Consider the following 57671-nt stretch of genomic DNA (forward strand, 5'->3'; position numbering starts at 1 on the left):
GCCGAGATAGGACTCCGTCGCCGGGTCGCCGAGGAACAGCGCCGACGAATCGAAGGGGTCGTCGTCCGCGTCGGTCGCCAGCGTCGCCGCGTCCACGCGGACGCGATCCCAACTGTGATCGACGGCGAACTCGCCGACCGCAAGTTCGGCCTCGACGGTCCGCCACCGGGTGCCGTTCCCCGCGGGCCGCTTCCGGCGGACCCGCCATGCCCAGAGCGCGGCCGGTTCGTTCCCGTCCGAATCAGGACCGGTCCGCGTCGGCGTCGCCGGGTCGGAGACGCGGACCCGGCCGCTGATCGTCGTCTCCTCGCCCGGTTCGATCCGTTCGTCCGTCGCCGACGCGAGCTCGCCGATCGTCTCCTCGCGATCGTCGAGGTCGCCGGCTCGAGACAGTACGATGCCCCCGAACAGGAGAAACGCCCCGGCGACGACGAGTGCAAACACTTGGACCATGACCGGACAGTTATCATCCGAACACAATACCCGAACGATCTCCGGCACGGTTCCACATCGGCGCGGGCTCGCGGCCGTCGGTCCGACACCGCACTCGAGCAGCGACCCGTCCGGCCGCTTCGCGACCGCGACGGAAGTCACCCCGGACCGGGCTCGAGCGGCGGGACGCGACGGCTACTCGATATCGATCCGCTTCGAGTCCTCGCCGCCCGCGACTTTCGGCAGCCGTACCGTCAGCACGCCGTTTTCGAATCCGGCGGCCACCGACTCCTCGTCGACCGGCTCCGGCAGTCGAATCCGACGACTCGCCGACGTTTTGGTCCGCTCGCGCCGGAGATACGTCCCGTCGGCGGCGATGTCGTCGTCCATCCGATCGGCCTCGAGTCGGAGCGTGCCGTCCGAGAGGGTCAACTCGATATCGTCGGTCTCGTAGCCGGGCAGGTCGGCCGTAACGACGTACTCTTCGTCCATGTCGGCGACGTTGACCGGCACCGAGCCCGGTACCTGCAGCCCGCCGGCGGTCATTCCCTCTTCGACCTGGCGGCTGACGCGGTCGAGCATTGCTTCGATTTCGTCGAACGGATTGCCTCGCATGCGTCGCAGTAGGTGCCCGACGGGGATAAATTCTGCCCGCGGGACGACGACAGAAGGAGCGGCTACTCGGGCAGGGTCACGAGCCCGTCGTCGAGCGCGTCGAGCAGGACATCGCGAGCGTGTCCGTCCGGATCGACGCCCTCGTACACGGCCGTGACCTCGCCGTCCGCCAGCAAAAACGTGGTCCGCGCGGTCACGCCGTCACGCAGCTCGACATCGAAGGCCTCGGCGATCTCCGCGTCGGGGTCCGCGAGCAGATCGAACTCGAGGCCTTCGGCGTCACAGAACGACCGGTGGGACTCCACGTCGTCGGTCGAGACGCCGTAGACATCGACGCCGGCGTCTCGATAGGTTTCGCGCTCGCGCTGGAACTGGGTCGCTTCGATCGTACAGCCGGGAGTATCGTCCTTCGGGTAGAAGTACAGCACTGTCGGCTCCTCGAACGCGAGGGTGACCGCCTCGCCGTCCTGATTCGGTGCGGTCACGGCCGGGGCGTCGTCGCCTGCAGCGAGTGGCATACTCGTGGTACCGGGTGACGCGACAAAACCGTTTGTGGTCCGGGAGCGAGCCACTCGACACCCGATCGCGCGCCGTCGATCGGAGCCCCGTTTCGGTCCGCGTCAAGTATTTCGCCGTGATTCACAGCTCGTGAGGACTCTCCCAGTACATTAGGGGTCGGCCGTGGTCGCTTCGAGTGCGCCGTGTCCGTGTCCGGGTTGGGGTAGTGGTCATCCTTCAGCCTGTGCAGGCTGAGACGCGTAGTTCGATTCTCGCACCCGGACTGCCGCGCCGTTGAGGCCGGTGCCAGGCCGTGGTTCGCGGGCCGTCCCGTCGCTCGTCGCGACGCCGTCCCGAAGCACCACGCTTACTCGACGACGTGTTCGGTATCGTACGATCCCAGCCGCCGGACCCACCCGTTGTCGGCGAGGGCCTCGAGATCCGCGATCGCGTCGCTCGTTCGGGTCTCGTAGAGGCCGGCTTCGAAGTCGACGTGGAAGACGTAGTCGCCCAGTCGCTGGCCGCTCGGCCGCGACTCGACGCGGGTCAGGTTGATGTCGCGATCCGCGAACGGTTCGAGCAACTCGAGCAACAGGCCGGGATAGTTCGCGTTCGGGTAGACCACCAGCGAGGTCTTGCCGCCGCCGTTCGAGCGCTGCTCGGCCGGCGCGAGCGCGAAGAACCGCGTCGCGTTCGAGTCCTGATCCTGAATGTCCTCGGCCAATACCTCGATCCCGTCTCCCGCGTTAGCCGGATGGCCGATGCCCGCCACCGACGGATCGTCACGGGCGAACTCGACGCCCTGTGCCGTGCTCGCGACGGCCTCCAGGGTGGCAGCGGGATACTCGCGCTCGAGGTAGGTCCGACACTGGGCAAGGGCCTGGGAGTGGCTGGCGACGGTGTCGAACGTCGGCCCCTGGGCGAGCAAGGCGTGTCTGATCGGGGTGACGATTTCGCGGACGACGGCGACGTCGTAGTCGGCGACGGCATCTAAACTCTCCGTCACGGAGCCCTCGATACTGTTTTCGATCGGAATCACGCCGCGGTCGTACTCCCCGCTCGCGACGGCGTCGACGATCGTCGTGACCGACTGTCGGAAGTCGATCTCGTCGTCGTCGGCGATCGCGCTCGCGGCTCTGTGTGAGTAGGTCCCTTCGGGGCCGAGCGTAACTGCAGCCATTACCCACCGATAGGGACGAACGGGTCAAAAGACCCTCGGGTACCGCGAAATTTCGCTCGCGTGGCCGGTCGCGCGCAAGCGGCGTCAGTCGTCGCTCGGTGTGTGCGGCGGCGTCTCGCTCGCCGCGACGAAGCCGTCGTCGGTCGCTCGAGCGGCGACGTGGGGTTGGAAGACCCACGCACACAGCGCGACGATGGGGAGCATCGTGGCCGCGACGATGGCATAGCCGGTATGGAGGGTCGGCAGCACCGGCGCGGCGTACACCAGCGGGTAGACGATTCCGCCGACGGTCCCGACGCCGCCGACGACGCCGGCGACGCTGCCCGAACTGTCGGGGAACATGGCCGGTACCTGAGCAAAGATGGCCCCCTCGGCGAACGCACAGCCCATCCCGACGACGAAGCCGGCGGCGACGGCCAGCAGCACTCGCCCGGTCAGTCCGGCCAGCGTCATCCCGACCATCGCGACGACGATGAAACACAGCGAAACGAACGTCCATTGCTCGCGGTACCGACCCGTAAAGATCGGCAGGATGTTCGTTTCCCTGCGAGCGAGCAGGTCGCTGACGTAGCCGCCGATCGGCCGCAACAGGCCGGCGGCGACGGAGAACGTCGCGGCGAACGTGCTCGCGAGCACGAGATCGTCCGTGTTGAACCCCTCGCGGTAGTAGGTCGCCAGCCAGCCGTTCATCGATAGCTCGAGGCCGAAACTCATCACATATGCCAGCGCGAGCACCACGGTTCCGTACCGGGTCGCGGTGTGAAGCCATTGCCTGAGCGTCGCGCTCTCGGCGGTCGCCCGACGACGTTGCTCGGTCTTGGCCGCCTCGCCGACGGTGTAGTAGACGATCGCCAGTAGGATCGAGACGATCCCGGTGTAGAAGAAGGCGGCCCGCCAGTTGCTCTCGAAGAGGGGGCCGTTCCACCCGTCGGTGAACACCCGGGGGAGGATGAGCGCTCCGCCAGCGGCACCGGCGTTGCCGACGCCGGCGTAGATCCCTTCCGCGGTGCCCAGTTCCTCCTCGCCGAACCACTCCGAGACGTGCTGGATGCCGATAACGAAGGTGATCCCCGCCGTCGCGACGATCAGGCGCTCGACGAAGAAGACCGCATACGATCGGGCGAACGCCGACGCGATCGAGAACACGCCGACGTAGGCCAAGACGATTGCGAACACCGTCGGCGCGCCCCAGCGATCGGAGAGCCAACCGGTCAGAACCCGGCCGAACGGCGCGAGCCAGATCGCTGCGCTCGCCAGGATTCCGATTTCGGTCACCGAGAGGCCGAATTCCTCGGCCATCGGCCCCGTGAAGGGTGCGAAGGAAAACCAGATCAGAAACGAGAAATTGAACCCGATCGTCGCCAGTCCGAGCGTCCGCCACTTGGTCATCGGAATCATGGCACCTCACCCACGAGGATACGGGGACGCTCCAGTTGATCAGATCGTACTCTTCTCGACGTTAGTGGCCCACATGTTCGGACTATGGCCGAACTAGTTTCATTAACTGGTCCTGAGTCCCGGATTCTCTCGACGCTCATCCACATACGTACCGACTCGACCGCCGACTGTCGTATAAATCTGATTATTAGCGTCTTTCCACTTCTTGGGCAGTATCCCACCAAACCCATCCCGTATTATGCCGTCTAGTCATCGAACAAACGTGCTATTATCGGGCACTGAACGAGATGGAATCCCTTTTCGACGCTCTCACCGTCGACCGTCCGATTTCGACACTCGAGACGGGCGATGGCACCGCTCTCGGACGGGCTCGTGCTGGAGAAATCTGTCGAGTTGACGACTTACTCGTCGAGGTGCTCGATGCCTTTCTTCGAGACGTTCGCCTCCGTGATCTCGCCGGGCATCCAGTCGGGCTTGTCGTCGGGGGCCGTCTCCTCCCACGCCCAGCCATCGTAGATGTGAACCTTGTCGGTTCCTTTCTCGCGGAGTTTCAGTTCGACCCGTTCCGCCTCGTCCTCGCTCGAGCCGGGCTCGAGCCGTCGGGCTGCCTTGAGCGCCGCCTGTCGGGGCGTGTTACCCGAGAAGACGCTCGACTCGTCACCGCCCGATTCGCGCAGTGCAAAGTTTCGTTTCCCGTCTTCGCGTACCATGATTTTCGCCTCCGTGTCAAGTCAGCACACGACCAGTGATAAAGATATCCCCGCAAATCGACCGACTGCGGCGGTATATTTAAGTGTATCGCCAACGCGAGTTTCCTGCACTATTCGCGTCGCTCGCTCGCCGCCGTCCCGTGATTGTCGCGCCACCGAGTCCGTCGCGCGGTCAGTCGTTCGGTCGTCGAAAACACTTAAGTATATCCTACGGCGAAGTTCGGAATAGAATCCCGCGATGGTACGGAAAAAGAAGCTGAGTCCAAGCGGTGCGAAAGACGACGACGGGAATTACCACAACGTCCACCTCAACCTCCACGAGGACGAACTCGAGGTCGCGGGCATGGATATCGGCGATGAGGTCTTCGTCCGGGTCCGGGACGGGAAAATAATCATTCAGAAGGCCGACGAAGACGACGTCGAACACGAGTTCTAACCGTCCGGGCGTCTGCCCTCGCGTCTCGACCGGCCGCTTACTATCTCGCTACCGTCAGGGAGGGTCTTCCGGACGTTTCCGACGGCTGTGAGCCAGCAGTCCCCGTTCCGTTGGTTCGAATAGCGGCCGCCGATGGCTCGTCCACTCCACCCTCGAGCACATAAATCTACGTCTCTCAGAGACATTCTCTCGTTCGATATGTTATTTATTTCGTACTATTGTGGTCCGTGTCCGGGGACCTCCCCCACGATCGGTAATGTCAAACGGCCCGTACCAAGCACAACCACGACAACCCGCTGACCGTCCGACCGATGATGCTGCCGACCGCGGTTCCGGCGACGCGTTCGCCGACAGCCCTATCGACCGACGGACGTTCCTTTCGCTCTCCGCGACGACGGGTGCCGCGCTCGCACTTCCCGGTTCCGCCACCGCGGATGTCCGCGGCGAACCGATGACCGACGAGTTCGAGTTCGTCGTCAATCACACCCCCGAGGGGTACGAGGCGGCGACCGTCATCGAATTCGCCGACCGAGCCGCACTCGAGGCGTTCGCGGCCGACTACGAGGAAACCCCCGATCCCGACCTGTCCCGGCCACCGAAGGCAGTTACTCGAGAGTCACCGACGCCAGCGGCGCATGCGCATCTCACCGCCGACGAAGTGGCGGCCGTCCTCGAAATCGATGGCGTCGAGCGACTGGACGTCTCACCCGGGGCGAACCCGTGGTGGAAACTCGAGGCCCCGTACGCCGACGGCGTCTTTCCGCCGGTCGAGGAGGCCCGATCGTTCGTCTCCTACCCCGAGGTCTGTCAGGGGATCGCCCATCTCGAGGCGGCCTGCCCCGACCGCGTGCGCGTCCATACCCTCGAAGAATCGCCGGGCTGGCCGAACCGGTACACCGGAACGGACCCCGACCCACAGGACATCTATGTCGTCGATGTCACGAACGACGTCCGGGACGCGGCGTCGTTCGCCGACAAGGAGACGGTGGTCTACTCCCTCTCGATCCACGGCGACGAGCGCGCGGGCGTCGAGACCGGTGCCCGACTCCTCGAGGATCTCGCTCGGGGCGAGGCCGACGGGTTCGAGGACCTGCTCGACGATATCGCGTTCGTCTTCGTGTTCACGAACCCCGACGGGTGGGTGGCGCGCGAGCCCGAGTTCGACATTCCGCGAGGGGAAACCCGGCTTAACTTCCGACGCGGGAACGCGGCCGATGTCGACACCAACCGGCAGTACCCGACGATGGGCTGGGTCGATCCGGCGTTCCGGCCCGCCGAACCCGACGGCGCACCCGACGACTACTACGACGTCGTCCCGGATTCGCTCGCGGTCGTCGATCACCTCCGGGAGTACGAGAACGTGACGTACCTCTGTGATTATCACGGGATGTACGCCGCCGATCACATGGTGTTCAACCTCGAGACGAACGCCCCGCTCGGTCACGACGGAACCCACGACCTCGACGAGGTCAACATCCGCATCGGCGAAGGGATGGAGGCCCACTGGGGCGACATCGAGGCGATCGCGGATGATATCGAACGCGCCGGCGAGGAGCAGTACGGTGCCTCGGACTACGTTCCCGCTGGCTTGTTCGATTACGGCACGGTGTACGATTCACTCGCCTATCAGGTGACCGGCTCGCTTCTGGGGTGGGCCGGCCAACCGGAAGCGTTCGGCGGGCTCGGAGCGATCACGGTCGTTCCCGAAATCATCTTCGCGAACCACACTCCTGATGCCCGGATCGAGTGGAAACCCTACATCGAACGCCATCTGGTCACCGCCTACCGGATCTCGATGCGCGAGTACGCCGAGATGGCCGCAGCGGAGACCGATACCACCGTCGCGACCGGCGGTCAGGACACCGCATACGTGACGACGGACGCGCTCACGCGGTCGTCCGCCGATCTGCCGTACACCGATCAACACCCGGGCAAGGGTCGCGGGCCCGGCCGGGACCGCGCGACCGAGGTCCACAGCCGTCACGAGGTCGTCCGATCCGGATCGGCCGACCGCGGGACCGTCGGTACCGAAACGACCGGCTCGTCCCACTCGCTGTCGGTCCGGTTTACCGGCCTCGGGGCCGCCAGCGACGGTCACATCCGTATCACCGATCCCGACGGCACGATCGTTCACGAAATCGACCTCGCGGCGAAGGCCGACCCTGACGACCCGACGCCCCGGCCCCACGACTTCGAGGGCTGGTTCCGCCATCGACCCGACGCCGGCCAGTGGGACGTCGAAGTCGAAAGCGACGCCGACATCGAAGTGGAGCTGACCGTTCTGGACACCGACGACGAGTATCCCGATCCGCGAGCGGTACTCGGGTACGAACAACGCGAGTACACGGTCAACCCGATGCAGTTCTTCGCCGATCTCTCCGATCACATCGAGGACGGCGACATGGACGCGTTCAGGGTTCGCGACGTCTGTAACGGTCGATTGCTTCGCGGAAACTCCGGCAAGCGCCACTACGACAAACTGGTCGTCTCTCACGACGAGGGTCTCGACAACCCGCGGTACATCGCGGCGATCGAGTCGTTCGTCGCGGCCGGCGGCGACCTCGTCCTGACCGATACGGGCGTCCACCTCCTCGGTGCGCTCGACGTCGGGGACGCGGCGGCGATCGATCCCGCCGACCTCGAGACCGTCACGGTCCGGTACGCGACCCTCGAGGACAGGGAGTTCGAACACCCGCTGCTCGATGGCATCCGCCCGCGACAACAGGAGCTGTGGAAAGGGCCACAACTCGGGTACACCACCGGTGCCGACCAGCCGGCGACGGTCGTCGACGGCGACGCGTTCGACGCTGCCGGCGGTCGCGCCGCCGGAACGACCGATGATGACGTCAGCGTCGGGACGCTCACTGCGGGTGACGCCGAGATCAACGTCCTCGGCTCGATCCTGCCGCCCGCACAGCAGACGGTCCTACATCCGTTCGGCATGGCCGACTACTCCCTCTCGTTTATGGGCCATACGCTCCTGTGTAACGCCCTCGGGTTCGAGCAGCGGCGCTATCTCGATGGCGACCTCGTCCGGACCTACGGCGAGATCCGGTAACCCCCGAAGAATCGCGTTCGCTTCCCTCGCGGCCCTATCTGAGCGCCTCGAGATCGAACTCGAAGGCCGACACCGGTACTTCGAGGTCGTGTTCGATGAGCACTTTCGGATGGAGCTCGCCGATCACGCCGACTTCCTCGCCATCGATGACGATCGCTGCGGTTCGACCCGGAATGAAGGTCGGGTGGTCGGTCGGCGGCGTCTCGAGGTCGACGTCGAAGTTACGGGCCAGCGCCTGGAGCCGTGCCTTGGCGTCCTCGTAGCCGGCCTCGTGGTGTGCGAGGACGGCTCCGACGTGGCGGCTCTCGGCGACGCCGGTGTTTTCGCTCTCGTCGACCGCGGCCGCGAAGCCGATCTCGGCGAGGTGCTGCGGGTACGAGCGGTGGGTGTTCCGCTCGAGAACCATCAACAGCGAGGGCATCACCCACGTCCGCAGCATGGTGAAGTCCTCGCTGTACGGTTCCTTGATCGTCGCCGGCTCGCCGGCCCCGTAGATATCGTCGCCGGGCGAGATATCGAGCCGGTCGTAGTTCTCTTCCTCGCTGATCATGTGGAAGTTCAGCAGGTCCTCGAAGCCCTGTCCGACGAGCTGGGTACGGGCGGCGTTCTCGAGGCGGGAGCGCTCGTGGCGGCCGCCGACGGTCCCGACGTCAGGGTAGCGAGGGTCGAGCTCGTTGAAGCCGTAGGCCCGCCCGAGGTCGTCGATGACGTCCAGGGGGTGGAGGATGTCGACGCGGTAGGGCGGGATCGTCACCTCGTAGACGAGATCGCCGTCCTCGCTCTCTTCTGTTTCGGCCTCGAGTCCGGACCGCTCGGCCAGGTCGAGCACCTCGTCGGGATCGAGCCCGATGCCGAGGATGGTCTCGATGCGGTCGTGTGCGACCGTCTTCGTCTTCATCGAGAGATCCGGGCGGACGAGTTCGTGGTCAGGGTACTCGACCGTCACCTCCTCCAGCGTGGCTCCCCGAGCAGACAGCGCGTAGCAGACGATGGCCAGCATCTTGTCGATCGTCCACTGGTCGGTGCCCGTCATCTCGACGAACAGGTCTCTCGAGTCCGTCGAGACCTCCGTCCGCCGGCCGTTGATCACCGGCGGGAACGAGAACAGCCCGAGATCGTCGTAGATCGCCGGATAGCGCTCGTACTCACTGACAAGGTCGGCGTAGGTCCGTCCCGTCTCGTGGTCCTCGAGCACGTCGGCGGGCGTCATCTCCCGATCGGAGTCGAGGGGGACGAACCGGTCCCCGTCGGGTTCGACGCCGACGTACTGGATGGTCGGATTGCCGTCCGCCGTGGGGCTCGCTCGCGGCTCGTCGCCGCTGTCTCGCGGCTCTGCCGCTCGACTGTTCGCGGAACTTCGTTCCGCGCTACTCTCGTTTTCCGATGCGCGTAGTGCATCGCGCCCCTTCAGCATCGTCAGGTCGTGAATCCCGATCGCGCCCTTCGCCCGCTTGCGCCCCATCGTGGCGTGGAGTTTCTCCTGGAGTTGAATGAGCGACTCGAGGCCCTCCTCGTCTAGATCGACGTCGCGGACGACCGCGCCGGTGACGTACGGGCGCTCGTCGGGGACCGAGTCGTCCACTTCGATGGTCCACTCCGGCGAGTTCGGCGAGGGAACGTGAACGCCCCGCGCGTCGCCGTACTGGTACCGCAGCGAGCGAGCGACGCCCTCGACGGAGAGGCGATCGAGCCGATCCGGTGCGAACTCGAGTTCGAACGCGCCGTCCTCGGTGCGCCCCTCGAACTCGAGGCCGAGCCCGAACAGGTCTTCCTGTAGCTCTTCGTCGCTCTTCTCGTCGTGACCGGTCAGGTCGCGCAGTTCGTCGGGATCGATATCGACCGTGGGCATCAGTAGGTCACCTCCGTGTTGCGCAGCAGTTCCAGGTCACACAGCGTCCCGTGGATGTCCCGGATGTCCTCGAAGCCGTACATCAGCATGAGCAGTCGCTCGAGCGCCAGTCCCCAGGCCATCACGTCACAGTCGACCCCCAGCGGCTCGAGCATCTCCTCGCGGAAGATGCCGGAGTTCCCGATCTCGACGAGTTCGCCCGTCGTCGGGTGGGTGCCGAACAGCTCGAAACTGGGCTCGGTATAGGGGTTGTAGTGGGGTTTGAACTGGATGTCCTCGATCCCGAACTGGGCGTAGAACTCCTCGAAGGTCCCCATCAGATCGCGCACCGAGAGGTCCTCGGCCATCACCCAGCCTTCGATCTGGAAGAACTCGAGCAAGTGGGTCGGATCGAGCGTATCGTTGCGGTAGACCTTCTCGACGCTGAAATAGCGCTGTGGCGGCTCGAGGTCGCCCACCGCCTCGCCCGAGAGGTAGCGCGTCGACAGCGAGGTGGTGTGGCCACGAAGCGCGAGCGCGCGGGCGAAGTCCTCGTCCCACGGCGAGTGGTACCCCTCGCCGTCCTCGCCCACGCCCTCCTTGTGTGCCCGCTCGACGCGGGCGACGAGATCCGCGGGGAGCTCGTCGATGTGGGTCGGCTGCTCGAGGGCGAACCGGTCCCAGTGCGTGCGCGCAGGATGGTCCTGGGGCATGAACAGGCAGTCGTTGATCCAGAAGTCCGCGTCGACGTGGGGTCCGTCCATCTCCTGGAAGCCCATCCCGACGAGCGTGTCCTTGACGCGCTCGGCGGTCTGGCGCAGGATGTGGACGTTGCCACCCTCGAACTGCTCGGCGTCGGCCTCGACGTTGTAGTCGGCGAACTCGACGTCCTCCCACTCGCCGCTCGTCAGCAGTTCGGGGGTGACCTGACCGACCGTCTCGGCGGTTTCGATCCCCGCCATCAATTCCGTGACGGCGCGCTCGGTGAGCGTCGCCTCGCGGACCGTCGACTCGTGTCGGTCGAGCAGGCCGCGGCGCTCGAGTGACTCGAGGGTGTCCGAATCCACGTCGATACTGTCGATCGGCGCGTCCTCGACGTCGGCCAGCGCCGCGAGCGCGTTCGCCTCCGCGTCGGCGTCCGGGTCCGCGTCGGGGTCGGCCGTGATCTCGCCGCTGTCGATCGCGCCGTACCCCTTGCGCGCGTAGTTCGAGAGCGCGATGTCGACCGCGCCGCCTTCGAGCCCCGATGCGCCGATGACCCGCCCCATCGAAACGGGGTCGGCGTCGGCACCGGCCTCGAGCGCGGCCTCGTAGAGCCGAACCTCGGGTAGTCCCTCGGTGACGTAGTCGCGCCCCTCGTCGGTGAGCGCGACCGTTTCGTCGACGCGTTCGCTGACGGCGACCAGGCCCTCCGTCTCGAGTTCGAAGACCGCCCCGGTGACGGTTTCGGGCGGGAGGTCTGTCGCCGCGGCGAGGGCGTCGACGGACATTGCCTCGTCCGCACTTGCGGCCTCCAAGACCGCGACCTGTTGTGATGGAAGTTGCATTCGCTTACCTGCATTGCCGTGGGTCGGTCAGTTAGCGGTTCCGACTCCGTTCGACGCCGACGCTCGAGTCGACGACGGTTCGCGGACGGTTTCACCGCGGGCGACCGATCGGGTCGGCCCCGGGTCCACCGGCCCGAGTCACCGGGCGAAGAAGAAGCCGAATCCCGATCGGCGGTGCTGTGGCTGGGTCTCGAGACTGGCACGGACGTGGGATTCGGGTGCCATACGCGTTCGATATCGTGGCGGGAGCAAAAGTATTGCGGGACGGTAACACTGCGGTCTCGACCGGTGTCGGTCGAGCGGGTGACATACCGATCGAATCGGTAGTGTGCAGTCGGCCATGGGACCGTTCGGTGGTCGGTCTCCCCTACGAGTTCGACACGCGCGTCGTGTCGAGCGAGCCGGAATCGACCCACTCGAACCCTGACTCCTCCGCAGTCGCTTTCGCCTCCGGGACCGCGGCGGGATCGAAGTCCGCGGCGAACTCGATACGAGTCTCCGTGGACTCGGCGGCCGGCAGTTCGGGCAGGAAGTCGTCGTCCTCGAGCAGCCCGCGAACGGAGACGGTCCCGCCCGCGTCCAGCGCCGCACCGAGCGCGCGGTAGCGCTCGTCGTCGGCCTGCGGGGCGAGGTCCGTGCCGAACGATTCGTTGCTGACTCGTGCCGTGTCACTGGGCCCCGAGAGCGTCCCGAACCCGTCCGTATCCGTCGGTTCCTCGTCCGCGGCCGTCGATCGACCCCCGTGACTCGAGCCTACGGACCCCGATCGATCGGACGCGGTCTCAGCGCCACGCTCCGTTTCCCGGTCGGTGTCGCCGTCGTGTCGCCGCGATACGTCGGGCGAGCCACGGAGTTCGAAGCCGTCGTGCTCGCCGGCGGGCGCTGCCGCGGTCGATCGCGCCGCACCGGACATCGCCGACGCGTCGGCCGTCGCATCGCTCGCCCGGTCCGCGGACGGCTCCGTCGCGTCCGCGGTTGCGTCCACATGAGCGGACGGTTCGGCTTCGTCGATGAGCGAGTCGACGGTCGATGTCGACTCCCTCGAGCGACGCGTCCCGCGCTCGAGCGCCCACGGTGGCCACGGCTCGTCGCCGTCGGTGCCGGTGTCGGTTTCGATCGACCCGGTCACGTCGTCGGCGGGAACGTACGCCGCGAGTCCGTGCGCCGGCAGCAGCGGTCGATCGACGGCCTCGAGTCGCTGGCCGTAGCGTTCGCGGAGCGCGTCGAGCTCGCTTCGCTCGATCAGCGCGGCCCGCCAGCGGTCGACGCCCGACGAGAGGAGGACGAATCGCGCGTCGGTCCCCGCGAGAATCGCGTCGTTGATCGTCCGGAGGACGGCAGGAAGGTTGTCGCTCCCGAGCGGCGTCTCCGGATAGGTGATCGTCGCCGTCCGCGCCCGGCCGCTGGGGTCCGACGCGGTCAGCGTCAGCCCGTTGCGGGTGGCCGATCGCTCGAGCGACCAGCCGATCGCGTCGAAGACGGCCGCGAGTTCGGCTGCCAGGTCGGCCCGCGAGTACCGGGCCGCACACGCGAGGCCGCGGTCGCTCCGTGCGATCGTCCGGCGAAGCACCGTCGTCCGATCGACGCCCGTCGCGAGTGCGTCGGCCAGCGCCGCCTCGAGATCGTCGTCGCCGACTGCGTCCCGTCGAACGTCCGCCGCCGTGACGCCGAACGAGCCGAGGACGTCCGCACAGACCAGGCGGTCGTCGGGCGCGCCACGGCGGGCCGGTACCATCGTGGCTCACGGTTCCACGACTGCCCGTATATATGTTCGTCAGACGCTACCATATCCGCCGAACCCATTCGGTCCGCTTCTCGACGGCCCGTTGATGGCCAACGCGCCGCCGGGGCGGTCCGCAGCGGCTCCGCGTTAACGACGCCGCGGCGACTCGAGTTCGATGTCCGCTTCCTCAAGCAGGTCTTCGACTTCCGCCCGCTTTTCCTGGTGTTCCGCGAGGAACTCTTTCATGAGTTGTGCGGCCTGTTCCTTGCAGTCGCCACAGAGGCGTTCGCCGCCGACGCACTCGTCGTAGACGCGCTTGGCGAACTCGTCGTCGTCGCCGGTCAGCAGGTAGGCGTAGAGTTCGTAGACGGGACACTCGTCGGCTTTTCCACCCTTCTCGCGCTGTTCCTCGGCGGTCTCGCGGCCGCCGGTCGTGGCCGCTTTCACCTTGTCGTAGCCGTCCTCGGGATCGTCCAGCAACGAGATGTGACTCGCCGGGATCGAGGAGGACATCTTGCCGCCGGTCAGCCCGGTCATGAACCGGTGGTAGATCGACGAGGGCGGCTGGAAGCCGTAGCCGCCGGTCTCGACCTCGACCTCGCGGGCGAGTTCCTCCGCCGCGGCGCGGTCGATCTCGAACGCGTCGATGTGGCTCTCGTAGACCCGTTTTTCGCCGTCGATGGCGTCGATCAGCGCATCGAAGGCCTCGTCGGTTGCCCGCCGATCGAAAAAGCGGGTTCGCGGCCGGACCGGTTCCATGCCGGCCTCTTCGAGCTTCGTCAGTACCGAACGCAGCGTGTCCGCATCGGCTTCGATCTCCGACAGTGGCGTCTCCTCGAGCGCCTCGGCGACGTGGACACAGCGAAGTTGCTCGTCGTCGAACGCTTCGGGCTCGAGTCGCTCGTAGAACGCGGCGACCAGCGCGCGCTCGTCGGGCTCGAGTTCGAAACTGGCGTAGGCCTCGCTGACCTTGAAGAAGCGCATCCGCTCGGCGAGGTCACGCGCCAGCCGGACGTGGGGGTCCTGGTCCGGGCCCACGGGAATAACGGTCGGCTTGGGCTCCTCGAGTTGCGGGTAGAGGATGTCGGCCATCTGGGTGACGACCGACTGCATGTGGGAGACGTCGGTCTCGCCGTCGAACCCGTAGATCGCCTGAAACTCCGAGAAGTTGGCCTCGGCACCGAGTTCGAAGGCGAGGTCCTGTAGCTCGCGGTTGGTCGACTGTCGGTAGAGTTCACCCTCTTCGGGATCGAAGCCGAGCGCGAGCAGGGAGAGCAGGTAGTCCCGGGCGTGCTCGTCGATCTCCGCCCAGCTCATCCCTCGGGCGGCGTTGGCTTCGAGGTCGGCGATCAGGCCGTAGGCGTCGGCCCCCTGCTGTTGATGCCAGATGATCTCGTCGAAGACCAGCTTGTGGCCGATATGGGGATCGCCGGTGGGCATAAAGCCCGAAAGGACGGCCGCCGGCTCGTCGTTCTGCAGGGCCTCCGCCACCGGCCGGTAGTCACGGTGGCCGAAGATGACGCCTCGCCGCATCAGGTAGTGTGGGTTCGGGACCTCCTCAAGGACCTCGTCGAACTCCTCGATGCCGAACTCCTCGAACAGGTTCCGATAGTCGGAGACGCTCGAGGAACCCCAGGGGTCCAGCGCGACATCGTCTGCACCTGCAGCGCCGCCGTCGGTCAGCGGTTCCCCGGTCGTCGGTTCCCCTGACGCGGACTCCTCGCGTGGGTCGTCTCCGGTCATTAGGTGCGTTTTGGCTCGCCAGCGCGCAAAAGCCTTCGGCTTCGGCGACGCCGAAATATTCGGGCACCGAGACGACGATCGGCAGGGTTGCGATCGCCCGTCCCGCGCACGAAGACGGCGACACGCTCGAGGCCGGCTCCGACCGGAGACGGGACCGCCGTCAATCGGCCGTCTCGGCCCGGTCGGCCGCCGCTCGTAACGCCTCGATCCGCTCCGATTCGACGCCGGCGAGGACGACCGCCGCGAAGACCCGGTCGCTGTCGGGCCGGGGTGCGTCGCCGCCGAGAATGCCCGAGCCGCCGATCGCCGACTCGAGGGTTCGCCGGCCCTCGGCGATCGCCCGTCGGTTGAGCCACGCCGGCGGCCCGCCGACGATCAGCAGTCCGCGCTCGGCCGTTTCGGGGTCGCACTCGAGGGAGCGCTTCCCGTGAATCCCCTTCCTGACCACGGTCTCGATGGCGCTGACCGCGTCGCTCGTGTCGACGTCCGGCTCGGCCGACAGGAGTCCGAGCCCGAACCGCGAGCCGTTCGTCTCGACCGTCTGATCGCCGTAGCCGAGTGCGACGACCGCCGACTGATCGCCAACGATCCGTCGGATGTCGCTCGCGTCGACGACGGTTTGGGCGACTGCCCCATCCGAATCGCCGCCGCCGGCGAAGACGGCCGCGATGCGCGTCGCCAGCTCTCGGTTACAGCGGTCGCGACCGTCACCGAGCGCCTCGCCGGGACGGAGCCAGTCCTCGTTATCGAACGTGATGATCGCGCTCGCGACCCCATCGAGTCGCTCGAGCGTGGCCACGGCGTTCGCCGCTGCGTTCGGCCGCGGCGCGTCGGCGGCGGAACCGCGAGGCCCGCTTCTCGCGCGGTCGGCCGCCGCGTCGAACTCGCGGTCGGCCGGCAGCGTCGCCAGGACGTAGACCGGTGTGTCGGTCCGCTGTTGGAGCGCGGCGACGAGCGCGGGCACCGTCCCCCCGCCGGTCGCCCCGCCGAGGCCGACCGCGACGAGAATCGCGTCGGCCGCCGCAGCCGTGGTGCGGGTCACGCGCTCGAGGAGGTCGTCGGCGCATGCCCGGCCGACGGTCCGCCCACGCTCGAGATCGCCCCCGAGACCGCCGTCGATGTCGTCGGGGCCGTACCGGAATCGATGCGATTCGGGGATGACGGTCCCGCTCAGGCTGCTCTCGTCGGTATCGAACGCGAAGACATCGGTGAGAAACGAGTGGTCGGTCGGCTCCGCGGCCCGGATCGCGTCGGCGATCCGACAGCCCGCGCCGCCGACGCCGAGTACCTCGAGTTGCATGGTGTGGTCCTCGTCCGTCGGGGGTTTCAGGATTCCGCTCGCGCGGACCGGCGTTCGGTTGGGCCTCGAGATGCGGGGCCGACCGATCGTCGACCGGGTGGTCGGCGACCGGTTCAGGGCGTCAGCCGCTCGAGCGACCACCACTCGATTCCGTTCGTCCCCTCGGCCCCGTCGGCCACCAGCGCGAACACCATCGTTTTCCGGACGCCGTGGGCGAGCCGCACGTCAAGCGCCAGATCCCGCGGTTCGAAGACGTAGTCGGCCGGATGGACGCGAACGAGCAATTCGGAGTGGCCGAGGTTCTCGACGGATTCCACGTCCGCATAGGTCCGGAAGTCCGCACCGAACTTGTACCCCGTCTTGGGGACCACGCCACGCTCCCGAAGCGCCGTGTAGACGCTCAGCCGCCGGTCGAACCGCTCACCCTCGACCTCGCGGCCGCGCTCGCGGACCGTCCCCGGCTCGAGATCGATCGCACCCCGTTCGGCGAGGTAGGCCGCCTCGAGCAGGGAGCACTGTAGCGTCGGCTCGTCGTACTCCCGGCCCTCGAGCGGCTGGCCGTAGAACGTTCGCTCGTAGAGGCCGAGCGGCGGCTCCCAGACCACGACCCGGTCGGCGAGCAGGTCGGCCGCACAGCCCTCCGGCAGCGACGCGTCGGCGTCCGACGTACCGGTCGGGTCACGACTGTCGACCTCGAAGTAGGTTATCTCGCTCTCCTCGTCGACGACGGCCAGCACGCCTTCCCGGAGTTCGGCGGCGGGAATATCCGTTCGCTCGCCGATGATCCGCAAGGCGTAGGCGATTTCGCCGTCACCGGGTCCCTTCCCTCGCGGGAACACCGCGAAATCGGCTTCGCCGCCGGGCGGATCGGACACCCACGGCTCCGACGCGGGGGAAAGATAGAAGCCGCGCGATCGCAGGTCCGCGTAGACGAGAAACCGAACGCCGAAATCGTCGCCGGGCTCGCGGGCGATGAACGCTCTGAATCCGAGTCGGTCGCCGCTCGCGGTATTCACGACCGTCTCGAGGTCCCCCCGATAGAGCAGGTGGGCCGCTTCCACGGGTGCAAGCGCGATTTCGTTCCCCTCGAGCGGATAGCCGTATCCCCGCGAGTCGTGATATCGCTGGCGTGCGTCGCCGCCGACGCGGACGACTCCGTCGTCCACGTCGAACCGTCCCTCGAGTGACATAGCCGGGGTTTGGCCGGCCGACACTAAGTGGCTGCGGATCGATCGCCCGGGGACCGCGTCACTATATCGCAGTGTGCTGTCGTACGGGTGCCTGCCGCCGTTGCGTTCGGCCATGTCGTTCAGTCGTTGGCGACGGCGTCGTCCGCGAGCGGGGTCTCGAGGGCACGGTCGCAGGTCGCGTCGAGACATCGGATACCGCTGGCGGTCTCGAAGGTCGGGAGTCCGCAGGCGCACTCGCCGTCGACGACGCCAGCGGGGACGGCGAAGCCGGTGTCGCAGTCGGGGTAGTGCTCGCAGCCGGCGATGAGTCCGCCGCGCCGGAGGATGCGGAGGTCGCCGTCGCAGTCCGCTTTCGGACACGCCCACTCGCGGTCGAACGCTTTTTTGACCGCCGCGTCGAGGGATTCACACCCTCGGTCGAGGCAGACGTTGAACGCGAGACCGCGCTCGACGCGCATCTTGGGCAGGCCACAGTCACAATCACAGTGCTCGTCGCGGACCGTCGCGTCCGCCGGCACGCCGTAGCGGTCGCCGCAGCCGACGCAGTGGACGCCGCTCGAGCGCACCAACGCCGCGCCGCAGTCGGGACACTTCCCGACGGGCGTTCCGGCCGCCGAAACCGGATAGTGGGCGAACCCGTCCCGCTCGTGGGCGGCGATCCGCAGCGTCTGGGTCCCCTTCTTCGCGACGAGGGAAAAGCCGTCCCGACGGTCGCTCGAGACGCTGTCGGCGCGGGTCAACCAGGCGACGGGCTGATAGCCGTCGATGTCGTGGACGAGGACGGTGTTGTCCGGTTTGACGATCGTCGTCACTCGGCCGCGGTACTCCTCCCGGTCGGCATCCTCGGCGATGACGGTACAGTCACCCGCGAGCACGCGGATCGCATCGTCGATCATAGGGTGGGTGGCCGCGGTTTCGTACTTAAACTCGCGGACGGCGCGCTCCGCTCCGAGCGGGATGGTCGCTGCGATCAGTCGAGACAGACGTACGTTCGCATCGCCCCGATGTCCTCGAGCGGTCGGACGACGGTCGTCATCGTCTCGAGCAAGTCGCGCTGGTCGTCGCCCGTCAACTCGACTAGGACGTCGAAATCACCCGTGATGACGTGAGCCTCGACGACGCCATCGGCGTCGCGTAGGCGGTGACACACCTCGCCGGCGGTGCCGGTCGCGACATCGATCGCTATGAACGCGCGGGTCATTCCGTCGACCTACGGCACCGAGGATCAAAAACGGACGTGGCGTGGCCGCTATCGCTCAGTTCCCGTTCGTCTCGTTGTCGGTACGCGGAGGTCGGTCGTCTCGGGGTTCGGCGGGACCGGCCTCCGGACGCTCGGAATCGTGTGCGGTCCCGGCCGAGCCGCCGACATCGTCGCCGGCGATCGAGCGGGCGACCGCCGCGGTTTCGGGTCCGCCGAGATCGCCGGCTCGTTCCCGGAGCGTTCGAATCGCCTCCTCGTCGAGACCGTGTGCCGCGAGCGCTTCGGGGGGTAACTCGGCTGCGGCGGTCTCAGCCGTTGCGGCCCGCCGCTCGAGGCTCCGCAGTTCGGCGACGACCGTCGCGACGGCGGCGCGATAGCGTCCCTCGCTGATCGCGCCGGTTTCGCGGGACTCGTTGAGGTCCGCAAGCTCGTCTTCGAGGGCCGTCATGCGGGCGTCGGTCTCGTTGACGCCCGCGGCGATGACGGCGGCTTTCGTCCGGTTCGACTCGGCGTTTGCGATGCTGGTCTCGAATGCTCGCTCCGAGACGTCGCCCTCGAGTGCGGCGTTCTGGACGCCGACGGCGGCGGCGAATCGCTCGCCCGGTCTGATCGACTCGGTGCCCGCGTCGGCGTCGGGTTCCGCTTGTGGTTCGCCGCTCGAGACGACGCTCGCCGCGGCGAGCGGGACTGCGACGGTCGCAACGACGAGGAGCGCTGCCAGCGTGATCGACGTGGTTCGATTCATTGGTGAGTGATCGGGTCGCTTGCCGAAGGTGACGGGAGACGGTGACTTGGGTTCATCGACGGTTGCCCCCATTCAACGCCGTTTTCGATCCGTTGCCGTCGGTCGATTTCGTCGATTTGGCCGGCTCCGATTCCGCCGGCGCGGTCGAGCCGCCGGGCGGTCGATGCTGAGTCATGTGTTCCCCTCACTGCTGCCTTCCGATTGCTCGTCGTCGGCTTCGGGAAGCGAAAGGACGTTCTCGCGACCGAGACGGAACGACTCGAGTCGCCCGTCCTCCCGGAGACCGCTGACGACCTTGCTGGTCTTCGCGTCGGTCCAGCCGAGTTCCTCGACGACTGCCTGTTGTTTCATCCGGCCGCCCCGTTCCGCTATGAGTCGGCGGACCTGCTCTTCGTTGCTGAGAAGGTCCGTATCGGGCGCGTCGGCCGTGCCCGTACTCGTCGACCCGTCGTCCGTCGCCGCCGTCGGTGCGGTCCCCGAACCGCCGGTCGGGACGGGTTCGGAATCGGAATCCGACTCGCGACCGTCGCCTCCGCCGGTCGTCCCCGCCGTCGCCGACCCGCGAGTCCGGTACCACCACGCGCCGGCGACGGCCAACCCACCGAGAATGACTGCAGCGGTCGCCATCGCGGCCGTGCTCGGGCCGGCTCCCCCGTCGGTGACGACGATCTGTGGCTCCCCGGAGACGAAGTCGGTCCCGCCGCCGCGCCAGATCACGGCCCGGTCGCGCTCGTCGTCCGGCTCGGGCGTGACCGACGTCCGCTCGTAGCCCTTCGGCCATGTGAGCAGTAGCCGCGTCCCGTCGTCGAGGTAAAGCCCCTCGACCGCGTCGCCCGCGCGGAGGTCGTCGCCCTCGACGGCCGCGAATCCCTCCCAGCGGAAGGTGTACCGGACGACGCCGTACTCGCGTGCGAGCGACTGCCGCGCGGTCGTCACGTCGAACCCGTCGGCGGTCATCTCGCGGCCCGTCGCGGTACTCGCCGTCGCGACCGTCTCGTTCATCCGATCGGCAAACGACTGGGTGTGGTTTTCGGGATCGTTTCGAATCTCTTCTTGCAGGGATTCGAACGCCGTTGTGCTCTCCTCGTCGTCGAGCCGAACCCAGAACTCGAGGGTCCACTCTGCGGTCCCGTTCGGCCGGAGCGCGACATCCATTCGGACCTCGTCCGCGTCGATCCGGTCTTGCTGGACTGCGAACGGACTCGACTGGCGCTGCCCGGCGCTCGCGGCTCCGGTGACGGCGACGACGGGCCCCGTTGCGACGAGAAGGACCGCGACGACCACGGCCATCGCGTCGGCGCGAACGTTCATACGAGTCGGTACTTGCCACCTCTGTTAAAACATGCGGAAGTCCTAGAACCGGCCCGAATGGCACGTTTCCGACACGTAAATGCCGCTCCCCCTCCTGGGATAGTCAGATATCTGCCACTACCGCCGGTGGCCGTTCCGGGCGTCTCACCGCTTCCGATGAGGGGCCGAACCGCCCCGCCGACCGCCTCGACGATACGATCGACGACCTCGGTTACGTGCCGGGAACCCCGAACGCGCCGACGCCGAGACGGAACACGACGTTGAGCACGAAGAGGATGCCGAGGGCGGCGAACCAGGCGATAACGCCGATCGCCGCGGCCGTCCCCCAGCCGCCGGGATATCGCCAGTTGATAACCCAGACCCAGGCGATCAGCGCGAGTATCGGGCCGAGCAGCGGTATCCACGAGGTCAGCGCCCACGCGACTGCGCCGAGGAGTGCCGTCACGACCGCGTGCGAATAGTCGTCGACACCGGCGATGAGCCGCGCGCTGGCGAAGATCGCCAGTCCGCCGATGAGCAGTGCAACCAGGAAGGCAACGAACGGTCCGATGACGGAGACCATAGAACCTGCTTCTACGGCTGGCCAATTATAATGATGCCGTCCGCTATTGCCGGTCCGAGATCGACACGAACGGTACCGCTCGAGCCCCGTACCCGCAATCGGGGTCCCTGTCGGCGCGGCGCTGATCGGAACCAACGACAGCAACTGGCCGTCCGGAACCGCCAGTGGGGGTGGGTGCGGGTGTGAACGTGGTGGCGGAAGTGCGTCAGCTGGGAACTGGACGGCGGCCCGGCAGTTCGACTGCGGTAGTCGAAGCGAACGCCAGCCGGGACGTGGTTCAGGCACCCGGCACGCCGAGCGCCGAGACCGAGCCGATCCCGATCAGTTCGAGGGCCGCGAGGACGACCACTGCGGCCGCCCATGTCGCGACGCCGACGCCGGCAGCCCGGAGCCAGCCGAGCCGATACCGTCGCTTGACGATGGCGACCCAGGTGACGAGCGCCACCGCGCCGCCGATCAGCGGTATCGGCTCGAGGAGGGCCCAGGCCAGCGCACCGAGCAACGCGGTCACCACCGCGTGGGCGTAGTCCCGCCCGTCGGCGAGGACGTGCGTGCCGGCGTGGAGGGCGACGCCGCCGACAAGCAGGCTGACGGCGACGGTCAGCACCCGATCTTCCAGGCCGAGCGACGCTGGTGGTGTGACCGGTGGCATAGATATGGGGTCCTCGACGGGTTACTCGTCGCTCTCGGTCGGCTCGATTCGGTCGTCGCCGGACTGTTCGCTCTCGGTGTCGGGCTGCCCGGCCTCGTCGGACTGTTCGTCTCCGTCGACGTTCGCGTCATCCGTTTCGGTCCCGTCGTCAGCGTCGCCGTCGTCGGCAGCGCTATCAGCAGCCTCGCTGTTCTCGGTTGCGGTCTCGTCGTCGGCCGGCGTCACGCTGCTGATCGCATCGCCGAGCGAGCCGTCGAGGCCACCGCTCAGGAACGTCGAAACCCGGTCGTGGATCGCGGAGACGTGATCGGGCACCTGCTCGGGGAGGTCACCGCTCGGCCCCTGTCCGGTGCTGGCATCCGCACCGCTGTCGGCCGCCGCTCCGTTCTCACGGTGCTCCGCGTTGCCGTTCGCGCGGTCGTTCGCTTGCTGGTCCGCCGCGTCCTCCGCACTCGAGTCCACGGAAACGGGCGCGTTTCCGGGTGCTGCAGCGGCGAAACCGGTCGCCGCGATCAGTACTGCGCAGGTGACTGCGATGAGCGTCGTTCGTTTCATACTGCATCCGATTCTCGGTGGATCGATCGACTTGAAGGGGGGTCGCCGTGAACCGGATTTTCGAGCGTTTGACGCCATTTGAAACACGTTTCCGTCGGTTTGTGGCCCGTTCAACGCCGATCGAGCGGGGTTACCACGACGATAGTGAGTGACTCGGTGATGGGGTGACCGATACCAGTGCACCGAGACGGCGACGGAGTCGCGCGCGCTCGACGGCGAGGCGTCGCTCACCGACTCGAGCGCTCTTGCGGCTCGCCGCCCGGTCGCGTCCCGCCGTAGAACGGTTGCCAATCCACACCCTTTTTACACGCTCACGAGAATCACAGAAGGAATCGATGGAAAAAGCGTTGTGGTACCTCATCGCCGGCACACGTGGCGGCGAAAACCGGGCACGAATCATCCGTGCACTCGAGGTCAAACCCCGCAACGCGAACCAGCTGGCCGAGGAACTCGAGGTAGATTATAACACCGTACGGCATCACCTCGAGCTGCTCGAGCGCGAGTTCGACGCGGCGATCGCTGCGGCGGTCGAGACGGAGATGGAACACGAACGGCGCGGCGAGGTCGTCCGCTGACAGCCGCGCCGGTGCCGACAAAACGGCTATACGGGCCGATCGAATAGCTGGCCGTACATGACTGCTGTCTTGTTCGATATGGACGGTGTGCTGGTCGACAGCGAGGACTACTGGGTCGAGTTCCAGCGCGAGGAGATTCTCCCGGCCACCGTCCCCGACGAAGCCGTCGCCGTCGCCGAAACGAGCGGGATGAACTTCCGCGAGATCTACGACTACCTCGACGACGAGTACGGCGCGGCCATCTCCCGAGCGGCGTTCGTCCAGCGGTTCACCGGGGCCGCCGAGGAGATCTATACCGAGCGTGCCGCCCTGCTCGACGGCCTCCACGATCTCCTCGCCGAACTCGACGACCGCGGCGTTCCGACCGCGCTCGTCTCCTCGTCGCCCCACGATTGGATCGACATGGTCACGGCGCGCTTCGATCTCGAGACCGCGTTCGACCACGTGATCAGCGCCGACGACATCGACGCGGCGAGCAAGCCCGCGCCCGACATCTTCGAGTACGCCGCCGCCGAGATAGGCGTCCCGGCCGCGGACTGCGTCGTCGTCGAAGATTCCGAGAACGGGATCGAGGCGGCCGCTCGAGCGGGAACAGTCGTGATCGCGTATCGGATCGACGCTCACGGCGACATCGATCGGTCGCCCGCCGACGAGGTCGTGGCCTCGCCGGCGGCGCTTCGGGAGTGTACGCTGACCGTGGCGGAGCGACTGTAGCGGTCTTCCAGCCGTTCCGCGAGGATTCGTGGTGCTCGGTCACGGCTGCTCGGGGCTCACTCGACCGAGACCGTTCGTGTCTCGGCGTGGGGGACCAGCGGGACCTCGGGGAACGCCACGCTGACGGTGAACTCGAGTTCGTCGGCATCGGCACCGAAGACGCCGACCGGGATGCGCTCCTCGTCGCGCAGGTAGGTGCTCGTGCTCGTCATCTCGACGCCGTTGACCGTAACTCGAATGCCGGCGCGGCCGGGTTCGCCGACGTTTCGGACCGTCACTTCACGGACGTCGTTCTCGCCGGTCGCGACGGTTTCGGGGAACTGTCCCCACTCGATCTCGAGCGCGGGCAGCGACTGGGCTCCCTCGTAGACGCGTTCGGCGATGCCTTCGGAGAGGCCGGCATCGACGAGTTCCTCGACGCCCGCGTCGACGACATCGCCAGGGGTCGACAGTCCTTCCGTCGCGAGTTTGCTCGCGCGACCCGACGCGACGCCGTCGATGGCGGTCAGGCCGACCGCGTCCTCGGCGACGCCGTTCTCGATGCGGGCCTCGATCCGGCGTGCGAGGTTCGCGGCGTGTGGTCCGACGAACCGATCGAGGAAGGCTCCGAGCGCCGAGACCAGTCGCGTCGCGTTGCGGCGGATGACCCACGCGTCACTGCGGAGTTCCGACGGCGTCGTTCCGCTCGCCGCACTGCGGAGGATCGCGAGCACCTTCCGCTGGCCGGCTTCGAGGTCGTCGGTGTCCTCGCCGACGAGGACCGCGCTGATCGCGTCGCGTTCGTCCTGCCGGGCCGAGACCGAATCGAACTCGGCGGCGGTCGCGACCGCCTCGAGAACGTCGCCGGTCGTCAACTCGTCGCCCCCGTCGGCATCGCCGCCGACGCGGTCACACAGCGCCGCGAAGCGGGCCGCCGTATCGAGTCGGAGGTAGTACTTCGAGGTCAACACGCCCCGCGGCGTGGCCTCGATCGAGAGTTCCTCGCCGGTCTCGACGAACCCGCGTTCGACCAGTCCCTCGAGACAGTCCCGAACCCGCTGTCGCAGGTTCGGGAAGTCGTAGTCGTCGGGTCTGGACTGGCCGCGGACGTAGTAAAAGGTCGTCTCGAGCCAGTCCATGACGTCCTCGAGATCGGTGATCGTTCCCATCGCGATTTCGGCGTTGAGATGGGTCTCGAGGCTCTCCGCGAGTCGCGATTCGATCTCCTTGCCGTCGCGGAGCAGTCGCCGGTACTTGTCGGCCTCGGCCGAATCCGAGATCACCCAGCCGTAGCCGACGTCGTCGTACCCCGGGCGGCCGGCGCGGCCGAGCATCTGGAGCACGTCCAGGGGACTCATATCGACTTCGCCCTCGAGCGGGTCGTGATGTTTCGTGTCCCGGATCACCACACAGCGGGCGGGCAGGTTGACGCCCCAGGCGAGCGTCGAGGTCGAAAAGAGTAGTTCGATGTGGCCCTCCTTGAACCACTCCTCGACGAGGTCGCGGTCGTTCTTCGAGAGCCCCGCGTGGTGGAAGGCGACGCCGTCGAGCACCGACTTACGGAGCGTGGCGTCGTCGAGGTCCTTCGAGTCGGTATGGAAATCGTAGTCGCCGCGAGCACCCATCGGGATGTCGCGCTCCGCGATCTCGTCTCGAGCCTTCTTGGCGGCCTGGACGGTATCCTGCCGCGAGGAGACGAAGACCAGCGCCTGTCCGTCCTCCCGGAGGTGTGGCTCCGCGAGGTCCAGCGCCCGGTAGAGACGACGGTACTTGTCCGCAAAGGAGTTGTCGCCGTGGGTGTAGGTCTTGACGCCGGCGTTGAGTTCGACCGGCCGGTACTCCTCGCCGAACTCGAAGGTCGTCTCCTCGGGCGCATCGAGCCAGGCCGCCACGTCGTCGATGTTCGGCATCGTCGCCGAGAGCGCGACGATCCGGGGCTCACAGAGCCGACGCAGGCGGGAAATGGTCACCTCGAGCACCGACCCCCGTCGATCGGCGTCGAGCAGATGGACTTCGTCGATCACGCAGACATCGATGTCGGTGACGAAGTCGTACCGTCGCGAATCGTGTTTGCGGGTCGCCGAGTCGAGTTTCTCGGGGGTCATCACGAGGATGTCCGCGCGTCGCGCGCGACGGGGGTTGAGATCGCGCTCGCCGGTGACGACGTAGACCGAGTAGTCCAGGTCTTCGAACCGGTCCCAGTCGTCTTCCTTCTCGTTGGTCAGCGCTCGCATCGGGGCGATAAACAGCGCCGTGCCGCCGTCGGCGAGCGCCTTACAGATCGCCAGTTCCGCGAGCGCCGTCTTCCCCGAGGCCGTGGGCGCGCTCGCGACCACGTTCTCCTCGGACTCGAGCAGTGCGGGCAGTGCCTCGCGTTGCATCCGGTTGAACTCCTCGAAGGCAAACGCGTCGGCGAACTCGGGGAGAACCTCGGCGACCTCCATCACACGGAAACGGGGGGTGCCGGGTCAAAGGCGTTTCCTTCGAGTCGTCGCTACTGTGCGTTGACGACGGCGGCGATCGCAGCGCCCGTGGTGGCGAAGACGAGCGGATACAACACGCCGCCGAGCACGATCGCGGGGACGAGTGCCGGCGCGATCGAACTGGTGGCCTCGATACCGAAGACGGACGCTTCCGCGGTGGATTCGGCGACGATCGCACCGAGGCCGATGACCGCGGCGTAGCCGATCGTGACCGGCGCACCGGCGATGACGGCATCGCCGAGGTCGGTAACGGACCACCGCACGGCCAGCAACGCGCCGACCGCGAGCAACACGAGCGGCGGAACGACGTACAGGAGATCGGCACCCGATTCGGCGATGAGATCGAGGACCTGCGTGCCGCTGAACGAGCCGACCTGACTACTGGCCTCGATGTCGACCATGTGGGCCTCGTAGAAGTACCACGCGACGCCCTTCCACCGGGCGACGTCCTCACCGAAGAGTTCACGGACGTCACTCCCGACTAACAGGTACGTCACGAGATAGCCGATCGCGGCCGCGAAGACACCGAGCCCCGCACTCGCCGCGACGCTCGAGCCGCGCGAGATCGGTCCCTCGTCGGACGGTGTCGGTTTTGGAGACATTGTATACTCGCAGGAAGTCAGTTGGTCTAATGGGTCTTGTGGTCCCCCACATGTGGCCGCTCCCGGACCGGATCAGCGGGTGGCGTGAGTCGACGCTCCCGCCCGTCCCCGTTAGACGGCCGACCCGTCGGTCGTGACGGTCTCGAGTTGGTCGCTGAGTCGGCTGCTGGCCCGGTCGGGCTTGGGGACGCGTTCGAAGACGAGTTCCGGATCCCCCGAGCCGGCGGTGTAGACGGTTAGATCGCCGTAGCCTAGCAGGCGACCGAGTCCGGACTGGCGCAGGCTGATGTTCTGGACGCGCTCGAGGCGAAACTGGGTGACGTCCCGCGAGACGATTCCCCGCTTTGTGTAGAGTTCGGCGGAGGTGATGACGTAGCGGGTGTTCGTCCAGACGAGATAGCGGGCGAACGCGAGCACCGTACCGGTGACCGTCACGAGGACGCCGATGATCGTCAAGAGGCCGACGCCGTCGGCCCCGCTCCAGCCGATGACGAGGAAGCCGGCGAGCGCGAGCGCGACCCCGACCGGCAGCGTCGACCCCATCGCGACCGGGTGTGGACGGCTCTCCCAGACGATATCCTCGTCGTCGCTGATGTGGAACCAGTCGGGTGTCGAGCCGAAGGCCATCGGGCCCGCCTATTCCACACCCGTCCGTAAAGCTATCGGGGAACGGAGCGATTAATCGCGGTACGATCGAACGCGTTGATCGGCGAAATCGCGAACGCCGCGGCTTCGGCGACCACCACGGTTTTTCACTGCCCGACCCCATGATGGGGTATGAGTCGCGCGCGCAAGCCCGACTGGCTGAAAAGTCGGCCACCGTCGGGGCAGGAGTTCGCCGGCATCCGAGAGACACTGCGGGAGCACGACCTCCACACCGTCTGTGAGGAGGCCAACTGTCCGAACCTGGGCGAGTGCTGGTCGGGCCGATCGGGACCCGACGGAGACGACAGCCGCGGCGGCACGGCTACCTTCATGTTGATGGGTGATCGCTGCTCTCGAGCCTGCAACTTCTGTGACGTCCAGACGGGCGGCATGGAGGCGCTCGACCCCGACGAACCGGAAAACGTCGCCGATGCCGTCGCCGAGATCGGCCTCGACTACGTCGTCCTCACGAGCGTCGACCGCGACGACCTCCCGGATCAGGGCGCGGGCCACTTCGCCGAGACGATCCGCGAGATCAAAGCCCGTCATCCCGGCATCCTCGTCGAGGTCCTGATTCCGGACTTTCAGGGCGAGCCGGAACTCGTCCGGAAGATCATCGACGCCGAACCCGACGTGATCGCCCACAACGTCGAGACCGTCGAGCGCCTGCAGTTCCCGGTCCGAGACCGGCGTGCGGGCTACGAGCAGTCCCTGTCGGTGCTCGAGCAGGTCGAGCGGGAAAGCGACATTTACACCAAGACCTCGGTCATGCTCGGTCACGGCGAGTACGATCACGAGGTCTACCAGACCTTGGCGGACCTGCGCGAGCGCGGCGTCGACATCGTTACCCTGGGCCAGTATCTGCGCCCCTCGCGGGATCACCTCGAGGTCCGGCGCTACGACCATCCGGACAAGTACGAGACGTGGCGTCGCGTCGCCGAGGAGGAGTTAGGCTTCCTGTACTGTGCCAGCGGTCCGATGGTGCGGTCGTCGTACAAGGCCGGCGAACTGTTCGTCGATGCCGTTTTGCGGGAGGGCAAGAGCGTCGCAGCGGCGAGAGCCGACGCGCGCCGAACGGAGCCCCGACAGACCGAGTCCTGAGCGGCCGGCCCGCGTGATCGCCGAGTCGCGCGTGCGACCGAACTGTGGGTTCGTCCAGTCTCAGCCGGTAACTGAGTGTGGGATTGGACGAATAAAAACAAATAGGCTGTTCGGCTCATCTCTGTCCATACTTGTCCGCCGTCGTACGACGGTTTTCGAGCGGATGGCAAGAATATCACTGATAGTAAACTATTTGGGAAACTCCTTTACCCTGAGCGATACTCACACTGAGTATGTACAGGTGGGTCTTCCCGTGAGTACGTTACAGCGCGATCCGCAGGAACGAGTACAGATCCTTGACGACGCCGGCCGCGTCCGAGAGGGTGCCGAGGTACCCGACCTCTCCGAGGACCAACTCGTCGAGATGTACGAACAGATGCGACTCGTCCGTCGCTTCGACGAACGAGCCGTCAGCCTCCAGCGACAGGGGCGGATGGGGACGTATCCGCCACTATCGGGGCAGGAAGGCGCACAGATCGGCAGTGCCCATGCCCTGGCCGACGACGATTGGGTCTTCCCCAGTTACCGCGAACACGGTGTCGGGCTGGTCCGGGGGCTGTCCTTGGAGCGCACCTTGCTCTACTGGATGGGCCACGAGCAAGGCAACTACATCCCCGAGGACGTCAACATGTTTTCGGTCGCCGTTCCTATCGCGACCCAGATTCCGCACGCGACCGGCGCGGCCTGGGCCTCGAAACTGCGAGACGAAGAGAAGGCGTTCATCTGTTACTTCGGCGACGGAGCTACCTCGGAAGGGGACTTCCACGAGGGCCTGAACTTCGCCGGCGTCTTCGACACGCCGAACGTCTTCTTCTGTAATAACAACCAGTGGGCGATCTCGGTCCCCCGCGAGCGCCAGACGGCCAGCGCCACGCTGGCCCAGAAGGCCACCGCCTACGGCTTCGAGGGCGTGCAGGTCGACGGCATGGACCCGCTCGCTGTGTACAAGGTCACCAAGGAAGCCGTCGAGAAGGCCAAAAACCCCGGCGCGGACGAACTGCGGCCGACGCTGATCGAGGCGGTCCAGTACCGATTCGGGGCACACACCACGGCCGACGACCCGTCGGTCTACCGCACCGACGAGGAGGTCGAACGGTGGAAGCAGAAGGACCCCATCCCGCGTCTCGAGACGTATCTCCGATCGACCGGCATCCTCGACGACGAGCGAGTCGACACGATCGAGTCGCGGATCGAGGAGGCAGTCGCCGACGCCATCGACGCCGCGGAGTCGGTCGAACGGCCCGACCCCGAGGAGATCTTCGCGCACGTGTACGAGGGGATGCCTCGACGGCTACAACGACAACTCGAGTACTTCGAGTCGGTTCGCGAGAAGCACGGCGACGACGTGCTCTTGGAGTGATATCATGGCAGCAGAATCAGAGAACCTTACGCTGGTACAGGCGGTACGGGACGGATTACACACCGAAATGGAACGTGACGACGATGTCGTCGTCATGGGGGAGGACGTCGGCAAGAACGGCGGCGTCTTCCGCGCGACCGAGGGGCTCCACGACGAGTTCGGGGACAACCGGGTCGTCGACACACCGCTTGCGGAGTCGGGGATCATCGGGACGGCCATCGGGATGGCCGCCTACGGGATGCGACCGGTTCCCGAGATCCAGTTCCTGGGATTCATCTACCCCGGCTTCGACCAGATCGTTTCGCACGCGGCGCGCCTGCGGACGCGCTCGCGCGGGCAGTACACGTGTCCGATGGTCATCCGTGCCCCCTACGGCGGCGGGATTCGCGCGCCGGAACACCACTCCGAGTCGAGCGAAGCGATGTTCGCCCACCAGCCCGGGCTCAAGGTCGTCATCCCGTCGACTCCATACGACACCAAGGGGCTGTTGACCAGCGCGATCCGCAGTCCGGATCCGGTGGTCTTCCTCGAGCCGAAACTCATCTACCGGGCATTCCGCGAAGAGGTGCCGACGGAATCGTACGAGGTCCCGATCGGCGAAGCGGCCGTCCGTCGCGAGGGGACCGATATCTCGGTCTACACCTGGGGCGCGATGACCCGGCCGACGCTCGAGGCCGCCGAGAGCCTCGCCGACGAGGGGATCGACGCCGAGGTCGTCGACCTCCGAACGGTGTCGCCCCTCGACGAGGAGACGATCGTGGAATCCTTCGAGAAGACCGGCCGCGCGGCGGTCGTCCACGAAGCCCCGAAGACGGGCGGACTGGGGGCGGAAATCGCCGCAACCCTGCAGGAGGAGGCGCTCCTGTATCAGGAAGCGCCGGTCGAGCGCATCACGGGCTTTGACACGCCGTTCCCGCTGTACGCGCTCGAGGACTACTACCTGCCCGAACCGGCGCGCATCGAAGACGGCATTCGAGACGCGGTGGAGTTCTAACATGGTCAGGGAGTTCGAATTACCGGACGTCGGCGAAGGAGTTGCGGAGGGCGAACTGGTCTCGTGGCTGGTCGCGGAAGGCGACGCGGTCTCGGAGGACAAACCGGTTGCGGAGGTCGAGACTGACAAAGCGCTCGTGGAGGTCCCCGCACCGGTCGACGGCACCGTCCGCGAGTTACACGTCGAGGAGGGTGACATCGTCCCGGTCGGGACGGTGATCATCTCGTTCGATGTCGAGGGCGAGGACTCGAGTCCGACGGAAGCGGGCGGCGACGCCACGAGCGAGGGCGACGTGGCCGAAGCGCCCACTGAACCGGACCGAGCGGAGACGGGCGACCCCGGCGCGACCGGGGCCGACACCGAGTCGGTCGCACCGCCCGACGATCGTGTCTTCGCGCCCCCGCGCGTTCGCCGCATGGCTCGTGAGCAGGGGATCGACCTCTCGACGATCCAGGGGAGCGGCCCCGGCGGACGGATCACTGCGGCCGACGTGCAGGCAGCAACGGGCGGCGGGGCCGTCGACGACCCGGCGCAGGACCAGTCACGGACGCCCGCGTCGGCGTCCGGCGGGGCGACATCCGGACCGGCTGACTCGAGCGACGCGAGTGCAAGTGCCGATACCGCCGCGGGAGCGTCCACGGACCGGGCGACCGCGGCCTCGAGCCCCCAGCACTCGGAGACGCCGGCACGGACCGAGTCGGCGGACCGCGACACGACCCTCGCCGCACCCGCGACCCGTCGGCTCGCCGCGGAGGAGGACGTCGACATCGACGCCGTTCCGGCGACGGAGGAGCGCGACGGCGAGGCGTTCGTCACCCCCGAAGCGGTCCGGGAGTACGCCGACCGCCAGCGCCAGGCGCAGGAAGCCGATGCCGAGGCGGTCGCCGCCGGCGAGCCGGTCGGAACGACGGGTGCCGGCTTTGCCGAGGGCGAACGCGAACGCCGCGAGTCGTTCCGGGGCGTCCGCAAACGGATCGCCGATGCGATGGTCGAGTCGAAGTACAGTGCCCCGCACGTCACCCACCACGACGAGGTCGACGTCACCGAACTCGTCGCGGCCCGGTCGGATCTCAAACCGCGCGCCGAGGAGCGCGGGATTCGGCTGACCTACATGCCGTTCATCATGAAAGCCGTCATCGCGGCGCTAAAAGAACACCCCGAGATGAACGCGGTCATCGACGAGGAAAACGAGGAGATCGTCTACCGCGATTATTACAACATCGGGGTCGCGACCGCGACCGACGTCGGGCTGATGGTGCCGGTCGTCGACGACGCCGACCGGAAGGGGCTTCTCCAACTCTCCTCGGAGATGAACGAACTCGTGCAAAAAGCCCGTGATCGAACGATCGGGCCCGACGAACTTCGCGGGTCGACGTTTACGATCACCAACATCGGCGGTATCGGCGGCGAGTACGCCACGCCGATTCTCAACTATCCCGAAGCGGGAATCCTCGCAGTCGGCGAGATCAAGCGCAAGCCCCGCGTCGTCACCGACGAGACCGGGGCCGAATCGATCGAACCCCGTTCGGTGATGACCCTGTCGCTGTCGTTCGACCACCGCCTCATCGACGGTGCCGTCGGCGCACAGTTCACGAACACGGTCATGGAATACCTCGAGAACCCGAGCCTCCTCCTGCTCGAGTAACGCGAGGACCACGCGCCCGACGGTCCCTTCGCGGGGACCGTGAGGGTCTCGCCGATCGACGCTATTCGTCCGGGACGATCTCGACGAGTACTTCGAGCGAGTCCGCCGCCTCACACACCCGGTCTTGAGCTTCGGCCAACTCGAGGACGGAGTCGTCGGCTTCGAGAGCCGCCTGGAGTTCGGAGACGGACTCGAGGTACCGCTCGAGGCTCCCTTCGGTCGTCGCACCCTCGAGATCGTCGCCGAGTGCGATGAGATGCTCGAGGACCTGTTGCAAGTGGTGCCGGTAGGCCTCCTCGTTTTCACAGATGCGCTCGCCGTCAGCACGCGAGATCGCCGCGATCTCGCGAGCGAGTCGTCCCCCTTCGCTCGTCTGTTGTTCGATCCGACCGGCCAACGCGTCGAAGAACCGCGCCCGGTCCTTGAGCGTCTTGCGCATGATATACCGGGTCAGCGCCGTCTGGTCCCGCTTGAGCCCGCCCAGTTCCGTCTCGAGGGCGTCGAGTCGATCGGTGATTGCCCCGATATCGTCCGGGATATCGGGTGGTTCCCGTTCGATCGGCGTCCGGTGTGGATTATCGGTGTCCGTAATGTGATCGATGATCGCCTCGAAGAGCAACTCGTGATCGTAGACGAACTCCCGCGGGGCCGAATCGTCCACTTCCGTCCAGACACCGTCGGGCGTCCGTTCGAAGGAGCCGAGGAACACCGCCGTGTCCGCGTCGGACGGGATCGACGACCGATGCTCGTCGTGATACCGTTGCAGAAGCCGTTCTCGTACCGTCTCCGCGTCCGTATCCGTTTCGACGGACGGAACGTCGACGTCGCGGAACCGACTCCCATCATCGGTCGCCTCTTGATACGCGAGCTCGAAGACCTCGACGATACGGTTCGATGTCGATTCCGCGTCGACGGCATCGTCCGTGTTCGGGACGGGAACGGTTTCCATCGAGACTTCGTCGTACTGAATCGAGAGCGAAATCTCCTCCGACGACGGACGAGGCAGCGATTTCGTCGTCACCTGCTCGACGACGATCGGCCGACCGCGTCCGTCCAGTGCTAACCCCGGTTCGATCGTCACCTCGAGCCCGTCGTCGGTTTCATTGATTGTTCGTACCGCGAGTCCGTGGACGATCCCGCTGCCGACCACGAACCTGGCGAGCGTATGCAGTCGCTCGGCGTGGTACTCTTGGTCCGATTCCATATCGCGGGGCGTCATCAGCTTTCCGCTGAAGAACCGATTCTTCCGGAACTGCGATAGACCGCCCCTCTCCCCGTCGCTGTGGTCCGGATCCTGGGCCATGGCGTAGTGAGTGTTGTTTATTGCGCCGGTATTCCATTTAATTATGTCTATTTAGCGAGGTCGGGTACCGAGTGAGCGTCGGTGAGACTGCGATCGGCTGCTAATCGTGGCCCGAATTCGGCTCGTTTTCCTCATGCGGAATTACACTATTTCGACGTTATGAAGGGCATAAAACCCGGCAATTTAGATTTCTATATGACAGTACCAATCTAGAAAATCGAATAATATTTTGCGTCGTCTCCGATCACGGAGTTATCCGATGGATAAGTTTTATACTATCTGATTGTAAATACAGGACTGCTACCCGGGCAACTGGAGGAGCGAAATAAATGCCAGAATACCTATCACCAGGCGTATACGTCGAAGAGGTCGACAGCGGAACCAAATCCGTCGAAGGAGTCAGCACTAGCACTGCCGGCTTCCTCGGTGAAACGGAACGGGGTCCCGTCGAACCGAAGCTCGTAACGAGTTTTTCCGAATTCAAACGAACGTTTGGCTCGAGTCCGCAGTCCTCTGATCTGGACGTTGCCGTGGACGGATTCTTCAAAAACGGCGGAAGCCGCTGTTACGTCGGTCGCGTCACAGCCGCCGAGCCGACTGATGTCGCGACGACGACCCTCGTCGACGAGGATCGAACCGACGTCATCTCCGTCGAGGCAACCGGACCGGGCGCGTGGGGATGCTCCATCGCCGCCATCGTCGAGGACGGGCCGCTCTACGAGGAGGGAGAGAACGAGTATTTCAAACTGACGCTGCGATACTGGTCGTGCGATATCGAGGAGGTCAGCAAGCCGGCGTCCGATCAACCCGACCCGGCTCCCGACATCGAAGAAGTCTACGAGGACATGTCGGCGGATCCCGAATCCAGCCAGTTCTACGAGAAACAGATTCCGGGGTCCGTCCTCGTGGATCTCGAACAGCTGGATGCCGGACGACCCGCCGAGGGGCTCTCCTGGCTGTCGCGCGAGGTCCCCGACGAGTACTCCGACGGCGGCCTGATTCAACTCGACGCCGAATCCGAGACCGCCGCCTACGTTCCGGAGGAGCTCGACGACCGGGAGTACAGCGAACTGCAGGGAATCGCCAAACCGTTCGATATCGACGCCACGCAGTCTCGAGAGGACCTTCTGGAGGACCTCGAAAAGGTCCAGTCCGGCGAGAAGGAAGTCGAGGTCGATGTCGTCTCGGACCTGTCGTCGAAGCCCCGGAGCGAGGACGTCTCCCTCAGCGATTACGAGGGAATCAACAAGCCCGGGATGCGAACGGGCCTTGCGGCATTCAGGGAACTCGACGGCGTCTCCCTGATGTGTGTCCCCGACCACAACGATATCGAGGGGCTGACCGAATCACTCGTCGCCCACTGTGAGAACATGGGTGAGCGGTTCGCGATCCTGCAGGCACCGCAGAACGCGGGATCGATTTCGGATATCGAGACGCCCGTCGACTCCTCGTACGCCGCCTACTACTATCCGTGGATCGAGACGAAGGATCCGTTCACCAACCGGAAGAAGCTCGTGCCGCCGGGCGGCCATATCACCGGTATCTTCGCTCGAAGCGACGCGGAACACGGTGTTCACAAGGCACCGGCGAACGAAGTCGTGCGCGGCATTCTCGGCGTCCAGCACAACATCACGAAGGGCGAACAGGACGTCCTCAACCCGAAGGGAGTCAACTGTATCCGAAGCTTCCAGGGTCGGGGTATCCGACTGTGGGGCGCACGGACCACCTCCAGCGATCCGTCCTGGAAGTACGTGAACGTGCGACGACTGTTCCTCTACATCGAACAGTCGATCGACGAAGGGACCCAGTGGGCGGTTTTCGAACCGAACGACGAGGATCTGTGGGCCCGCGTACGCCAGTCGGCTGAGAACTTCCTGACGACGGTGTGGCGGGACGGCGGTCTCCAGGGGAGCACCGCCGACGAGGCGTTCTACGTCAAGTGCGGTGAGGAGACGATGACGCAGGACGACATCGACAACGGACGACTCATCGTCGAGATCGGTGTCGCACCGGTCAAACCGGCCGAGTTCGTCGTCTTCAGAATCAGCCAGGACACCGGCGAATAACGCCGCCTACACCGTATCTGACGATCAACCAATCTTTACGCAATCACTACGATAATGCCAGACTCACACGGACCACTCAGACAAACCGAATTCAAAGTCGAACTCGACGGCGTCGGCATTCCCGGATTCGTCGAGATCGAACTGCCAGCGATGCGAACCGAGCAAGTCGAATACCGCGAAGGAAACGATCCAACGCACAATCGAAAGCTCTGGGGGGATACACAGTACGACGACCTCATCCTCGTTCGTGGTGCAAACGAGAAAAACGAAGAGCTCTACAACTGGCGCAAATCCGTCGACCAGGGGAAGATGGACGACGGCGGTCGGAAGAACATCGCCGTCATCATCATGAACGAGGTCGGCGACTCGGTGCTTCGCTTCGAGTTCACGAAGGCGTGGATCAAGGAGTACCGCCCGCCGACGCTCAACTCCCACGGCGGCGGCGGTCAGGGCAACCTCGCTACCGAGGAGTACGTCGTCACCTTCGACGAGATGGAACGGAAGAACGTATGACACGACTGTCGGATTCGTCTCCGGAGGCGTTCACCGTTCCCCGTCATCGGTTCGACGATAACTGGCGCGTCGACGACGAGGGCGTCCTTCACACCGGTGCTGCCGCCCCGTTCGCCGACCGCGTCGTCGTCGCTTGTGACAGCGGAGGCCATCGACAATGACCGGTGGCACGCTCCAGACCGAGTTCGAGTTCACCCTTCCACAGGGCTACGTCGATGACGAGGGAACGCTCCACAAGGAGGGGCGAATGCGACTCGCCACGGCAGCCGACGAGATCAAGCCGCTGCAAAACCCTCGCGTCCAATCGAACTCCTCGTATCTGACCATCGTCTTGCTTTCGCGGGTCGTCACCGAACTCGGCGACCTCGAGACGATCGATGCGAGCGTCATCGAGGAGTTGTTCGTTACGGACCTCGAGTACCTGCAGGCGTTGTACGAACGGATCAACAACCAGGGAATAAACGCCGTCGAGACGGCCTGTCCCGAGTGCGGTGAGCCGTTCGAAATCAACGCGGAAAACGGGTCTCACGTGACGACCGACGGAGCGGCCGGCGGTATGGAGTCCGCCGGCGTCGATACCGGTCCCGTCAGTACTGGGGGTGACCTCGGCGGGGTCGGGGCGGCCGAATCGCCCGGGTTCGAGGCCGCCGACATGCGGACGACAGGCGCGGAATCGCCCGAAAGTGAGGAGTCCGACCCGGGAAATCCAGCGGAATAGTCCGGCTGTACGAACCGGACCGCCTCTACGAGGAGGTCGCGTTCGTGGCCTACCATTTCGGATGGAGCCACGACGAGGTGTTGAACATGCCTCACTGGGAACGGCAGCGCTGGTGTACGGAGATCAGCGGGATCAACGATCGAATGAACGACTCGCAGTCCGATCGGTCCCGTGGCCGGCGCCGCGGTCGCGACCGGGGGCGTGACGATGCCGGCGGTGGTATCGTACTCCGAAATCCGCCGGATTCCGAGTAACCGCGGCATCTGACCCTCAGATGCCGTTATAACCGCAGTATTGAGACGATGGCACCATACACAACGGAAGACGATCCCTACGCACAGTACAACTTCGAGGTCGAGGTAGACGGCGAAACAGTCGCCGGGTTCACCGAGGTCGCCGGGATAACGATGGAGTTAGAAACCGTCCAGTACCGCGAGGGCGGCGTCAACGATCACGTGCACCAGTTACCCGGCCAGTTCGCGCACGCGAACCTCGTCCTCCAACGGGGATTGACGACGAATACGGCTTTCTGGGACTGGATCCAGACGGTCATGAGCGGGACGATCTCTCGAAAGAACATCGTCGTCAAAGTGAAAGACGGGTTTCAAGGGCAGAGTCAGTGGGGATGGGAGTTCGCGAACGCGTATCCGACGAAATGGTCGGGCCCGGATCTGGCGAGCAACGAACGCGGAATGGCGATCGAATCCATCGAGTTGGCATACGAGCAGTTCTCGAAGATGTCGGGAATGCCGGAATGACCTTCGCGACCACGAGCGGGCGGTAACCGTGGATCGAACCCGACATTCGGTGAGCGATCCGCACGGATCAAACCGCTGTATCACGTGCTCGTAGCGACCACCCGGATGTCGCCCGATCGATTTCGAGCGACGACCGGTCGGTACTGCTCTCGGCTCCCGGCTCTCGTTTCCCACGACTACCCTTACGTTTTAATAGGATCTAACAAACATCATCCAACAAATATGCATAAGAGAATGGAAACGAAATCGACCGAGCGGATAACGTACAGTCCGGTCTCGGACGGCCGACAGTCGGCCGTTCCCGACCGAAAACGGGTGACCCGGTAACATGAGACGCATCGCATCGAAGGTCACGAAGACAGTCCGAAAACAACTCTCTCCGGTTATTCGACCATTAATGGCGGCGCTGATCGTCGCCTTGCTCGTCACCGCCGTGGCCGTCGTGACGGGACTCGTCGACTACGTTCCCCAGTCGTCGGTTCCCGTGACGGGCTGGGTGATCTCATCGCGAGTCCTCCTGCTGGTGACGGTGTTCGTCCTCGTTGCACTCGTCTATGCCGGCTACAAACTGTACCGAAACTACGAGGACGCGATCACGGAGCAGTGGACACGACTCTCGATCTGGGCGCAGGCGACCATCGCTGGCGGGAGCTGTGGCGCAGTGGTCGCGATCGGACTCGGCATCGCCGCCGTCGCCGGTCCGGTTCCGCTCTGGTTCGTCCTCGCCGGCTCGCTGATCGCGTGGCCGGTCGCGACCGTGCTGACGCTCCGCCAGCGCCGCGAACCCGACACGGACGATAACTCGCCGTCCACGCTCCAGTCGGTCCTCATCAAAGCTGGCTATGCTCAGGTTAAACTCCTTCAGACGCGGACGCTGGCCGGTATCGTCGGTTTCGCCGGGGCCGTCCTGGGCAGTCTCGGCATCCGCACGCTGGTCGCGTGGCTCCCCTGGTTCGAGGGAACGCTCACGCATCTCCAGACGACTCTGCTGGCCGGTTTCCTGTGGCTGGTTGCGACGATCCTCGTCTACAACCGCTACGAGTCCGGAATCAGCGACCGGACCGATCTCAGAATCGTCGGCGTCTCGAGCCCGGAGTCACGCCCCGGCCGCGAACTGATGATCAAAAACGACGGCGTTGCGCCCGTCGAACTGGCTCAGGCGAAGATCCGCGATACGAAACGTGACCTCTATCAGTTCGACCTGGAGATGACACTCGAGCCCGGCGAACGTCGCCCCTTCGAGGTCCCGGAGGCGTTCCTCCTCGAGTCCAACGAGGCGGCGATGGACCTGCCGCTCGGATACACGCTCAAACAGGGCCGGGAACACCCGATCATCTACACGCGGACCGGCAAGCAATTCGTTCTCAAGGGCGGCAACGACGCTGAGGACCGTGATCCGACTCGGTCGTCCAACCCGTCGGCGATCGGGTTGAGCGCCGATCCGACGCCACAGGAGTAGCCGACGGTCCTGGGACGGCGTCAGCCACCCGCCGACCCCGATCACGGCCGCTCGGGCGCGTCGGGTCATCGGGACGATGGGCTGGATGCGGGACGATGGGCTGGATGGTTGCGACGCAGTGTGCCGTGGCCTCGAGCGCATAGTTACGAACCGTTACCCGTACAGTCTGGTGGGCTCTAATTTTGTGTTACGCATCGTCAAAACCATTAAGTGGTACTCTTATAATATCTCAATAAGAGCGTGTACACCGGCATCGTGGTGGGAGGGGGAGATGAATCGGCCATCGATGAGTGTGAACAGCGATTCGACGAACCGTGATGAAAACGACTGACGACCTCGGGTGTGAGACGGCGCTGCGGGAGATTAGCGTGACTGGTCGCTCGATGGGCGTAGATACATCGACGGCGGGCGAGTCGGACGACCGGCCGGGTGTTGCTCGACTCCGCTCCAGCGTCGCATCCATCGCGACGCTGACGCCCGACCGATTAGCGGGTGGGTTCGGCGTCCGGATTGCGCGGAAACGGAGTCCGATCGAGTTGTCGTTTTTTTCACCCGCCGTCGCTCCGCCTGACGGCGAGTCGGTGGACGACCCGGAGCTATCGATCGTGTCTCCATCACCGTTCGCCCGGCCGGACCATCACGAGGATGCGTTCACGTATCTCACGCAGTCCGGTCGGTCGGACCATGGGTCCCAGTCCGACGATGCGGTCGGACCGCTATCCGACTCGGCCACTCGGTCACCGGCAGAACGTGTATTCCGGTCCGACAGGCGATCACAGCTTCACGGGTTACGGACATCGGCCCGTTCCCAAGCGACATCGCACGAGCACGACGGTCCCGAACGCCGGGACGGAATCCGATCGTCGAAGCGAACGCACCGGCGAGGCGACGTTGAGGCGGGAGTCGCTGCCCGATCGAACGCTGATACGTCGCCGACCTCCGGAGCGAAGTCGGGGCCGATGCCCGACCGATCGAGACCGGTCGACGACGACCGGCCACGGCAGCCGACTGGCGGAACCGAACGACGGCAGCCGACCCGACCGCGGGCGATCGAAACACGTGTCACGTGGGCGGACGCAATCGCTCGGCGGACTCTACCCAGTTCCGCCGATTCCGAGCGTCGCCGCTCAGTGACCGATTTCGACCCGAACGTCCCGAGAAGTCACCCCTCGAGTCACAGCGAGTCGCTCGAACGCGAGACGCCATCGGACGTGACAACCGCGGCACGTCGGGAGCCGGCCCGCGGCGAGTCCGCGTCGCCGCCGGCGCTCATCGATCGACCGGTTCCGCCGACGGGGCCGACGGCTCCGCCGTCACCCTCGCGTGAGACCGCACAACGCCCGGTCCGGCATCCGCGTCCCGACGGTCGTCGCCCGATGTCGGCGGTCGACTCGAGTCCGGTACCGACGGCCGAGGGGCAGTCGACCCGTCGTGTCCCGGCGGGTCGAGTCGGTCCCGAGTCCGACGGCAGCTATCCGGCCGCGGACCCGGCTTCGACGACCGCTAGTGCCACGCAAAGCGCAAATCAGCCGTTACAACAGCCGTCGATCCGAACGGATCGTCGAGACCGGGAGACCCAGACTGCGACGAACGGCCGCGATCGCGGGCGCTCGACCACGCCGTCGCGTCGTCAGTCCGACGTCGGTACCATACACGATGGATGGACACCGATTCGAGCGGCCTCGATGTCGCCTCCTGTACGATCCGGGGGCGCGATCGAGCCGACGGTCGGATCAACCGTGAGTCGTAGTTCCGCCGCACCGGACTCGACCGGCCGCCTCGAGTGGCGGACTGACGGGACGACCCGGTCGGCTGTCTCGGCCGAAGGCCGCAAGCGCCATCCATCGCAAGCTCGGACCGACCACGGAGTCGGTTTCGATTCTACCCGAGAACAGTCACAGTCGATCGAATTCCGGACGGCCGACCCGGCCAGCGCCAGCGCGGACCGCCAACCGTCCGGCTCCGACTCGGGTCGAGCGGCCGCGGTCCAGTCGCGGCGACCGCGTCGCAACCGGCCGACGGTGATGACGACGGGTACCGATCGGATTCCACGGCAGTCGCGGGCGATCTCGACGGACTCGCGCGGGCTTCACGATGGGACGGCTGCAGTGGAGTCGTCGCGTTCCGCGTTCGTCTCCCGAGAGTCACGCGCATCGCCTCGGACCGATCGAACGGGTCACGAACCAGTAGCCCGGAGAACCGCCCCGTCAACCGCGACCCCTACCATGGCGGCTCCGAGCCGAGCAGGACAGTACCAGTACCCTCCCTTGGAGTTGGCGACCGAGGCTCGTGGCGCGCACACAGCTGACGGTCGGCCGGTGCCGGCCGCGACCGACCGTCGACTGACTGTGTCTCCGGGTTCGGTCGTCGGTCGACAGTCGGCCGAGTCACAGCGGCGATTCGATCCGAACGCCACATCCGTATCCGGGACTCCATCGCCACCGCCGGGTACGGACACTACCCGTGTGGTCGACGACTATCGATCCGGTTCCAGTACCGCCGCCACGACGACCGGACGCGCCGGACCCACTGAATCGCCTATCCGCGCGTTCTCGAGTGTGAGCGGTCGACCGTCTGGTGATCGCCGTCCCGACCGCACGCCCAGCTTCGAGCGTTCGACCACCGATATCCGGTCGTTCGGGTCGACTGCCACTGGTTTTTCACGGGGTGCGTCGTCGCCACGAACCGACGATCGGGACGATGGGCGGACGGGTTCCGGCCGGACCTCCGCGACCGAACGTCGGTCGTCGTCACGTCCCCCTGCGATGCAGTCGGACCGTCGGGGTTCGGAACTCGTGGTCTCTCGGCACTCGACCGCGGCGGTCAACTCGAGGACCGTACCCGACGAGATGGGAGCACCGGAACCTAATCGCCGGGCTCGCGTTTCGTCGCCGCCTCGGTCCGACGCAGGGCCATCGAACTTGCGACTTTCGAGCGCAACCGACGCCGCTGGGCGGGTCCAAAGGCGACCGGATAGTGTGGGTTCGATTGCCCGCTACGCCGCCGATGCGGTCCGGCCGGAGCGGAGTCGACCGTCGGATACCACGCCCACTCCGTCCTCGGCGACTGCCGCCCGCACCGGAAGTGACGGGTCGGCTCGAGAGGGAGCAGTGTCCGCTTGGGCCGCCACTCGCCCGTCCGATCCGACTGGCGACTCAGCAGCCGTCAGCCCGTCACGGCGCGACGATCCGGCCTCGATTCGAGCGCCGACGCGTATCGATTCGCTGCGATCTGTCGCGGCCACGGGACCGTCTCGAGGAGAGATCGGGGCCGATATCGCTCCTCTACTGGAACGGGAGCCGACGGAGCCGCGCGGAGCCGCGTCCCTGAACTCGCGAGGACCGCAGCTGGCGGTGACGGGAGGTGAGCGTTCCCATCGTTCGCAACAGGGAACTGAAGCCGCGGTCCGTTCGGAATCGAGTTCGGGACCGGTCCGCTCGTCGCGGCGCGAACCCGTGGCTGCGGACGCGCCCGATGTGATCTCTCAGCGCCGAGGGTCCGGAATGGAGCCAGTCACGCAGAGAGGCGGATCCGAAGCGGGGAGGCTCACACAGATGGGTGGCTCGCGGACGGGGTCGGTCTCTCGGACGCGATCGCACGACGGGGAGAGGGGCACTCGTTCGCTCGAGCACCCCCGCTCGAGCGCGGCGTCCGGGGCGACGACTGCGACGCCCGTGACGATATCGAACAGCGACACGCCGTCCGCACCCTCACACACGATTTCGAGGAGCCGGCAGCCGTCCGCTGCTGACACCGAACCCGCAGCCGCGTCTTCCGACCCGAAGACGGCTCTCGGAACGGCGGTCACCTCTAGTAGCCGTCGATTCGAGTCGGGGACAACGCGCGATCGAGCGGGCACGACTCCGCCGGACTCGAGCGGCCGGATGCCGGTCCTTCGACTGCGCTCCGATCGGGGACCGTCTCCTGGACGGAGCGATCGGACGATTCGGCCACCCGACTCGAGACCGGACTCGTCCCGTTCGGAGTCGGCGCTCCGCTCGGGACGTTCGAACCCGAACGCCGGAACCGAAATCGCGGTATCACAACCGGTTACGGGAACGCCCTCGTTCGTCTCGAGCCACGTGTCCAGTGCCACACAGAACACGTGGAGCGGGTCCGGTGACGGTTCGCAGTCCCGGACGGCCGGGCCGACCGGCCCGTCCCGGACGCGACGCGAGGGGGAACGGGCCACGAGTGATTCCTCGTTCCCCGACACCGGACCGGTCGGGGCTCGCGTTCGTGAAACGTCGACCCGGACGACGACACACACACATTCGACGAACGCCGTCGCCTCGCCGTCTCGCACCGCCTCGAACCCCCGCCGACCGACCCGTTCGAATCCCCTCACATCGGATGACGGCTCCCAGTTCGGAGCGGAGTTCGGTAGGCGGTCGGCGACACTCCAGTATCGGTCGCCCGCGGTGACCGATCCGACCGGGTCGCGGTCCCAGTCGCCTCGAGACGGGCGCTCGGCGGTCACCGTGTTCGATCACGGTAACGCGGCCGGCTCCTCGCCGACGGGAGCGATGGCGCAACACCGTCCGTCGGGTACCGATGCCCAGCGAACCGTTCCCGACCGATCGTCGTCCGAGCGAAAGGATAGTATCGATTCACGCCCTCGCTCGGAGGACTGGCGCGGTCGGGAACCGGCTACCGGACCGACTGGCGTCGATCCGCAGGAAGCAGTCGATTCGGCCACACTCCGGCGTCCGTCGAGGGATATGGGCGTCGATACCACGGCATCAGCCGCTCGATCGCGTCCCCGACCGGCTCGAGGAAGCCTTGTGCCCGACACGAGCCCGAGGATCGAGTCGGCGACGACCGCGGCAGCCGGGGCGACCGGTGTCGCGGCTACTCGAGCACCTCAGTCGGACCGACGGACGCCGCTTTCGGTTCTGCGAACGACGGCGGCCGGCTCGTCGGGCCAGTCTCACACGACTCATCGCTCGGTCCGTCCTGGCACCGCCGCTGCGAGCATGTCGGACGAGTCCGGTTCCCGATCCGACTCCCGTCCAGCGCGACCGCCGACGATCGCCGTCCGTCCGGGATCGACGGAGCGAGCCGACGCATCGTCGCGGCGAGACAGAGACCCCATCGGCGCTGGTGACTCGAGCCGGGAACGGGTCGGAACGGCCGCCACGGAGCCCGGTGACGCTGACGGTCTCGCGCCGACTGCGTCGGATCGGCCGTCGACTACGGCCGGGATCGCGGGCGAACGTCGACGGTTCGAATCGCGTCTCCGTATGCGTCGACGGCCGTCGACGGGGTCCTCTGCGACGGGCGAGGGACACAGCGGTCGTACTGGGGCCGATACCCCGTCGCTTTCCCTCCGGACTCGAGACGACGTATCGGAACCGACGACGGACGGGGCGGCCACATCGGCATCGTCGGGGCAGTCTCGGGTACCGAACGCCCCGAAAAATAAACCAACAACTAATACTATTGAATCAAATGAGGGACGTACGGGTGTGAACGGGATGCAAACGAGTGCAGCGTCAGACCGACCGTCGCTGACTTATCGACGGTCGTCGGCGACGGACGCGCCGTCCGTCGACCGGGGTGGACCGAACGGTTCGAACGCAACGCCGCGCGACTCGACGACACCGAGTGGAGCGGCTCGAGAATCGACCGCGAGTCGTACGACGCCGGGGCACGCCTCCGGTCGTGAGCGACGCGGATCGTCCGATCGAAGGGAGACTGGCGGTGATCGGACGCGATCCGGATTCGGGTCGAAGCGCGGACGGGAATCGGCCCAGTCCGGGTCGGCAGTCGGTCACGACGACGTGGGATCGAGACTGAACGACGGACAGCGGTCGTCGATCGATCGCCCCCAGCAGTCCGCGGCGCGCCGGTCGGAACCGCCGCGGGGTCGTCGATCCGATCAGGACCGTCACAGCCGGAACCGGTTCGACAGCGTCGATCTGTCGTCCGGTACGGACCCGCGGTTCGACGCCGACGTCGATCGCGCCGTTCAGGAACTCTACCGGAAGCTCGAGCGGAAGATCAGGGTCGAGCGCGAACGGAGGGGACTATAGATGAGCGGCAGCGGCAAGCTCGAGAAGGCCCAGATCATGATCCTGAACGGGAAACAGAAGGGCGAGACGATCGACTGTAAGTTCAACCCGAACGCCTACACGGTCGAGAAAAGCGTCAACTACGGCGAACTCAAGGCGACCGGCTCGGGGGCATCGATCATGCAGTTCGTCGACGGGAACGCGGAAACGCTGTCGATGGAACTGTTTTTCGATACGAGCGACGAACTGGATTCGAAGGGGTCGCCCGACACGGAGCGGGTCGATGTCCGCGAGCGGTATACGAAACACATCGATACGCTGCTGTCGGTCGACGGCGAGTTGCACGCGCCGCCGGTCTGTCGGTTCGTCTGGGGCGACGGAATCGACTTCACCGCCCTTGTTCAGCGGGCGAACAAGCAGTTCACGAAGTTCCTGCCCAGCGGCGTTCCCGTCCGTGCTCGAGTAAACGTCGTGTTCATGGAGTACAAGACGGCAGACTATCACAAATCCGAGGTGTCGCCGGAGTCGACGGACAAGACGAAAGTCTGGACGGTCACCGACGGTGACACTTTATGGCTGATCGCGGCCGAGGAGTATGGCGACTCGTCGCACTGGCGGACGATCGCCGATCACAACGACATCGAGGATCCCCGCGCGATCGAAGCGGGTGACAAACTCGAACTACCCCCGCTGTAGTCATGAGTACCGGAACGAACATTCAGCCGCGCTATTCGCCGCGGTTCAAAGTCGATATCGGCGACGCGAAGTTTCAGGAGCCGGGCGGCCGGATCGCCGACCTCGTCGTCGAGACGACTCTCGATGGCGCGGATCGGTTTTCGTTTACCCTGAACTTCCCGTTCGACGAGGAACTCGGGGAGTTCAGCGGCCTGACCTGGGACGATTTCGCGGTCGGAACGGATGTCGAGATCGCGATGGGGTACGGCGGTGACGGGACGCTGACGCCGCTGTTAACAGGTTCCATCCGCTCGATCAACGCCGAGTTCACGACCGACCGCGGACCGTCAGTCACGGTCTCGGGCTACGGGCTGCTCTGGGAACTCATGCAGGGAACTCGCTCGGACTCGTGGGCGGAGGAGACGGTCGGGTCGGCCGTCGAGGACGTGCTGTCGTCGTACCCGTTTTCGACGGTCGACGTCTCCGACGCGTCGATCAAACGCGAAAAGCTGATTCAGGACGGCCAGAGCGATTACCGGTTCCTCCAGCAGCTGGCCGAGACCTACGGGTTCGAGTTCTACGCCGAGCGGGACACCGTTCGTTTCCGCCCCCGCTCCGCGAAAGGCGACGGCGACGGTCCGGTCGCCGAACTGTGGTACGGCGAGGCGCTGCACGATTTCTACGCCGAAATCACACAGCGGTCTCAGATCGATGAGGTCGAGGTCCGGAGTTGGGACGAACAGAACAAATCCGAGATCGTCGCGACTGCCGGCAGCACGAACGCGAACTACAAGGAGGTTTTCAGAGTACAAGCAATGTCACGGGACGAAGCGAAACGGGTCGCCGAAACGAAATTGAATCGATTCTCCGACGGCGTCATCACCGGTCACGGTGAGGCCGACGGCACCCCCGAAATCAGGGCCGGCAGCGTTGTTCGACTCGAGGAGTTGGGGGGCCGATTCTCCGCTGACTACTACGTCACCGAAGCCACTCATCGGATGGGAAGCGCAGGCTATCGGACGTCCTTCGAGGTAACGGAGGTGTCCTCGTGAAGCCGTCCGGGTTCATCGACGACGGGGGCGCGGACGACGGCGGTATTCGCGGCGTCGCCGTCGGCATCGTGACGGACAACGAGGACCCGAAGGATCTCGGTCGAGTCAAACTCCAGTTCCCGTGGCGCGACGCCGACGACGAGAGTCACTGGGCGCGGATCGCCACCGAGATGGCCGGCAACGAGTACGGGAGCTACTTCCTGCCGGAGATCGACGACGAGGTACTGGTCGCGTTCGAGAACGGCGACATTCACAAGCCGTTCGTGATCGGGTCGTTGTGGAACGGCAAGCAGAAACCACCGCAGAAAAACGGCAACGGGAACAACGATATCCGTGAGGTTCGCTCCCGGAGCGATCACGTGATCGCGTTCGACGACGCCGACGACGGCAGTATTACGATTCGAACGACCGGCGGCAACGAGATCGTAATCGACGACTCGGGCAGTTCGGAGACGATCAGCATCAGTGACGAGTCCAGCGACAACAGCATTACGATCGATTCCGACAGCGGTTCGGTCGCGATCGACGCGAAATCGGAACTCGAACTCTCGGCATCGACGATCTCCCTCGACGGGAACTCCGTGGAGATAACGGGCAAAAAGGGCGTCAAGATCAAAGGGAAGGGCCCAGTCAATGTCGATAGCAAGGCGAAACTCGCGCTCTCCGGGTCGATGGTTAACGTCGACGGGACCGGGATGGTAAAAGTTAAAGGGAAACTAATTACCTTGAATTAAAATAGAGTCAAATGCAACCAGCAGCGAGAGTCGGCGACCAGACGACACACGGGACGCCGCTGACCGGGACCGGCAGTCCGAACGTCCTGATCGGGAAGCGGCCCGCGTGGCGAGCGTTGGCGGACGTTCATACGTGTCCGCTCACCACCGGACCCGTCCCCCACGTCGGCGGCACCGTGACCAAGGGGAGTACGAGCGTCCTAATCAACAAGATGCCCGCGGCGAGAATGGGCGATACGATCGTCGAGAGCGGACCGCCCAACACGATCGTGAGTGGGTGTTCGACGGTCATGATCGGCTGACTCATGTCCGATGAGTTTCTCGGAACCGGCTGGTCGTTTCCGGTCGAGACCGATGCCCGCGGCTCAGTCCGAACGTCCGAGGCCGAGGACGACATCCGCGAGTCGATCCGGATCATTCTCGGAACGGCCAAGGGTGAGCGAGTGATGCGACCCGAATTCGGCTGTGAGATCCACGACCACGTGTTTTCGGCCGCGACGCCGGCGACGCTGAACCTCATCGAGAGCAGCGTCCGCGAGGCGCTCGTCCAATGGGAGCCGCGAATCGATATCGAGGACATCGATGCTCGAACGGACGACGAAGCGCCGAACAAGGTCCTCATCGACATCGAGTATCGGGTTCGAACGACCAACAGCCTCTCGAACATGGTGTATCCGTTCTACATCACGGAGGGCGACGGATGAGTCGGCCACCGGTCGTCGACGACAGGGATCGGGAGGAACTGTACGCCGAGGTGCGGACCCTCGCGGATCAGTACACCGAATCGTGGGACCCGTCGACGGACGACAACGCCACCGTGCTCTTGCGGATCTTCTCCCAGCTCGGTGCCGACGTCATCCGGCGGCTGAACGACGTCCCGTCGAAACACCGAATCGCGTTCCTCGACGCGCTCGGGTTCGATAGGCGACCGCCCCAGGCCGCACGGCTTCCACTGACGTTTTCGGTCTCAGCCGATATCGATCGCAACGTCGCGATCCCCGGCGGGACACAGGCCGTCGCGGAACCGAGCGACGGTCCAGACCAGATCTTCGAGATTCCACAGGACGACGGGTTCGAAGCGACTGGGGCATCGCTGACGGATGTGCTCTCCGTCGATCCCGCCGCCGATCGAATCGTCGACCACGGCGACGTTCGAACCGCCGACGAACCGGTCGAACTGTTCAGCGGTGACACGATTCAGGAACACGTTCTCTATCTAGCACACAGCGACCTGCTGACTCTCGAGCCGGGTTCGCCGATTACGATCACCGCCGAGATGGCCACCGACAATCCGGTCCTCGAGACCGACGCCGTCTGGGAGTACTACGGCGAGGAGGACGGAACGGAGGGATGGCATCGGCTCGAGGAGTGGACTGACGACGAGGCGGCCGACGACGCGGTTCGGCTCGACCTGCTACAGGAACGGCTCCAGTCTTCTGCCTCGCGATCCCGCGATGGCGATCGGCTCGAGTTGCGGTTTCGGCTTCCCGGAACGCCGGTCGAACACGCGGTCGACGGCGTCGAAAGTCGATGGCTTCGGTGTCGGATCGATGATGACGAGCCCGAACCGGATGTGTTCTCGTTGCACCTGGAATCGATTTCGGCCAGCGTCGGCCGCGATCCGAGCGAGGACGGACTCGCTCCGGACTCGCTACGTTCGAACGACGTTCCGCTCTCGACGGACGACGGGGACGTTCGGCCGCTCGGTCGGCTGCCCCAACCGCCGGCGACGTTCTATATCGCCTCGGAGGAGGCCTTTACCAAGCGGGGCGGGGTCGTCGAGGTACGGTTCGACCCGCCCGCCGAACCGGACGCGGACGAACTCGATGCCGACACGCCCGGCGACGTCGACATCGACGCCGACGGTTCGTCGGCGGCCGAGGGCGTGGGGGTGCTCGGCGGGCCGCCGGAACTCTCCTGGGAGTACTGGACCGGTAGCGGCTGGAACCGACTGACCGTTCTCGAGGACGAGACGAACGCGCTGCGGCGGGCCGGCCACGTTCGCTTTACCGTTCCCGAGGACATCGAACCGACGGCGGTGTCCGGCCACGAAAACGTCTGGGTCCGCGCTCGGCTGGTCAGTGGAAACTACGGACAGCCGTCGTTCGGCGTCACCGATGCCGGCACACGGGGGTCGGTCGTCAACTCGCCCGACCCGCCCTGTTTCGGCGACATTTCGATTCACTACGACCGCGGGATGCAACCGTTCGAGACGATTCGGACGCGCAACAACGCCGCCATCAGCGGCGACCTCGCGGGAAGCGAATCGCCGATCTCGCCGTTCGACGAACTCCCCGAAGACACCCAGACGCTGTATCTGGGGTTCGACGAAACGCTTCGAAACGGCCCGCTTACGTTTTTCGTCCCGATCGAGGACGTCACCTATCCGCGCTCGTTCGATCCCGGCATGCGCTGGGAGTACTGTGTGGATCCCGACGCCGACGAATGGTCGAAACTCACCGTCCGGGACCGGACCGGCGGGTTGACCGAGCGTGGTATCATCGAGTTGACCTTCCCTGAACCGACGACCGCGTTCGACCGCTTCGGTCGGCGCTGCCACTGGATTCGCGTCCGGGTTACCCAAGACGAGTTCGATCGGCGACCGATCGACGGCTCGCAGTCGGCGCGATCGGCTCCCGACGCTGATCAGCCCCGGGACCGGACCACAGCCCCGCCGACCCTCGACGGACTATATCCGAACACGCAGTGGGCCTACAACACGCGGACGATCGAGGACGAAGTCCTCGGCTCGAGTGACGGTACCCACGAGCAATCGTTCGCGTGTGCCCACGCGCCGGTCATCGACGTCGACGTGTGGGTCGACGAGTCCGAGACGGTGTCGACCAGCGAACGGCGCGACCTCCGCTCGGAGCGGCCCGAGGACGTTCGACGCGTCATCGATGCCAGCGGCGACGTGACGGAGTATTGGATCCGATGGCAGCAGGTCTCGGACTTCCTGGAATCCGAGGCGACCGACCGCCACTACGTCGTCGACAGGATCGACGGAACCGTCAGCTTCGGCGACGGCAACCGGGGCCGGATCCCGCCGGCCGGACAGGGGAACATCACGGTCACGTATACGACCGGCGGCGGGCGCGACGGCAACGTCGCGGCCGACACGATCACCGATCTACAGAGTTCAATCTCGCTGGCCGAGGACGTCTCGAACCCGAAGCCCGCCGACGGCGGGGCCGATGCCGAGTCCAGGGATGCGCTCGTCGAACGAACCACGAACCAGCTCAAACACCGCGACCGGGCGGTTACGCCGACCGACTACGAACGGGTCGCGAACGCGGCGTTTCGCGAACTGTCGAAAGTCAAGTGCGATCCGGACGGGGCCGCCGAGGCCGGCAGCGTCACCCTCCTGATCGTTCCCCACGCACAGCGGGAGAAACCGGTGCCGTCGATGGAACTCAAACAACGAGTTCGCGAGACGGTCCGCGACCGTGCGCCAGCCTCGCTCGTGGAGTCCGAAACGTCCCGGATCGTCGTCCGCGGACCGAGCTACGCCGAGCTCTCGGTCTCGGTCGCGGTGTCCATGGCCGACAGCACGAGCGTCTCGCTGCTGAAGGCGGCGATCGAACGACGGCTCGACGAGTTCCTGCATCCCCTCGACGGAAACGGGGGCCACGGGTGGGCCTTCGGCGAGGCCCCGTCGGTCGACGCGCTGGCCGAACTCGTCGACGGTGCGGACCACGTCGCTCACGTGGTCGATCTGGATGCGACGATCGAGGTTGGCGGCGAGCAACGCTCCCTGTCCGAGCGCGAGACGGGGCCACCCCTCCCGTCTGACGGACTCGTCTGTAGCGGGGCTCACGACGTGGCGGTCACGATGGAGGCGGATCGCTCGTGAGCGACGTGCTCCGATCCGACCGCCGTAACCGGCGACCGACCGAAGGTGATGGACGTGGGCATTGACGTTCCGGAACTCGACGACAGAACCTACGAGGAGATCCTGTCAGAGGCCACGAACCTCATTCCAGCCTACGCCGACGAGTGGACCGACGCCAATCCGCACGATCCCGGGATCACGATCCTCGAGGTTCTGGCCTGGTTGACCGAAACGTACGTCTATCAACTCGACAGGGTCACCGACGACCACCGTGAAAAGTACCTCGCGTTGATGGGCGAGCGCCGACGGCCGCCGACGCCGGCGTCGACGCGTCTGCGACTGTCGCTGCCGACCGACGCCGCGTGGGGACGACTCCCCGCCGGAACGCAGTTCTCGGTCACCGATACCAACGATGCCGACGCGAGCTACCGGTTCGAGACCGACCATGCGGTCACGCTGACCGCGGCGACCCTCGAGCGCGTGCTGACGGTGACCGATAGCGGCCGGACCGACAACACCCACGCGAACCGGACCGACGGGATGTTCTACCGTGCGTTCGGTGCCGACGCGACCGCGGGGGACGCCTGCTATCTGGGATTCGATAGCGATCCCTTCGCACATGCCCGGACGCTGACCCTGACCGTCAACTACCACGAGGACAACCTCCCGGAGCCGGCGACCCACGGCTCGCTCGAGTCGTCGTTCGAGCCCTCGGTCGAACCCGTCTGGGAGTATCGCCGCGGGGACGACGACGCGTGGCACCGGCTTTCGGTCGCGGCCGACGGGACGAACGCGTTCTATCGGAGCGGCCGGATCGAACTGGTCCTGCCCGACGACCGGGCGGTGACGAGCGGTGCGGACATGCCCGACCCGCCGGCTGCCGTTCGGTCGACGGACCGACCGTGGCTCCGGTGTCGTCTCGAGACGGCCGGACACGAAATCCCGCCGCAGTTCGACGCCATCGAGCCGAACGTCGTCTCGGTCAGCCATCGGGTGTCGGTCCGCGACGAAGCGCTGACGCAGGTCGGCCGCCCGCACGAGACGCCGGCGCTCGACGGCCAGACGTACGCCTTCGAGCGGTCACCGGTGCTCTCCGCGACGGTGTTCGTCGACGGGCAACGGTGGCAGGCGGTTCCCGACTTCGATGCCTCCGGGCCCGACGATAGACACTTCGTCCTCGACCGGGAGGCGGGAACCGTCACCTTCGGCGATGGCAATCACGGTCGGGTTCCGCCCGCCGATGCCACCGTCGTCGCCGACTACGTTGCCGGCGGCGGCGAGGCCGGAAACGTTCCGGTCGAGACGATCTGGCATCTCGCCGATCCCGACGTCTCGCTCGAGGGACCGATCGACGGGAGCGACATCGAGGCGACACCGACGGCGGCCGCGACCGGGGGCGCTGCCAGGGAGACCATCGACGACGCGCTCGACCGCGTGCGACGCGACCGCCGGATCCCGTACCGGGCGATCACTGCCGACGACTACCGGTACGTCGCCGCGCATACGCCCGGGCTCAGGATCGGCCGGACGAACGTGCTCGTCGAGGACGGCGAGATCACCGTCGTCGTCGTTCCCTTCGCGCCGCCCGACGTTGGGATGCCGGAACCGAGCGAGGGGTTCCTGCGCGCCGTCAGGCAGCATATCGGCGACCGGAAACTGCTGAGTGACCGGGTCCGCGTGATGGGTCCCCGGTACGTCGGTCTCGATATCTCGGTTACCGGTCGGGCCAGGGCTCGATACGCCGGCGGTGGTCACGATGTCGCCGTTCGGACCGCCATCGAGGAGTTCATCCATCCCCTGACGGGGAACGACGGAACGGGATGGCCGTTCGGAGAGGCGTTGCACCGTTCGGAACTCGTCGACCGGATCGCGGAACTGGACGTGATAGACCGGGTCAGCGAAGTCACGATCGTCGCCCACGGCGGTGCAACGATCGACGACGGGACCGTCCGGATCGACGATACCTCGCTGTTCGCCGTCAAAGACGTGACGACGGATCTCTCGATCCAAACCGATTCGACCGATGGGGGTGTCTAACTCATGGACTTTTCATACGCGACGACGACGAGTACCGCGGACTGGCGGGAGTGGATCGGACGAAACGTCGATGTCCGCGAGGAGGGGATCGGACTGGCAACGACGGTTTCCATCGAGCGATCGGCGATCGACGACGCTGTCGTCGACGCAGCGATGGATTCGAACGGCGATTTGTACAGCCTTCACACGTCGGGGTCGCTCTATCGCCACGACCCGACGACGGACATCACACAACGCCTGTGGACCCGTTCCGCTGGCGATATCGACGATCCGTGTGTGCTCTGTGTCGACGACGATCGAGCCTTCATCGCGGATGGAACCGACGGCTCCATCACCGTCATCGCACCACAACTCCAGCGGACGATCGGAACCATCGAGACCGACGCGACCGACCCGATCGGGATCGCCCACGGTGGGGGCTGCCTCTACCTCCTCGACGATGTCGGTCGTGTCCGGACCATCGGCCGGGACGGGGGTGCCGAGTTAACGATCGACTGGTGGCTCGTCGACCCGACCGACATCACTGTCGGTGCGGACGGCCGTGGGTACGTGCTCGACCGTAACGACGGCGACCCGATCATCCGGACGTTCGGGGACAACGACACCGCCGACCAGTTCCCGATTACGGAGGCCGAGTTCGTCGCGGCGGACAGCAAGTTCTCCCCGACTGCGGTCTCGGTGGTCGACGACACGCTCTTCGTCGCTGGCCAACTAGAGGACGAACTGCCTGCCCTGTTCGAGCGCGACCCCGAATCGGGAGCGTTCCGCGAGCGCCATCGGTTCGACCGGTCCTGTCGGACCCTCGCCGCTCGACCGACCGCGCCCGACGACCGGCGGGAGCTGTACGCCGTTACCGGTTCGAACGGCTCCGGCCAGTTGCTCCGGGAGCGACAGCGCCACGCGCGCCATCCGCGGCGGGACCGTCACGTCGGCGACGCGTTCCACCGATACGATTCCGGCTCGGACGACACCGAGTGGCACCGCCTCGCGCTCGAACTCTCCCAGCTGACCGCGAGCACGCAGGTCCGGGTCCGATATCTCGCGACGAACCATCCGATGCCCAGCGACGCTGCCTTCGCGGACCTCGATGCGATATCGGCCGACGCGGCCGATTCGCTGCGTGATCTGGGCGTCACCTCCGTCTGGGAGCTTGCCCGTCGCGACAGCGACCGGCTCACAGCGGCGCTGCCGGACCGGTTCCGGTCGGACGTAGATGCTTGGCAGACCGCAGCGATCGACGCGCTGGCGGCACACGCTGATGTCCACTGGACGACCGTCGACGCTCTGAACCCGGACGACGTCTTCTTGCGGGACGCCGTCGGTCGTTACCTGTTCGTCGCGCTCGAACTCGACGGGAGCCCGCAGTCATCGCCGCGTGTCGACTCCGTGACGGCGTTCTGTCCGCGTCAGTCGTACCTCCGATACCTTCCGGAGCTCTACCAGGAGGACGATCGTTCGGCCGCGTTCTTAGAACAGTACCTCTCCGTCTTCGAGTCCGTCTTCGCCGATATCGAGGCGGAAATCGACGACATCGGCCGCTACTTCGACCCCGATGCCGTTCCGAGCGAGGCCCTCTCGTGGCTCGGGCAGTGGCTCGCGGTCGAGACCGACGAGAACTGGCCCGAGGACGCACGGCGGGAACTGCTCTCTCGAGCGCCGGCGCTGTACAAACGACGCGGCACGAAAGCAGGGCTCCAGTCGATGCTCGAACTCTATCTCCGCCATACCGGATCGGCCTCGGCGGCTCCTTCATCGGCAGCCTCGCCGGGAGATGGCGGCTTCGACGGCGATGGCGGGAGCGGTGTCGACGGGGACAGTCCCGCAGCACCGACGGCGACGGCCGACGGCGGCGACGGAACCGTCGGAGATACGCCGTCGGGCCACCGCCTGTTCTTTATCGACGACGACGACCTCGCGTGTATCGACCGCGATTCGGTTCGCCGCCAGTATCCGCTTCCCGCGTCCGGGCCGCAGTCGTTTGCCGTGTTCTGTGGGCCGTTCGAAACCGACGACGAACGGGACGCGATCGAGGCGATCGTCGAATCCGGGAAACCGGCCCACGTCGGCGCTGATGTCGTCGAAATCGACGACGAGTTGAGTCTCGAGGGCGATACGTTCCTGGGAATCAACAGCAGATTGACTGAACGGGAGTTCGCGCTCGGCGAGACGACGCTCGGCGAGAACACGGTGCTCGTCGATCGAACCGAATCGGAGTAACGATGCTCGGTGGGCCGTCGCCAAGGAACACCTACAGTATGCTTCGGATCGTCCGTCCGAATTGAACAATGGTCGTTGGAGATGTCACCACTGGAACGGACGTACTGGTAATCGGTGCTGGACCCGCTGGCTACGTGGCCGCGATCCGCGCCGGACAACTCGACCTGGACGTCACGCTCGTCGAGAAGGACGCCTACGGGGGAACCTGTCTGAACTACGGTTGTATTCCGTCGAAAGCCCTGATTACCGCGACGGATATCGCCCACGAGGCCGCCTCCGCCGAGGAGATGGGGATTCACGCCGACCCCGCGATCGATCTCGCCGGGATGATGGACTGGAAAGACGGCGTCGTCGATCAACTCACGAGCGGCGTCGAGAAACTCTGCAAGGCGAACCAGGTCAATCTGCTCGAGGGCACCGCCCACTTCGCGGACGAGAACACCGTCCGCGTCTCGCACAGCGGTGAGGGGCAGGGCTCGGAGACGCTCGAGTTCGAACACGCGATCGTCGCAACCGGTTCGCGGCCCATCCAGATCCCGAACTTCGAGTTCGACGACGAGCCGGTCTTGGATTCCAAACAGGCGCTCGCGCTCGATTCCGTTCCTGACTCGCTGGTCGTCGTCGGGGCCGGCTACATCGGGATGGAACTCGCCGGCGTCTTCGCCAAACTGGGGACCGACGTGACCGTTATCGAAATGCTCGACTCGATCCTGCCGGGGTACGACGACGACCTCAAGCGTCCCGTCAAACAGCGGGCGGCCGATCTCGGGATCGACTTCGAGTTCGGCTACACCGCATCCGACTGGGACGAGCGCGAGGACGGCGGGATCCGCGTCGTCGCCGACCCAGCCGAACAGGCCACCGCCGACGGTGGAAGCGCCGAAGCCGTCGCGGACGAGCGCCTCGAACTCGACACCGAGAAGGTCCTCGTCGCCGTCGGCCGTCAGCCGGTCTCGGACACGCTCGACCTCGCGGAAGCCGGTGTCGAGACCGACGATCGCGGGTTCATCGAAACCGATTCGCGCGCACGCACGAACGTCGATCACATCTTCGCCGTGGGCGACGTCGCCGGCGAACCGATGCTCGCTCACAAAGGCAGCGCAGAGGGACAGGTCGCTGCCGAGGTGATCGCCGGCGAACCAGCAGCGATCGACCACCAGGCCATGCCCGCGGTCGTCTTCACCGACCCCGAAATCGCTACCGTCGGGATGACCGAATCCGAGGCCGACGACGCCGGCTTCGAGACCGTCACCGGTCAGTTCCCGCTCCGCGCCAGCGGCCGTGCGTTGACCACCGGCGACTCCGACGGCTTCGTCAAGATCGTCGCCGACGACGCGGACGGCTACGTCCTCGGCGCTTCGATCGTCGGCCCCGAAGCCTCGGAACTGATCGCCGAACTCGGCCTCGCGATCGAACTCGGTGCAACCCTCGAGGACGTCGCCTCGACGGTTCATGCGCATCCGACGCTCTCGGAGGCAGTGATGGAGGCCGCCGAAAACGCGCTCGGCCAC

Annotated in this window: 49 protein-coding genes (2 of these 49 cut by a window edge); 25 read left to right on the top strand and 24 right to left on the bottom strand. The window is 65.9% G+C overall.

The window, feature by feature from the left end; translation table 11 throughout:
- From FGF80_RS01330 to FGF80_RS01355, 6 genes are all read right to left on the bottom strand, one after another.
- A protein-coding gene (locus tag FGF80_RS01330; protein WP_138651785.1) for a hypothetical protein crosses the window boundary here: on the bottom strand, nt 1-453 show its 5' portion. Its footprint begins 348 nt before the window's first position; only the first 453 of its 801 coding nucleotides appear in the window; the start codon lies at nt 451-453; its stop codon lies beyond the left edge, outside the window.
- A 174-nt stretch (nt 454-627) separates the two neighbouring features.
- Nucleotides 628-1047 carry an Hsp20/alpha crystallin family protein gene (locus tag FGF80_RS01335; RefSeq protein ID WP_006185206.1) on the bottom strand — a complete coding sequence of 140 codons (420 nt, stop codon included), beginning with the start codon at nt 1045-1047 and terminating at the stop codon, nt 628-630.
- Nucleotides 1048-1109: 62 nt separating this feature from the next.
- Nucleotides 1110-1565 (bottom strand): peroxiredoxin, encoded by a 456-nt coding sequence (locus tag FGF80_RS01340; RefSeq protein ID WP_138651787.1) that lies wholly within the window; start codon nt 1563-1565, stop codon nt 1110-1112.
- Between the two features lie 347 nt (nt 1566-1912).
- Complete coding sequence (pheA, locus tag FGF80_RS01345; RefSeq protein WP_138651789.1) at nt 1913-2725, bottom strand: prephenate dehydratase; 813 nt, start codon at nt 2723-2725, stop codon at nt 1913-1915.
- 84 nt (nt 2726-2809) lie between these two features.
- Nucleotides 2810-4114, bottom strand: a complete 1305-nt coding sequence (locus FGF80_RS01350) for an MFS transporter (RefSeq protein ID WP_175417055.1) — start codon at nt 4112-4114, stop codon at nt 2810-2812.
- A gap of 410 nt (nt 4115-4524) precedes the next feature.
- A complete protein-coding gene (locus FGF80_RS01355) occupies nt 4525-4833 on the bottom strand; it encodes a non-histone chromosomal MC1 family protein (RefSeq protein ID WP_006185210.1) in 309 nt (102 codons plus the stop codon).
- Between the two features lie 238 nt (nt 4834-5071).
- Between FGF80_RS01355 and FGF80_RS01360 the strand changes: the two genes are divergently transcribed.
- Complete coding sequence (locus FGF80_RS01360; protein WP_006185211.1) at nt 5072-5269, top strand: SymE family type I addiction module toxin; 198 nt, start codon at nt 5072-5074, stop codon at nt 5267-5269.
- A gap of 256 nt (nt 5270-5525) precedes the next feature.
- Complete coding sequence (locus FGF80_RS01365; RefSeq protein WP_138651793.1) at nt 5526-8327, top strand: M14 family zinc carboxypeptidase; 2802 nt, start codon at nt 5526-5528, stop codon at nt 8325-8327.
- A 34-nt stretch (nt 8328-8361) separates the two neighbouring features.
- On the opposite strand, the gene pheT is transcribed toward FGF80_RS01365, so the two are convergent.
- The 13 genes from pheT to FGF80_RS01430 all read right to left on the bottom strand — a co-directional run bounded on the left by pheT (nt 8362) and on the right by FGF80_RS01430 (nt 22684).
- Nucleotides 8362-10176 carry a phenylalanine--tRNA ligase subunit beta gene (gene pheT, locus FGF80_RS01370; protein WP_138651795.1) on the bottom strand — a complete coding sequence of 605 codons (1815 nt, stop codon included), beginning with the start codon at nt 10174-10176 and terminating at the stop codon, nt 8362-8364.
- Nucleotides 10176-11702: a phenylalanine--tRNA ligase subunit alpha gene (gene pheS, locus FGF80_RS01375; RefSeq protein WP_138651797.1), complete on the bottom strand. Its 1527-nt coding sequence runs from the start codon at nt 11700-11702 to the stop codon at nt 10176-10178. Before pheS ends, pheT begins: the two co-directional genes overlap by 1 nt.
- 367 nt (nt 11703-12069) lie before the next feature.
- On the bottom strand, nt 12070-13437 hold the full coding sequence (locus FGF80_RS01380; RefSeq protein ID WP_138651799.1) for a hypothetical protein: 1368 nt from the start codon (nt 13435-13437) through the stop codon (nt 12070-12072).
- 135 nt (nt 13438-13572) lie between these two features.
- A complete protein-coding gene (locus FGF80_RS01385) occupies nt 13573-15168 on the bottom strand; it encodes a tryptophan--tRNA ligase (RefSeq protein ID WP_138651801.1) in 1596 nt (531 codons plus the stop codon).
- A 160-nt stretch (nt 15169-15328) separates the two neighbouring features.
- Nucleotides 15329-16468, bottom strand: coding sequence for an FtsZ/tubulin family protein (locus tag FGF80_RS01390; protein WP_138651803.1), 1140 nt, complete (start codon nt 16466-16468; stop codon nt 15329-15331).
- Nucleotides 16469-16581: 113 nt separating this feature from the next.
- Complete coding sequence (gene endA / locus FGF80_RS01395; RefSeq protein WP_006185218.1) at nt 16582-17658, bottom strand: tRNA-intron lyase; 1077 nt, start codon at nt 17656-17658, stop codon at nt 16582-16584.
- 119 nt (nt 17659-17777) lie between these two features.
- Complete coding sequence (locus tag FGF80_RS01400; protein ID WP_138651805.1) at nt 17778-18554, bottom strand: DUF91 domain-containing protein; 777 nt, start codon at nt 18552-18554, stop codon at nt 17778-17780.
- A gap of 74 nt (nt 18555-18628) precedes the next feature.
- Nucleotides 18629-18859, bottom strand: a complete 231-nt coding sequence (locus FGF80_RS01405) for an Lrp/AsnC ligand binding domain-containing protein (RefSeq protein ID WP_006185220.1) — start codon at nt 18857-18859, stop codon at nt 18629-18631.
- 55 nt (nt 18860-18914) lie between these two features.
- Nucleotides 18915-19604: a hypothetical protein gene (locus FGF80_RS01410; RefSeq protein ID WP_138651807.1), complete on the bottom strand. Its 690-nt coding sequence runs from the start codon at nt 19602-19604 to the stop codon at nt 18915-18917.
- A gap of 171 nt (nt 19605-19775) precedes the next feature.
- The gene (locus tag FGF80_RS01415) at nt 19776-20915 is read right to left on the bottom strand and encodes a DUF7345 domain-containing protein (protein WP_138651809.1); all 1140 of its coding nucleotides are present in this window, start codon (nt 20913-20915) and stop codon (nt 19776-19778) included.
- A 211-nt stretch (nt 20916-21126) separates the two neighbouring features.
- Complete coding sequence (locus FGF80_RS01420) at nt 21127-21477, bottom strand: hypothetical protein (RefSeq protein WP_138651811.1); 351 nt, start codon at nt 21475-21477, stop codon at nt 21127-21129.
- A 277-nt stretch (nt 21478-21754) separates the two neighbouring features.
- On the bottom strand, nt 21755-22129 hold the full coding sequence (locus FGF80_RS01425) for a hypothetical protein (RefSeq protein ID WP_138651813.1): 375 nt from the start codon (nt 22127-22129) through the stop codon (nt 21755-21757).
- Between the two features lie 21 nt (nt 22130-22150).
- The gene (locus FGF80_RS01430) at nt 22151-22684 is read right to left on the bottom strand and encodes a hypothetical protein (protein WP_138651815.1); all 534 of its coding nucleotides are present in this window, start codon (nt 22682-22684) and stop codon (nt 22151-22153) included.
- A 335-nt stretch (nt 22685-23019) separates the two neighbouring features.
- On the opposite strand from FGF80_RS01430, the gene FGF80_RS01435 reads away from it, so the two are divergent.
- Both FGF80_RS01435 and FGF80_RS01440 read left to right on the top strand, forming a co-directional pair.
- Nucleotides 23020-23259, top strand: a complete 240-nt coding sequence (locus tag FGF80_RS01435) for a winged helix-turn-helix domain-containing protein (protein WP_138651817.1) — start codon at nt 23020-23022, stop codon at nt 23257-23259.
- A 57-nt stretch (nt 23260-23316) separates the two neighbouring features.
- The gene (locus tag FGF80_RS01440; protein WP_138651819.1) at nt 23317-23973 is read left to right on the top strand and encodes an HAD family hydrolase; all 657 of its coding nucleotides are present in this window, start codon (nt 23317-23319) and stop codon (nt 23971-23973) included.
- A 56-nt stretch (nt 23974-24029) separates the two neighbouring features.
- Here FGF80_RS01440 and FGF80_RS01445 read toward each other — a convergent pair whose 3' ends face one another.
- The 3 genes from FGF80_RS01445 to FGF80_RS01455 form a co-directional block, all read right to left on the bottom strand.
- The gene (locus tag FGF80_RS01445; RefSeq protein WP_138651821.1) at nt 24030-26396 is read right to left on the bottom strand and encodes a DEAD/DEAH box helicase; all 2367 of its coding nucleotides are present in this window, start codon (nt 26394-26396) and stop codon (nt 24030-24032) included.
- 50 nt (nt 26397-26446) lie between these two features.
- The gene (locus FGF80_RS01450; protein ID WP_138651823.1) at nt 26447-27037 is read right to left on the bottom strand and encodes a hypothetical protein; all 591 of its coding nucleotides are present in this window, start codon (nt 27035-27037) and stop codon (nt 26447-26449) included.
- 111 nt (nt 27038-27148) lie between these two features.
- Nucleotides 27149-27664: a PH domain-containing protein gene (locus FGF80_RS01455; protein WP_006185236.1), complete on the bottom strand. Its 516-nt coding sequence runs from the start codon at nt 27662-27664 to the stop codon at nt 27149-27151.
- A 150-nt stretch (nt 27665-27814) separates the two neighbouring features.
- Between FGF80_RS01455 and lipA the strand changes: the two genes are divergently transcribed.
- The 4 genes from lipA to FGF80_RS01475 all read left to right on the top strand — a co-directional run bounded on the left by lipA (nt 27815) and on the right by FGF80_RS01475 (nt 32782).
- Entirely contained in the window at nt 27815-28783 is a 969-nt protein-coding gene (gene lipA, locus FGF80_RS01460; protein ID WP_006185237.1) for a lipoyl synthase, read from the top strand.
- A 253-nt stretch (nt 28784-29036) separates the two neighbouring features.
- Entirely contained in the window at nt 29037-30143 is a 1107-nt protein-coding gene (gene pdhA / locus FGF80_RS01465; RefSeq protein WP_006185238.1) for a pyruvate dehydrogenase (acetyl-transferring) E1 component subunit alpha, read from the top strand.
- A gap of 4 nt (nt 30144-30147) precedes the next feature.
- Nucleotides 30148-31137 carry an alpha-ketoacid dehydrogenase subunit beta gene (locus FGF80_RS01470; protein ID WP_049908022.1) on the top strand — a complete coding sequence of 330 codons (990 nt, stop codon included), beginning with the start codon at nt 30148-30150 and terminating at the stop codon, nt 31135-31137.
- Between the two features lies 1 nt (nt 31138).
- Nucleotides 31139-32782 carry a 2-oxo acid dehydrogenase subunit E2 gene (locus FGF80_RS01475; protein ID WP_138651825.1) on the top strand — a complete coding sequence of 548 codons (1644 nt, stop codon included), beginning with the start codon at nt 31139-31141 and terminating at the stop codon, nt 32780-32782.
- 61 nt (nt 32783-32843) lie between these two features.
- Here FGF80_RS01475 and FGF80_RS01480 read toward each other — a convergent pair whose 3' ends face one another.
- Entirely contained in the window at nt 32844-34085 is a 1242-nt protein-coding gene (locus FGF80_RS01480; RefSeq protein ID WP_006185241.1) for a hypothetical protein, read from the bottom strand.
- A gap of 329 nt (nt 34086-34414) precedes the next feature.
- Here FGF80_RS01480 and FGF80_RS01485 point away from each other — a divergent pair, with 329 nt between their 5' ends.
- From FGF80_RS01485 to FGF80_RS01510, 7 genes are all read left to right on the top strand, one after another.
- Nucleotides 34415-36151, top strand: a complete 1737-nt coding sequence (locus tag FGF80_RS01485; RefSeq protein WP_138651827.1) for a phage tail sheath subtilisin-like domain-containing protein — start codon at nt 34415-34417, stop codon at nt 36149-36151.
- A 54-nt stretch (nt 36152-36205) separates the two neighbouring features.
- On the top strand, nt 36206-36664 hold the full coding sequence (locus tag FGF80_RS01490) for a phage tail protein (protein WP_138651829.1): 459 nt from the start codon (nt 36206-36208) through the stop codon (nt 36662-36664).
- The gene (locus FGF80_RS18960; RefSeq protein WP_175416964.1) at nt 36661-36825 is read left to right on the top strand and encodes a hypothetical protein; all 165 of its coding nucleotides are present in this window, start codon (nt 36661-36663) and stop codon (nt 36823-36825) included. Before FGF80_RS01490 ends, FGF80_RS18960 begins: the two co-directional genes overlap by 4 nt.
- Nucleotides 36822-37382: a hypothetical protein gene (locus FGF80_RS01495; protein WP_138651831.1), complete on the top strand. Its 561-nt coding sequence runs from the start codon at nt 36822-36824 to the stop codon at nt 37380-37382. Before FGF80_RS18960 ends, FGF80_RS01495 begins: the two co-directional genes overlap by 4 nt.
- Nucleotides 37379-37636: a DUF6760 family protein gene (locus FGF80_RS19475; protein ID WP_169316577.1), complete on the top strand. Its 258-nt coding sequence runs from the start codon at nt 37379-37381 to the stop codon at nt 37634-37636. Before FGF80_RS01495 ends, FGF80_RS19475 begins: the two co-directional genes overlap by 4 nt.
- 48 nt (nt 37637-37684) lie before the next feature.
- Nucleotides 37685-38140, top strand: a complete 456-nt coding sequence (locus FGF80_RS01505; protein WP_006187156.1) for a phage tail protein — start codon at nt 37685-37687, stop codon at nt 38138-38140.
- Nucleotides 38141-38537: 397 nt separating this feature from the next.
- The gene (locus FGF80_RS01510) at nt 38538-39599 is read left to right on the top strand and encodes a hypothetical protein (RefSeq protein ID WP_006187157.1); all 1062 of its coding nucleotides are present in this window, start codon (nt 38538-38540) and stop codon (nt 39597-39599) included.
- 3484 nt (nt 39600-43083) lie between these two features.
- Here FGF80_RS01510 and FGF80_RS01525 read toward each other — a convergent pair.
- Entirely contained in the window at nt 43084-44079 is a 996-nt protein-coding gene (locus FGF80_RS01525) for a hypothetical protein (protein WP_138651835.1), read from the bottom strand.
- A 1303-nt stretch (nt 44080-45382) separates the two neighbouring features.
- On the opposite strand from FGF80_RS01525, the gene FGF80_RS19480 reads away from it, so the two are divergent.
- From FGF80_RS19480 to lpdA, 10 genes are all read left to right on the top strand, one after another.
- Nucleotides 45383-45634, top strand: coding sequence for a hypothetical protein (locus FGF80_RS19480; RefSeq protein ID WP_238705331.1), 252 nt, complete (start codon nt 45383-45385; stop codon nt 45632-45634).
- Nucleotides 45635-46309, top strand: a complete 675-nt coding sequence (locus FGF80_RS01540; RefSeq protein WP_006187166.1) for a CIS tube protein — start codon at nt 45635-45637, stop codon at nt 46307-46309. It abuts the gene before it with no gap.
- 2 nt (nt 46310-46311) lie between these two features.
- Nucleotides 46312-47340, top strand: a complete 1029-nt coding sequence (locus tag FGF80_RS01545; RefSeq protein ID WP_006187167.1) for a phage late control D family protein — start codon at nt 46312-46314, stop codon at nt 47338-47340.
- Complete coding sequence (locus FGF80_RS01550; protein WP_006187168.1) at nt 47337-48074, top strand: phage baseplate assembly protein V; 738 nt, start codon at nt 47337-47339, stop codon at nt 48072-48074. Before FGF80_RS01545 ends, FGF80_RS01550 begins: the two co-directional genes overlap by 4 nt.
- Nucleotides 48075-48085: 11 nt before the next feature.
- Nucleotides 48086-48376: a PAAR domain-containing protein gene (locus tag FGF80_RS01555; RefSeq protein ID WP_138651839.1), complete on the top strand. Its 291-nt coding sequence runs from the start codon at nt 48086-48088 to the stop codon at nt 48374-48376.
- A gap of 3 nt (nt 48377-48379) precedes the next feature.
- Nucleotides 48380-48778 carry a GPW/gp25 family protein gene (locus tag FGF80_RS01560; RefSeq protein WP_006187170.1) on the top strand — a complete coding sequence of 133 codons (399 nt, stop codon included), beginning with the start codon at nt 48380-48382 and terminating at the stop codon, nt 48776-48778.
- Entirely contained in the window at nt 48775-51927 is a 3153-nt protein-coding gene (locus tag FGF80_RS01565) for a putative baseplate assembly protein (protein WP_138651841.1), read from the top strand. Before FGF80_RS01560 ends, FGF80_RS01565 begins: the two co-directional genes overlap by 4 nt.
- A 48-nt stretch (nt 51928-51975) precedes the next feature.
- Nucleotides 51976-53943 carry a putative baseplate assembly protein gene (locus tag FGF80_RS01570; protein ID WP_138651843.1) on the top strand — a complete coding sequence of 656 codons (1968 nt, stop codon included), beginning with the start codon at nt 51976-51978 and terminating at the stop codon, nt 53941-53943.
- A gap of 3 nt (nt 53944-53946) precedes the next feature.
- Nucleotides 53947-56160 carry a phage tail protein gene (locus FGF80_RS01575; protein ID WP_138651844.1) on the top strand — a complete coding sequence of 738 codons (2214 nt, stop codon included), beginning with the start codon at nt 53947-53949 and terminating at the stop codon, nt 56158-56160.
- Between the two features lie 68 nt (nt 56161-56228).
- A protein-coding gene (lpdA, locus tag FGF80_RS01580; RefSeq protein ID WP_138651846.1) for a dihydrolipoyl dehydrogenase crosses the window boundary here: on the top strand, nt 56229-57671 show its 5' portion. It continues 24 nt past the right edge of the window; 1443 of the gene's 1467 nt are visible here — the first part of the coding sequence; the start codon lies at nt 56229-56231; its stop codon lies beyond the right edge, outside the window.

It is taken from the genome of Natrinema pallidum, assembly GCF_005890195.1.
GTDB classification, from domain to species: Archaea; Halobacteriota; Halobacteria; order Halobacteriales; family Natrialbaceae; genus Natrinema; species Natrinema pallidum.

Bases quoted from the DNA above. Each gene is read 5' to 3' on its own strand.
- FGF80_RS01415 (WP_138651809.1), bottom strand. From the start codon at position 20,915: ATGAACGTTCGCGCCGACGCGATGGCCGTGGTCGTCGCGGTCCTTCTC.
- FGF80_RS01565 (WP_138651841.1), top strand. From the start codon at position 48,775: ATGAGTCGGCCACCGGTCGTCGACGACAGGGATCGGGAGGAACTGTAC.
- FGF80_RS01545 (WP_006187167.1), top strand. From the start codon at position 46,312: ATGAGTACCGGAACGAACATTCAGCCGCGCTATTCGCCGCGGTTCAAA.
- FGF80_RS01350 (WP_175417055.1), bottom strand. From the start codon at position 4,114: ATGACCAAGTGGCGGACGCTCGGACTGGCGACGATCGGGTTCAATTTC.
- FGF80_RS01405 (WP_006185220.1), bottom strand. From the start codon at position 18,859: ATGACCCGCGCGTTCATAGCGATCGATGTCGCGACCGGCACCGCCGGC.
- FGF80_RS01385 (WP_138651801.1), bottom strand. From the start codon at position 15,168: ATGACCGGAGACGACCCACGCGAGGAGTCCGCGTCAGGGGAACCGACG.
- FGF80_RS01505 (WP_006187156.1), top strand. From the start codon at position 37,685: ATGGCACCATACACAACGGAAGACGATCCCTACGCACAGTACAACTTC.
- FGF80_RS01485 (WP_138651827.1), top strand. From the start codon at position 34,415: ATGCCAGAATACCTATCACCAGGCGTATACGTCGAAGAGGTCGACAGC.
- FGF80_RS01365 (WP_138651793.1), top strand. From the start codon at position 5,526: ATGTCAAACGGCCCGTACCAAGCACAACCACGACAACCCGCTGACCGT.
- FGF80_RS01445 (WP_138651821.1), bottom strand. From the start codon at position 26,396: ATGGAGGTCGCCGAGGTTCTCCCCGAGTTCGCCGACGCGTTTGCCTTC.
- FGF80_RS01495 (WP_138651831.1), top strand. From the start codon at position 36,822: ATGACCGGTGGCACGCTCCAGACCGAGTTCGAGTTCACCCTTCCACAG.
- FGF80_RS01355 (WP_006185210.1), bottom strand. From the start codon at position 4,833: ATGGTACGCGAAGACGGGAAACGAAACTTTGCACTGCGCGAATCGGGC.
- FGF80_RS01390 (WP_138651803.1), bottom strand. From the start codon at position 16,468: ATGCAACTCGAGGTACTCGGCGTCGGCGGCGCGGGCTGTCGGATCGCC.
- pheA (WP_138651789.1), bottom strand. From the start codon at position 2,725: ATGGCTGCAGTTACGCTCGGCCCCGAAGGGACCTACTCACACAGAGCC.
- FGF80_RS18960 (WP_175416964.1), top strand. From the start codon at position 36,661: ATGACACGACTGTCGGATTCGTCTCCGGAGGCGTTCACCGTTCCCCGT.
- FGF80_RS01400 (WP_138651805.1), bottom strand. From the start codon at position 18,554: ATGATCGACGATGCGATCCGCGTGCTCGCGGGTGACTGTACCGTCATC.
- FGF80_RS01560 (WP_006187170.1), top strand. From the start codon at position 48,380: ATGTCCGATGAGTTTCTCGGAACCGGCTGGTCGTTTCCGGTCGAGACC.
- FGF80_RS01360 (WP_006185211.1), top strand. From the start codon at position 5,072: ATGGTACGGAAAAAGAAGCTGAGTCCAAGCGGTGCGAAAGACGACGAC.
- FGF80_RS01555 (WP_138651839.1), top strand. From the start codon at position 48,086: ATGCAACCAGCAGCGAGAGTCGGCGACCAGACGACACACGGGACGCCG.
- FGF80_RS01335 (WP_006185206.1), bottom strand. From the start codon at position 1,047: ATGCGAGGCAATCCGTTCGACGAAATCGAAGCAATGCTCGACCGCGTC.
- FGF80_RS01575 (WP_138651844.1), top strand. From the start codon at position 53,947: ATGGACTTTTCATACGCGACGACGACGAGTACCGCGGACTGGCGGGAG.
- FGF80_RS01510 (WP_006187157.1), top strand. From the start codon at position 38,538: ATGGCGGCGCTGATCGTCGCCTTGCTCGTCACCGCCGTGGCCGTCGTG.
- FGF80_RS01490 (WP_138651829.1), top strand. From the start codon at position 36,206: ATGCCAGACTCACACGGACCACTCAGACAAACCGAATTCAAAGTCGAA.
- FGF80_RS01475 (WP_138651825.1), top strand. From the start codon at position 31,139: ATGGTCAGGGAGTTCGAATTACCGGACGTCGGCGAAGGAGTTGCGGAG.
- FGF80_RS01440 (WP_138651819.1), top strand. From the start codon at position 23,317: ATGACTGCTGTCTTGTTCGATATGGACGGTGTGCTGGTCGACAGCGAG.
- FGF80_RS01425 (WP_138651813.1), bottom strand. From the start codon at position 22,129: ATGCCACCGGTCACACCACCAGCGTCGCTCGGCCTGGAAGATCGGGTG.
- FGF80_RS01570 (WP_138651843.1), top strand. From the start codon at position 51,976: ATGGACGTGGGCATTGACGTTCCGGAACTCGACGACAGAACCTACGAG.
- FGF80_RS01450 (WP_138651823.1), bottom strand. From the start codon at position 27,037: ATGTCTCCAAAACCGACACCGTCCGACGAGGGACCGATCTCGCGCGGC.
- FGF80_RS01480 (WP_006185241.1), bottom strand. From the start codon at position 34,085: ATGGCCCAGGATCCGGACCACAGCGACGGGGAGAGGGGCGGTCTATCG.
- FGF80_RS01420 (WP_138651811.1), bottom strand. From the start codon at position 21,477: ATGGTCTCCGTCATCGGACCGTTCGTTGCCTTCCTGGTTGCACTGCTC.
- lipA (WP_006185237.1), top strand. From the start codon at position 27,815: ATGAGTCGCGCGCGCAAGCCCGACTGGCTGAAAAGTCGGCCACCGTCG.
- pheS (WP_138651797.1), bottom strand. From the start codon at position 11,702: ATGCAACTTCCATCACAACAGGTCGCGGTCTTGGAGGCCGCAAGTGCG.
- FGF80_RS01430 (WP_138651815.1), bottom strand. From the start codon at position 22,684: ATGAAACGAACGACGCTCATCGCAGTCACCTGCGCAGTACTGATCGCG.
- FGF80_RS01435 (WP_138651817.1), top strand. From the start codon at position 23,020: ATGGAAAAAGCGTTGTGGTACCTCATCGCCGGCACACGTGGCGGCGAA.
- endA (WP_006185218.1), bottom strand. From the start codon at position 17,658: ATGTCACTCGAGGGACGGTTCGACGTGGACGACGGAGTCGTCCGCGTC.
- FGF80_RS01540 (WP_006187166.1), top strand. From the start codon at position 45,635: ATGAGCGGCAGCGGCAAGCTCGAGAAGGCCCAGATCATGATCCTGAAC.
- pheT (WP_138651795.1), bottom strand. From the start codon at position 10,176: ATGCCCACGGTCGATATCGATCCCGACGAACTGCGCGACCTGACCGGT.
- FGF80_RS01410 (WP_138651807.1), bottom strand. From the start codon at position 19,604: ATGAATCGAACCACGTCGATCACGCTGGCAGCGCTCCTCGTCGTTGCG.
- FGF80_RS01340 (WP_138651787.1), bottom strand. From the start codon at position 1,565: ATGCCACTCGCTGCAGGCGACGACGCCCCGGCCGTGACCGCACCGAAT.
- FGF80_RS01455 (WP_006185236.1), bottom strand. From the start codon at position 27,664: ATGGCCTTCGGCTCGACACCCGACTGGTTCCACATCAGCGACGACGAG.
- FGF80_RS01380 (WP_138651799.1), bottom strand. From the start codon at position 13,437: ATGGTACCGGCCCGCCGTGGCGCGCCCGACGACCGCCTGGTCTGTGCG.
- FGF80_RS01470 (WP_049908022.1), top strand. From the start codon at position 30,148: ATGGCAGCAGAATCAGAGAACCTTACGCTGGTACAGGCGGTACGGGAC.